The 56,282-nt window shown below is 68.7% G+C and carries 50 protein-coding genes and 1 pseudogene (1 of these 51 running past the window's edge); 29 read left to right on the forward strand and 22 right to left on the reverse strand.

Annotated features, from left to right (window positions below):
- Positions 1-506 (reverse strand): annotated as a pseudogene (locus AC6LKG_RS12220) (efflux RND transporter periplasmic adaptor subunit); the annotation flags it as partial.
- Positions 507-589: 83 nt separating this feature from the next.
- On the reverse strand, positions 590-1,540 hold the full coding sequence (locus tag AC6LKG_RS12225; protein WP_498164711.1) for a LysR family transcriptional regulator: 951 nt from the start codon (positions 1,538-1,540) through the stop codon (positions 590-592).
- A gap of 128 nt (positions 1,541-1,668) precedes the next feature.
- Here AC6LKG_RS12225 and AC6LKG_RS12230 point away from each other — a divergent pair, with 128 nt between their 5' ends.
- Both AC6LKG_RS12230 and AC6LKG_RS12235 read left to right on the forward strand, forming a co-directional pair.
- Entirely contained in the window at positions 1,669-2,823 is a 1,155-nt protein-coding gene (locus AC6LKG_RS12230; RefSeq protein ID WP_498164712.1) for an FAD-dependent oxidoreductase, read from the forward strand.
- Positions 2,824-2,893: 70 nt separating this feature from the next.
- On the forward strand, positions 2,894-3,700 hold the full coding sequence (locus tag AC6LKG_RS12235) for a hypothetical protein (protein WP_498164714.1): 807 nt from the start codon (positions 2,894-2,896) through the stop codon (positions 3,698-3,700).
- A 19-nt stretch (positions 3,701-3,719) separates the two neighbouring features.
- Here the strand turns inward: AC6LKG_RS12235 and AC6LKG_RS12240 are convergent, their stop codons facing one another.
- Entirely contained in the window at positions 3,720-4,970 is a 1,251-nt protein-coding gene (locus AC6LKG_RS12240; RefSeq protein WP_498164716.1) for an NnrS family protein, read from the reverse strand.
- 241 nt (positions 4,971-5,211) lie between these two features.
- Between AC6LKG_RS12240 and AC6LKG_RS12245 the strand changes: the two genes are divergently transcribed.
- From AC6LKG_RS12245 to AC6LKG_RS12320, 16 genes are all read left to right on the forward strand, one after another.
- Positions 5,212-6,471, forward strand: coding sequence for an MFS transporter (locus AC6LKG_RS12245; protein WP_498164718.1), 1,260 nt, complete (start codon positions 5,212-5,214; stop codon positions 6,469-6,471).
- A 24-nt stretch (positions 6,472-6,495) separates the two neighbouring features.
- On the forward strand, positions 6,496-7,881 hold the full coding sequence (locus AC6LKG_RS12250; protein ID WP_498164719.1) for a NarK family nitrate/nitrite MFS transporter: 1,386 nt from the start codon (positions 6,496-6,498) through the stop codon (positions 7,879-7,881).
- 148 nt (positions 7,882-8,029) lie between these two features.
- On the forward strand, positions 8,030-11,785 hold the full coding sequence (locus AC6LKG_RS12255; protein WP_498164720.1) for a nitrate reductase subunit alpha: 3,756 nt from the start codon (positions 8,030-8,032) through the stop codon (positions 11,783-11,785).
- The gene (gene narH, locus AC6LKG_RS12260; protein WP_498164722.1) at positions 11,782-13,344 is read left to right on the forward strand and encodes a nitrate reductase subunit beta; all 1,563 of its coding nucleotides are present in this window, start codon (positions 11,782-11,784) and stop codon (positions 13,342-13,344) included. Before AC6LKG_RS12255 ends, narH begins: the two co-directional genes overlap by 4 nt.
- 14 nt (positions 13,345-13,358) lie before the next feature.
- Positions 13,359-14,006, forward strand: coding sequence for a nitrate reductase molybdenum cofactor assembly chaperone (narJ, locus tag AC6LKG_RS12265; RefSeq protein ID WP_498164724.1), 648 nt, complete (start codon positions 13,359-13,361; stop codon positions 14,004-14,006).
- Between the two features lie 17 nt (positions 14,007-14,023).
- The gene (narI, locus tag AC6LKG_RS12270) at positions 14,024-14,707 is read left to right on the forward strand and encodes a respiratory nitrate reductase subunit gamma (RefSeq protein ID WP_498164726.1); all 684 of its coding nucleotides are present in this window, start codon (positions 14,024-14,026) and stop codon (positions 14,705-14,707) included.
- 17 nt (positions 14,708-14,724) lie between these two features.
- Entirely contained in the window at positions 14,725-15,483 is a 759-nt protein-coding gene (locus tag AC6LKG_RS12275) for a peptidylprolyl isomerase (RefSeq protein WP_498164728.1), read from the forward strand.
- Complete coding sequence (gene moaA, locus AC6LKG_RS12280; protein ID WP_498164729.1) at positions 15,480-16,523, forward strand: GTP 3',8-cyclase MoaA; 1,044 nt, start codon at positions 15,480-15,482, stop codon at positions 16,521-16,523. Before AC6LKG_RS12275 ends, moaA begins: the two co-directional genes overlap by 4 nt.
- 3 nt (positions 16,524-16,526) lie before the next feature.
- Positions 16,527-17,186 carry a carbonic anhydrase gene (locus tag AC6LKG_RS12285; RefSeq protein ID WP_498164731.1) on the forward strand — a complete coding sequence of 220 codons (660 nt, stop codon included), beginning with the start codon at positions 16,527-16,529 and terminating at the stop codon, positions 17,184-17,186.
- Entirely contained in the window at positions 17,183-17,680 is a 498-nt protein-coding gene (mobB, locus tag AC6LKG_RS12290; protein WP_498164732.1) for a molybdopterin-guanine dinucleotide biosynthesis protein B, read from the forward strand. Before AC6LKG_RS12285 ends, mobB begins: the two co-directional genes overlap by 4 nt.
- Positions 17,681-17,732: 52 nt before the next feature.
- A complete protein-coding gene (locus tag AC6LKG_RS12295; RefSeq protein ID WP_498164734.1) occupies positions 17,733-19,670 on the forward strand; it encodes a type IV pili methyl-accepting chemotaxis transducer N-terminal domain-containing protein in 1,938 nt (645 codons plus the stop codon).
- A gap of 12 nt (positions 19,671-19,682) precedes the next feature.
- Positions 19,683-20,354 (forward strand): response regulator, encoded by a 672-nt coding sequence (locus AC6LKG_RS12300; RefSeq protein WP_498164736.1) that lies wholly within the window; start codon positions 19,683-19,685, stop codon positions 20,352-20,354.
- An 82-nt stretch (positions 20,355-20,436) separates the two neighbouring features.
- Positions 20,437-21,453: a ubiquinone anaerobic biosynthesis protein UbiU gene (gene ubiU / locus AC6LKG_RS12305; RefSeq protein WP_498164738.1), complete on the forward strand. Its 1,017-nt coding sequence runs from the start codon at positions 20,437-20,439 to the stop codon at positions 21,451-21,453.
- A complete protein-coding gene (locus tag AC6LKG_RS12310) occupies positions 21,450-22,340 on the forward strand; it encodes a U32 family peptidase (RefSeq protein ID WP_498164815.1) in 891 nt (296 codons plus the stop codon). The genes ubiU and AC6LKG_RS12310 overlap by 4 nt, the downstream gene beginning before the upstream one ends.
- Positions 22,337-22,771 carry a ubiquinone anaerobic biosynthesis accessory factor UbiT gene (ubiT, locus tag AC6LKG_RS12315; protein ID WP_498164740.1) on the forward strand — a complete coding sequence of 145 codons (435 nt, stop codon included), beginning with the start codon at positions 22,337-22,339 and terminating at the stop codon, positions 22,769-22,771. The genes AC6LKG_RS12310 and ubiT overlap by 4 nt, the downstream gene beginning before the upstream one ends.
- Positions 22,772-23,095: 324 nt before the next feature.
- The gene (locus tag AC6LKG_RS12320) at positions 23,096-24,391 is read left to right on the forward strand and encodes an O-acetylhomoserine aminocarboxypropyltransferase/cysteine synthase family protein (RefSeq protein ID WP_498164741.1); all 1,296 of its coding nucleotides are present in this window, start codon (positions 23,096-23,098) and stop codon (positions 24,389-24,391) included.
- Positions 24,392-24,440: 49 nt separating this feature from the next.
- Here AC6LKG_RS12320 and AC6LKG_RS12325 read toward each other — a convergent pair whose 3' ends face one another.
- On the reverse strand, positions 24,441-25,007 hold the full coding sequence (locus tag AC6LKG_RS12325; protein ID WP_498164742.1) for a surface-adhesin E family protein: 567 nt from the start codon (positions 25,005-25,007) through the stop codon (positions 24,441-24,443).
- A 165-nt stretch (positions 25,008-25,172) separates the two neighbouring features.
- Between AC6LKG_RS12325 and AC6LKG_RS12330 the strand changes: the two genes are divergently transcribed.
- Positions 25,173-26,558 (forward strand): beta propeller repeat protein, encoded by a 1,386-nt coding sequence (locus AC6LKG_RS12330; protein WP_498164744.1) that lies wholly within the window; start codon positions 25,173-25,175, stop codon positions 26,556-26,558.
- 23 nt (positions 26,559-26,581) lie between these two features.
- On the opposite strand, the gene AC6LKG_RS12335 is transcribed toward AC6LKG_RS12330, so the two are convergent.
- On the reverse strand, positions 26,582-27,271 hold the full coding sequence (locus AC6LKG_RS12335) for a GntR family transcriptional regulator (protein ID WP_498164746.1): 690 nt from the start codon (positions 27,269-27,271) through the stop codon (positions 26,582-26,584).
- Positions 27,272-27,432: 161 nt separating this feature from the next.
- Here AC6LKG_RS12335 and araD point away from each other — a divergent pair, with 161 nt between their 5' ends.
- The 3 genes from araD to AC6LKG_RS12350 all read left to right on the forward strand — a co-directional run bounded on the left by araD (position 27,433) and on the right by AC6LKG_RS12350 (position 30,975).
- Complete coding sequence (gene araD / locus AC6LKG_RS12340) at positions 27,433-29,163, forward strand: L-arabinonate dehydratase (protein WP_498164747.1); 1,731 nt, start codon at positions 27,433-27,435, stop codon at positions 29,161-29,163.
- A gap of 47 nt (positions 29,164-29,210) precedes the next feature.
- A complete protein-coding gene (locus tag AC6LKG_RS12345) occupies positions 29,211-29,921 on the forward strand; it encodes a ribonuclease activity regulator RraA (protein WP_049073996.1) in 711 nt (236 codons plus the stop codon).
- Positions 29,922-29,985: 64 nt separating this feature from the next.
- The gene (locus AC6LKG_RS12350) at positions 29,986-30,975 is read left to right on the forward strand and encodes a Bug family tripartite tricarboxylate transporter substrate binding protein (protein ID WP_498164748.1); all 990 of its coding nucleotides are present in this window, start codon (positions 29,986-29,988) and stop codon (positions 30,973-30,975) included.
- A 112-nt stretch (positions 30,976-31,087) separates the two neighbouring features.
- On the opposite strand, the gene AC6LKG_RS12355 is transcribed toward AC6LKG_RS12350, so the two are convergent.
- Together AC6LKG_RS12355 and AC6LKG_RS12360 are read right to left on the reverse strand one after the other, a co-directional pair.
- Complete coding sequence (locus AC6LKG_RS12355) at positions 31,088-32,074, reverse strand: tripartite tricarboxylate transporter substrate binding protein (protein WP_498164750.1); 987 nt, start codon at positions 32,072-32,074, stop codon at positions 31,088-31,090.
- A gap of 82 nt (positions 32,075-32,156) precedes the next feature.
- The gene (locus AC6LKG_RS12360) at positions 32,157-33,281 is read right to left on the reverse strand and encodes a muconate/chloromuconate family cycloisomerase (RefSeq protein WP_498164751.1); all 1,125 of its coding nucleotides are present in this window, start codon (positions 33,279-33,281) and stop codon (positions 32,157-32,159) included.
- A 107-nt stretch (positions 33,282-33,388) separates the two neighbouring features.
- Here AC6LKG_RS12360 and AC6LKG_RS12365 point away from each other — a divergent pair, with 107 nt between their 5' ends.
- The gene (locus AC6LKG_RS12365; RefSeq protein ID WP_498164753.1) at positions 33,389-34,273 is read left to right on the forward strand and encodes a LysR family transcriptional regulator; all 885 of its coding nucleotides are present in this window, start codon (positions 33,389-33,391) and stop codon (positions 34,271-34,273) included.
- A gap of 75 nt (positions 34,274-34,348) precedes the next feature.
- Here AC6LKG_RS12365 and AC6LKG_RS12370 read toward each other — a convergent pair whose 3' ends face one another.
- Together AC6LKG_RS12370 and AC6LKG_RS12375 are read right to left on the reverse strand one after the other, a co-directional pair.
- Positions 34,349-35,524: a TGL-type protein-glutamine gamma-glutamyltransferase gene (locus tag AC6LKG_RS12370; protein WP_498164755.1), complete on the reverse strand. Its 1,176-nt coding sequence runs from the start codon at positions 35,522-35,524 to the stop codon at positions 34,349-34,351.
- Between the two features lie 172 nt (positions 35,525-35,696).
- Positions 35,697-36,689, reverse strand: a complete 993-nt coding sequence (locus tag AC6LKG_RS12375; protein WP_498164757.1) for a LysR family transcriptional regulator — start codon at positions 36,687-36,689, stop codon at positions 35,697-35,699.
- A gap of 139 nt (positions 36,690-36,828) precedes the next feature.
- Here AC6LKG_RS12375 and AC6LKG_RS12380 point away from each other — a divergent pair, with 139 nt between their 5' ends.
- Positions 36,829-37,227, forward strand: coding sequence for a RidA family protein (locus tag AC6LKG_RS12380; RefSeq protein WP_498164758.1), 399 nt, complete (start codon positions 36,829-36,831; stop codon positions 37,225-37,227).
- Between the two features lie 99 nt (positions 37,228-37,326).
- Here AC6LKG_RS12380 and AC6LKG_RS12385 read toward each other — a convergent pair whose 3' ends face one another.
- Positions 37,327-38,880 (reverse strand): hypothetical protein, encoded by a 1,554-nt coding sequence (locus tag AC6LKG_RS12385; protein ID WP_498164760.1) that lies wholly within the window; start codon positions 38,878-38,880, stop codon positions 37,327-37,329.
- A 243-nt stretch (positions 38,881-39,123) separates the two neighbouring features.
- The gene (locus AC6LKG_RS12390; protein ID WP_498164762.1) at positions 39,124-39,690 is read right to left on the reverse strand and encodes a hypothetical protein; all 567 of its coding nucleotides are present in this window, start codon (positions 39,688-39,690) and stop codon (positions 39,124-39,126) included.
- Positions 39,691-39,997: 307 nt separating this feature from the next.
- Here AC6LKG_RS12390 and AC6LKG_RS12395 point away from each other — a divergent pair, with 307 nt between their 5' ends.
- Positions 39,998-40,831: a DUF4189 domain-containing protein gene (locus AC6LKG_RS12395; protein ID WP_498164763.1), complete on the forward strand. Its 834-nt coding sequence runs from the start codon at positions 39,998-40,000 to the stop codon at positions 40,829-40,831.
- 37 nt (positions 40,832-40,868) lie between these two features.
- On the opposite strand, the gene AC6LKG_RS12400 is transcribed toward AC6LKG_RS12395, so the two are convergent.
- The 4 genes from AC6LKG_RS12400 to AC6LKG_RS12415 all read right to left on the reverse strand — a co-directional run bounded on the left by AC6LKG_RS12400 (position 40,869) and on the right by AC6LKG_RS12415 (position 44,703).
- Positions 40,869-41,795 (reverse strand): DMT family transporter, encoded by a 927-nt coding sequence (locus tag AC6LKG_RS12400; RefSeq protein WP_498164765.1) that lies wholly within the window; start codon positions 41,793-41,795, stop codon positions 40,869-40,871.
- 78 nt (positions 41,796-41,873) lie between these two features.
- Entirely contained in the window at positions 41,874-42,251 is a 378-nt protein-coding gene (locus AC6LKG_RS12405; RefSeq protein WP_498164767.1) for a DUF423 domain-containing protein, read from the reverse strand.
- Positions 42,252-42,377: 126 nt separating this feature from the next.
- On the reverse strand, positions 42,378-43,439 hold the full coding sequence (locus AC6LKG_RS12410; protein ID WP_498164769.1) for an alcohol dehydrogenase: 1,062 nt from the start codon (positions 43,437-43,439) through the stop codon (positions 42,378-42,380).
- A 25-nt stretch (positions 43,440-43,464) separates the two neighbouring features.
- A complete protein-coding gene (locus AC6LKG_RS12415) occupies positions 43,465-44,703 on the reverse strand; it encodes an ABC transporter substrate-binding protein (RefSeq protein WP_498164771.1) in 1,239 nt (412 codons plus the stop codon).
- A 185-nt stretch (positions 44,704-44,888) separates the two neighbouring features.
- Here AC6LKG_RS12415 and AC6LKG_RS12420 point away from each other — a divergent pair, with 185 nt between their 5' ends.
- Positions 44,889-45,629: an IclR family transcriptional regulator gene (locus AC6LKG_RS12420; RefSeq protein WP_498164773.1), complete on the forward strand. Its 741-nt coding sequence runs from the start codon at positions 44,889-44,891 to the stop codon at positions 45,627-45,629.
- 7 nt (positions 45,630-45,636) lie between these two features.
- Here the strand turns inward: AC6LKG_RS12420 and rocF are convergent, their stop codons facing one another.
- Positions 45,637-46,575, reverse strand: a complete 939-nt coding sequence (gene rocF, locus AC6LKG_RS12425; protein ID WP_498164775.1) for an arginase — start codon at positions 46,573-46,575, stop codon at positions 45,637-45,639.
- 152 nt (positions 46,576-46,727) lie between these two features.
- On the opposite strand from rocF, the gene AC6LKG_RS12430 reads away from it, so the two are divergent.
- The gene (locus tag AC6LKG_RS12430; RefSeq protein ID WP_498164777.1) at positions 46,728-47,549 is read left to right on the forward strand and encodes a MetQ/NlpA family ABC transporter substrate-binding protein; all 822 of its coding nucleotides are present in this window, start codon (positions 46,728-46,730) and stop codon (positions 47,547-47,549) included.
- A gap of 138 nt (positions 47,550-47,687) precedes the next feature.
- Positions 47,688-48,659 (forward strand): sensor domain-containing diguanylate cyclase, encoded by a 972-nt coding sequence (locus tag AC6LKG_RS12435; protein WP_498164779.1) that lies wholly within the window; start codon positions 47,688-47,690, stop codon positions 48,657-48,659.
- Positions 48,660-48,666: 7 nt separating this feature from the next.
- Here the strand turns inward: AC6LKG_RS12435 and AC6LKG_RS12440 are convergent, their stop codons facing one another.
- Positions 48,667-49,809 carry an MFS transporter gene (locus tag AC6LKG_RS12440; RefSeq protein WP_498164780.1) on the reverse strand — a complete coding sequence of 381 codons (1,143 nt, stop codon included), beginning with the start codon at positions 49,807-49,809 and terminating at the stop codon, positions 48,667-48,669.
- 161 nt (positions 49,810-49,970) lie between these two features.
- Between AC6LKG_RS12440 and AC6LKG_RS12445 the strand changes: the two genes are divergently transcribed.
- On the forward strand, positions 49,971-50,426 hold the full coding sequence (locus AC6LKG_RS12445; protein WP_498164781.1) for an Lrp/AsnC family transcriptional regulator: 456 nt from the start codon (positions 49,971-49,973) through the stop codon (positions 50,424-50,426).
- A gap of 33 nt (positions 50,427-50,459) precedes the next feature.
- On the opposite strand, the gene AC6LKG_RS12450 is transcribed toward AC6LKG_RS12445, so the two are convergent.
- From AC6LKG_RS12450 to AC6LKG_RS12470, 5 genes are all read right to left on the reverse strand, one after another.
- A complete protein-coding gene (locus AC6LKG_RS12450) occupies positions 50,460-51,623 on the reverse strand; it encodes a metallophosphoesterase (RefSeq protein WP_498164782.1) in 1,164 nt (387 codons plus the stop codon).
- Positions 51,624-51,732: 109 nt separating this feature from the next.
- Positions 51,733-52,950 (reverse strand): alpha-hydroxy acid oxidase, encoded by a 1,218-nt coding sequence (locus AC6LKG_RS12455; protein ID WP_498164784.1) that lies wholly within the window; start codon positions 52,948-52,950, stop codon positions 51,733-51,735.
- A gap of 90 nt (positions 52,951-53,040) precedes the next feature.
- Positions 53,041-53,907 (reverse strand): archaetidylserine decarboxylase, encoded by an 867-nt coding sequence (gene asd, locus AC6LKG_RS12460; RefSeq protein WP_498164786.1) that lies wholly within the window; start codon positions 53,905-53,907, stop codon positions 53,041-53,043.
- Positions 53,908-54,069: 162 nt separating this feature from the next.
- Positions 54,070-55,704: an ATP-binding cassette domain-containing protein gene (locus AC6LKG_RS12465; RefSeq protein WP_498164788.1), complete on the reverse strand. Its 1,635-nt coding sequence runs from the start codon at positions 55,702-55,704 to the stop codon at positions 54,070-54,072.
- A 218-nt stretch (positions 55,705-55,922) separates the two neighbouring features.
- Positions 55,923-56,282, reverse strand: the final stretch of a protein-coding gene (locus tag AC6LKG_RS12470) for an HpcH/HpaI aldolase/citrate lyase family protein (protein ID WP_498164789.1). The gene runs 525 nt beyond the window's last position; 360 of the gene's 885 nt are visible here — the last part of the coding sequence; its start codon lies off the right edge, out of view; it ends in the stop codon at positions 55,923-55,925.

Below are 56,282 nucleotides of genomic sequence, written 5' to 3' on the forward strand. Positions count from 1 at the left end.
GCGTAGCTGCGCACCTGGGCCTCGGCGGTATCCAGTTGCTGCGCAGCCACTGCTTCCTGGCGCGCCAGTTGCCGGTAGCGGCGCAGGTCGATCTCGGCATTGCCGAGCAGCGCCTCGACGCGCGCCAGTTCGCCTTCGGCCGCCGCCAGCGCCGCCTGGTAGGGGCGCGGATCGATCTCGGCCAGCAACTGGCCGCGGCTGACCGCCTGGCCTTCGGTGTAGTGCAGGCGTTGCAACTGGCCGTCCACCTGGCTGCGCAGCACCACCTGCGCCAGCGGCGTGATGGTGCCCAGCGCGTGCAGGTCGCGCGGCAGCGGGCCGCGGCGCGCGGCGGCGACGGCGACGGCCACCGGTTGCTGGGCGTAACGGGGAATGGCGGCGGCGGGTGGACCTTGCAGGGCGTAGCGCCAGATAGCCCAGCCGGCCAACGCGGCCACGGGCAGGAGGGCGGCCAGCGCCAGCCGCCGGCGCAACACAGCGGGGCCCGTGGAAGAAGGCAAGGGCATCTCGGTACTGCCGGGGGGTAAGTTGGGGACAGCACGGATTCTAGCTGAATAATAATGATTAGCGTTTTTGTATCAGCTTTTCGTCAGATTGGATGCGGCCTCCTGTGGTCGGAGTTGCCGCTGGCGCCCAGGCCGGCCTCGGCCAGGCGCTGCTGGATCAGATCCAGCAGCGCCCGGGCCCGCGCGCTGACCGACTGTCGGTGGCTGTAGACGCCAAGCAATTGCAGCGGCGCGGGTTGCAGGTCCAGCGGCACTTCGCGCAGGCGGCCGGTGGCAAGGTCTTCCTGGCATGAGGCGGCCGCCAGGATCGCGAAGCCGATGCCCTGGCGCGCGCCCACCAGCGCCAGTTCGCCGCTGTTGACGCGATAGCGGCTGCGCACCGGCACCTTGACGATGTCACCGGCCGCGTCCACGAATTGCCAGGGCATGCCCTTGAGCGCGCTCAGGGTGGTGATGCAGGGCAGCGCCTTGAGCTGGCGCGCCTGGCGCGGTGCGCCGACGCGGGCCAGCAGCGCCGGCGCGGCGACGACGAGGCTGGGCAGGATGGCCAGTTCACGGGTGATGAGGCTGCTGTCGTCCTGGCGGCCGCGATGGAACACGATCGACAGATCGACGTCCTCGCGCAGGGCGTCGAGGCCGTCGAGGCGGGTGTCGCAGGCCAGATCGATGCCGGGGTGGCGATCGCAGAATTCCGCCAGGATCGGGGCCAGCAGCCGTGGCGCTTCGCCCGGCATGCACAGGCGTAGCGGTCCGCGCAGTTCCTGCCTGGCCGCGCCCAGTTCCTCCTGCGTGGCGTCCAGGCTGTCCAGCAGCGGCTTGGCCCGCTGGTACAGCAACTGGCCGGCTTCGGTCATGCGCAGGTGGCGGGTGCTGCGTTCCAGCAGCCGCACGCCCAGCCGCCGCTCCAGTCCCGCGACGTGGCGGCTGACGTTCGATGACGGCATGGCCAGCCGCCGCGCCGCGCCCGCGAAACTCTGTTCATCCACCACCGCCGCGTACACGCGAACGCTGTTCAGATCCAGGGCCTGGCCCATGATTATCCCGTTTGTGATATGAAAAGAACCCATTTTTCCATACTAGTTCTCGTACCCGGCGGAATCTACGATGCGGATCCTGTGCGCGGCGTCGGGCCGGCACGCGGAATTTGAAGCAAGGATTCAGCATGGATATCGGAATACTGGGAGGCGGGATCGCCGGCCTGAGCGTGGCGCTCGCGCTGCATCGGTCGGGGCACCGGCCGCGGGTCTACGAACGCGGCGCCGCGCCCGCCACGATGGGGGCCGGCGTGACGCTATGGCCCAATGCGGGCTGCGTGCTCGACCGGCTCGGCCTGCTGCCGGACATCGCGGCGCTGGGGGGAAAGCCGGTGGCGATGCGCCGCTACGACCCCGCGGGCAATGCCTTGGGCGGACTCGACATCACGGCGCTGGATCGCCTGATGGGCTACCCGACCCATACGATCCTGCGCCGCGACCTGCTGGCCGTGCTGCTGGCGCACACGGCGCGCGCCGGCATCGCGGTCGACTACGGCCATCGCGCCGTGGCGATCGAGCCGGGCGATGATGGCCGCGCCACGGCGCGGTTCGGCAACGGCGCCGCCATCCGGCCGGATCTGCTGATCGGCGCGGATGGCCGCATGGAATCGGTGGCGCGTCGGTTCGTCGTTGGCGACAACACGCCGGTCTATCAGGGCTTCGTGAACTGGATCGGCGTGGCGTCCGGACCGGGCCTGGCCGATGACATCGCCATCCGGGACTATTGGGGGATTGGTGAGCGTTTCGGGTGCGTCGCGGTGCGGCCGGACCTGGTCTATTGGGCGGGGGCCGAGACCCGGCCGCTGTCCGCCGCCACGCAGGGGGCGGATGCGCGGGCGGAGGTCGCCGGCATTTTCGCTGGCTGGGCCGAACCGGTCGCGCGCCTCATCCAGGCGACGCCCGCCGACGCCGTGCGCCTGATCGCCGTGCATGACCTGGACACGCCGGCGGTCTGGCATCGGGACAATGTGCTGCTGGTGGGCGATGCCGCGCACGCGCCGTTGCCGACCTCGGGCCAGGGCGCGTGCCAGGCGCTGGAGGATGCCTGGCACCTGGGCCAATGCCTGGCGGCCGGGCCGCGCGACCTGGAGGCGGCGCTGGCCGCCTTCACCGCGATCCGCCAGCCCAAGACCGCGGGCTTGACCGAGCTGGCCCGCGTCCATGCGCGCGGCCTGTTCGAGCGCGATCCGGAGGTCTGCCGCCTGCGCGACCAGCAGGCCCGGGCGGCCGACCCGGCGGTGGCGCTGCGGGGTTTGGCCAGCGCCTGGGGCGAGGGGCTGTGAACGGGGATAATACGGTTTTTCAGCCAGTTTCCGCCCCGGCGCGCGCCGGGCCGCTCATAGGGTTTCATCCATGCAAGAACATACCTCCGCCGCCGCGCTGATCGACGCGCTGCGCACCGACCGCGCCGCGTTGCAGTTGTGGCAAACCGTGGCGCGCGAGTACCAGGGCAAGCATGCCGAGGTGCTGGCGCCGCTGGAGGTCACCGAGATCGAGCTCAAGGCCAGGCTGGTGTTGTGCTTCGACCATGCCGCCAGGCAGAAGGAGCTGACCAAGACGGAACGCCAGCTTGTGTGCGAGATCGCCGCGCAATTGGGGCAGGAGACGCTGTACTCGATCCTGCTGGATGGCACGCCGGCCGAATGCGACATCGAGCGCCTGAAGGCGGTCTACCGCAAGCACAGCGGTTCCGACATCGACGCCGAAGTGGCCGAGGAACGCGAGGCCGAGGCGGCCGAGATGGCCGCCTCCGCGCAGGCCCAGGCAGACGCGCCCGCCACCGCCGCGACGTTCGCGCCGGACGCGCTGGCGCAGGCCGAGGCCTTGCTGGCGCTGGGGCCGGATGGCCTGGACGGCGTGGCCGAAGACAAGCTGGCGCTGGCCATTCCCGTACTGCGGGAGCAACTGGCCGCCGTCAACCGCGAGCTGGCCGCGTTCGAACGCGACTTCAAGGCCGAATACCGCTTCGATCCGGAGCAGCCGATCGACCCGGCCGACCTGATGGAAGACCTGGAGGCGGAAATCGCCGACGTGCAGGAATACATCGGCGAGCTGGAGTTCGAGCTGTCGCAGTTCGTCGACATGCAGCAGCTCAAGGCCTGGCTCAAGGCCATGAAGAAGCAACTGGACGCGACCCGCCGGCGCGAAGCGCGCGGCTGAGGCTGGCGCGGCCCGTATTTCAGGGCGCCCGGCGCGGTCCGGCGGGCACGATCTTCATCATCGGCGCGGCCGGCTTGGCCGCGGCGTCGGCGCGCGGCCGGATCATCCACGGGAAGAATCGCCACAGGTACAGCCCGAATCCCAGCGCCCAGGCGCCGGCCGACGCATGCAGCAGTCCCAGCGTGGCGCCGGTCGGCACCAGGGCGGCCAGGCGCAGCAGCGCCGCCAGGATCACCAGGGCGTAGCTCAGCACCATGCTGCGGTCGGCGCGCAGCGGCCGGCCCAGGTGGCCCATCGCCGTGCGCGTGGCCATGCCGATGATCAGCACCGAGAACCCGGCCACGCCGATGACGTGCGCCGGCCAGGCGGGCCGGGCCACGTAGCCGGCCAGTTGCGCCGCGCCCGCCAGCAGGCCGAGGCCCAGGCCCAGGTAGCCCACGTACAGGATCCACAGCAGCGGCACGCGGCGCGCGGCCCAGGGCTTCCAGGCCAGCCACTGCGCCAGCGCCAGGACGCCGCTGACCGCGAGCAACAGCGCGGCGGCGCCGGGCGCGCCGGCCAGCAGGCAGGCAATCGCCAGTACGCCGGCCCCTAGCTGCCAATGACCGCTGCGGGTATGAGGGGGAATTTCCAGGCCGGCGACGGCGCGCCTGGCGAAGAACGGCAGCACGCGGCGCGCGATCAGCAGCGTCAGCACCGCCATCACCAAAAGGCCGGTGTTGAAGTAGCGCATCAGCGCCAGGTAGTCGCCCGCCAGCGCGGCGCGCAGGTACAGCGCGTGGGCCGCGGCCAGCGCCAGCAGCAGCAGCGGCACGCCGTAGTTGCGGCGGTTGCGCGTGCTCCAGACGGCGCGCGCCAGCGCGGCGGCCGCCCACAGGAAGAACAGCAGGTCGGCCGTGGCGGCGACGGTGAATGCCGTCATGCCGGGCGCGAGGTAGGCGCCGCGCGCCGCCAGCCAGACGGCGCATAGCGCGGCCAGGGGACCGCCACGCAACGGATTGCGGCCGGTCCAGTTGGCGCCGGCAGTCATCAGGAAACCCACTGCGATGGTGCCCACGAAGCCCCACAGCATCTCGTGCGCGTGCCAGGGCATGGCGGTCAGCACGCCGGTCAGCCGGGCTGGCGCGAACACCCACAACAGCACCGACAACAACGCCCAGGCGCAGCCGGCCAGGTACAGCGGGCGAAAGCCCATTTCGGTGAAGGCGCGCCAATTCGGCCGCGCGGCACCGTCGGCGGCGGGTTCTTCCAGGGTGAGCAGGGTGGACATGATGGCCTTTGAGGGGTGGCCGGCGGAACGGCCTTGAATGTGTATTTGAAATACATATTAACGCCACCGGACGCTTTCGGCCCATCTCGCGGATTTGATCCCGCGCAAACGCGGCGGCTTTTCCGGGGTGACTAGTCACATCGGCGGCGCCGATATGGTCGGCCGGCGAATGGTGGCGGCAGGCGCGGATGCCTAGGCTTGGGGCTGTCGAATTCCGTGTGCAAAAAAAGCGAGAACCACCATGGCATCAACCCACCCCTCGGCCAGCGCGCCCATGCGGGTCCTGGTATCCAGCACCTTCGCCTTCACCATCTGCTTCGCGGTATGGATGATCTTCGCGGTGCTGGGCATTCCCATCAAGACACAGCTCGGCCTGTCCGAGACCGAATTCGGCCTGCTGGCCGCCATGCCGGTGCTGACCGGCTCTCTGGTGCGCGTGCCGCTGGGCATCTGGACCGACCGCTACGGCGGCCGCCCGGTGTTCTTCGTGCTGATGCTGCTGGCGGTGGCGCCGATCTGGCTGCTGTCCTATGCCACCGAGTACTGGCAGTTCCTGGTGCTGGCGCTGTTCGTGGGCCTGACCGGCGGCTCGTTCTCGGTCGGCACGCCCTACGTGGCGCGCTGGTTTCCGCGCAACAAGCAGGGCCTGGCCATGGGCGTGTTCGGCGCCGGCAATTCGGGCTCGGCCATCACCAAGTTCGTGGCGCCGGCGCTGATCGCCGCCGCCGGCGGCGCCTGGGTTATCGTGCCGCAGGTCTACGCGGTGGCCTTGCTGGTGACGGCGATCCTGTTCTGGCTGTTCTCGGCCTCGGACCCGTCGCACCGCGTGGCCGGCGGCGCTTCGCTGCGCGCCCAGTTCGCGATGCTGAAAGACCCGCGCGTGTGGCGCTACTGCCAGTACTACTCGGTGGTGTTCGGCGGCTACGTGGCGCTGGCGCTCTGGATGACCAAGTACTACATCGGCGAATACGGTTTCGACATGAAGCTGGCGGCGCTGCTGGCCGCGTGCTTCTCGCTGCCGGGCGGCGTGCTGCGTGCCATGGGCGGCTGGATCTCGGACCGCTACGGCGCCTACAAGACCACCTGGTGGGTGATGTGGGTGTGCTGGGTGGCGTTCTTCATCCTGAGCTATCCGCAGACCCATTTCACCGTCATGACCACCGGCGGCCCGCGCCAGTTCGACATCGCCCTGGGTCCGACCAGTTTCACCATCCTGCTGTTCATCGTCGGCATCGCCATGGCGATCGGCAAGGCCTCGGTCTTCAAGTTCATCTCGGATGAGTTCGGCCAGAACATCGGCGCGGTCTCGGGCATCGTCGGCCTGGCCGGCGGCCTGGGCGGCTTCATCCTGCCGATCCTGTTCGGCGTGCTGCTCGACCTGACCGGCGTGCGCTCCAGCGCCTTCATGCTGCTGTACGGCACGGTCTGCGTCTCGCTCATCTTCATGCATTTCAGTTTCCGGCCCGAAAGCGCCGCCATCGCGCGGCGGCAAGCCGCCTGACCCCTGACCCAACCGGAGAACCCTATGTCTTCCCATGTCCTGGCGCGCTGGGAGCCGGAAAACCCCGGCTTCTGGCAACAGACCGGCGCCCGCATCGCCAACCGCAACCTGTGGATTTCCATTCCCGCGCTGATGCTGGCGTTCAGCATCTGGATGCTGTGGAGCGTGGTGGTGGTCAATCTCGACCGCGCCGGCTTCATGCTGTCCAAGAACCAGATGTTCTGGCTGACCGCGCTGCCGGCGCTGTCGGGCGCCACGCTGCGCATCTTCTATTCGTTCCTGGTGCCGGTGTTCGGCGGCCGCAAATGGACCGCGATCTCGACCGCCTCGCTGCTGATCCCGGCGCTGGGCATGGGCTTCGCGCTGCGCGACCCGACCACCTCGTTCCCGACGCTGCTGATCCTGGCGCTGCTGTGCGGCCTGGGGGGCGGCAACTTCAGCTCCAGCATGGCCAACATCAGCTTCTTCTTTCCCAAGGACAAGAAGGGCCTGGCCACGGGCCTTAACGCGGGCATCGGCAACCTGGGCGTGTCGCTGGTGCAGTTCGTGGTGCCGGTGGTGATCTCGATGGGCGTGTTCGGCGCCCTTGGCGGCGAGCCGCAGACGATTACCGCCGGCGGCGTCCAGCGCAGCCTGTGGCTGCAGAACGCCGGCTTCATCTGGGTCATTCCCATCGCGCTGGCCTCGCTGGCGGCGTGGTTCGGCATGAACGACATCGCCGACGCGCGCGCCTCGTTCGCCGACCAGGCGGTGATCTTCAAGCGCAAGCACAACTGGCTGATGTGCTGGCTGTACGTGGGCACCTTCGGCTCGTTCATCGGCTTCTCGGCGGGCTTTGCCATGCTGACCAAGACGTTGTTCCCGCAGGTCGACCCGACCACCTATGCCTTCCTGGGCCCGCTGGTGGGCTCGCTGACCCGGCCGGTGGGCGGCTGGGTCTCGGACAAGCTGGGCGGCGCCCGCGTCACGCTGTTCACCTTCGTCGGCATGATCGCCGCGGTGCTGGGCGTGATGATGTTCCTGCCGCTGAACGGGCAGGGCGGCGACTTCAACGGCTTCCTGGCCATGTTCATCGTGCTGTTCGCGCTGACCGGCGTGGGCAACGGCTCGACCTTCCGCATGATCCCGGTGATCTTCCTGCGCGAGCGCACCCAGGCCGCGCAAGGCAAGGGCGCGGCCGCGCAGAAGCAGGCGCTGACCGACGCGGCGCGCGAATCGGCCGCGGTGCTGGGCTTTTCCGGCGCCATCGGCGCCTATGGCGGCTTTTTCATCCCGCGCAGCTTCGGCACCTCGCTGGAGCTGACCGGCAGCGCCCAGGCGGCCCTGTATTGCTTCATCGGCTTCTACGCCACCTGCGTGCTGATCACCTGGTGGTACTACGCGCGCCGCAACGCGCCGGTGCCCTGCTGAAGCGGGGCTGGCCGGGGTGACTAGTCACTCTGCCGCGCCCGCCCTGTGCCACCGGCGAATGGTCGGCGCGGCGGGCGACCACTAAAGTGATTTTGACAGCACGGATTGCAGTACGCGCCGGCGGGGCCGGCGCTCTTGGAGAAACGCAATGAGTCATTTTCTGGACCGGTTGAAGTTCATGTCGCGGGTGAAATCCACCTACGCGGACGGTCACGGGGCAGTGGTCAATGAAGACCGCAAGTGGGAAAACGCCTATCGCGCCCGCTGGCAGCACGACAAGGTGGTGCGCTCGACCCACGGGGTCAACTGCACCGGCTCGTGCTCGTGGAAGGTCTACGTCAAGAACGGCCTGATCACCTGGGAGACCCAGCAGACCGACTACCCGCGCACCCGCCCGGACCTGCCCAACCACGAGCCGCGCGGCTGTCCGCGTGGCGCGTCCTATAGCTGGTACGTGTATTCGGCGCAGCGCGTGAAGTACCCGATGATGCGCGGCCGCCTGATGGAAATGTGGCGCGAGGCGCGCAAGACCATGGACCCGATCGCGGCCTGGGAATGGATCAGCCAGGACCCGGCGCGCGCCAGGCGCTACAAGTCGGTGCGCGGCCTGGGCGGCTTCGTGCGCACGGACTGGGACACGGCGACCGAGATGATCGCCGCCGCCAACGCCTACACCATCAAGAAGTTCGGCCCCGACCGCCTGATCGGCTTTTCGCCGATTCCCGCCATGTCGATGGTCAGCTACGCCGCCGGCGCCCGCTACCTGAGCCTGCTGGGCGGCGCCTGCCTGAGCTTCTATGACTGGTATTGCGACCTGCCGCCGGCCAGCCCGCAGATCTGGGGCGAGCAGACCGACGTGCCGGAATCGGCCGACTGGTACAACTCGACCTACCTGATGGTGTGGGGCTCGAACGTGCCCCAGACCCGCACGCCCGACGCCCACTTCTACACCGAGGTTCGCTACAAGGGCACCAAGACGGTGGCGGTGTCCAGCGACTTCGGCGAAATGGTCAAGTTCGGCGACATCTGGCTGGCGCCCAAGCAGGGCACCGACGCCGCGCTGGCGATGGCCATGGGCCACGTCATCCTCAAGGAATTCCACCTGTCGGGCGCCTCGGCCTATTTCCGCGACTACGTGCGCCGCTACACCGACATGCCGATGCTGGTGCTGCTCAAGGAGCGCGACGGCTTTTATGCGCCCGACCATTTCCTGCGCGCCTCGCAGCTTGACGGCGCGCTGGGCGAGCAGAACAACCCCGACTGGAAGACGCTGGTATTCGACGACACCAGCGGCGACCTGGTGGCGCCCAACGGCAGCATCGGCTTTCGCTGGGGCGAGGGCGCGGTCAACGGCGGCGAGAAGGTCGGCCGCTGGAACCTGGAAGCGCGCGACGGCGGCAGCGGCCGCGCCATCGAGCCGCGCCTGAGCCTGCTGGACGGCGCCGATGCCGTGGTCGGCGTGGGCTTCCCGTACTTCGGCGCCGAGCACGACGAACTGCTGGTGCGCAATGTGCCGGTGCGCCGCATCCGCCTGGCCGATGGCAGCGAGGCCCTGGCGGCCACGGTGTACGACCTGCAGATGGCCAACTACGGCCTGGATCGCGGCCTGGGCGGCGGCAACGTGGCCACGTCCTATGACGACGACGTGCCCTACACCCCGGCCTGGCAGGAAAAGCACACCGGCGTGCCGCGCGCGCAGGTGATCCAGGTGGCGCGCGAGTTCGCCCAGAACGCCCACGATACCGAAGGCAAGTCGATGGTCATCGTCGGCGCCGGCCTGAACCACTGGTATCACATGGACATGATCTACCGCGGCATCATCAACATGCTGATGATGTGCGGCTGCGTCGGCAAGAGCGGCGGCGGCTGGGCCCATTACGTGGGTCAGGAAAAGCTGCGCCCGCAGTTCGGCTGGGCGCCGCTGGCGTTCGCCTCCGACTGGGCGCGCCCGCCGCGCCAGATGAACGGCACCTCGTTCTTCTACGCCCATACCAGTCAGTGGCGCCATGAAAAGCTCAACGTACAGGAAGTGCTTGGCCCGACCGCCGACCGCGGCCGCTATGGCGACCTCAGCATGATCGACCTGAACGCCCGCGCCGAGCGCATGGGCTGGCTGCCGTCGGCGCCGCAGCTGCGCACCAATCCGCTGGACCTGACCGCGCAGGCCGAAGCCGCCGGCAAGGACCCGGTGGCCCACGCCGTCGAGCAGCTCAAGTCCGGCGAACTGCGCATGTCCTGCGAAGACCCGGACGATCCCGCCAACTTCCCGCGCAACATGTTCGTGTGGCGCTCCAACATCCTGGGCTCCAGCGGCAAGGGCCACGAGTACTTCCTGAAGTACCTGCTGGGCACGCAGAACGCGGTGTTCGGCGACGAGGCCGACGCCATCAAGCCGGTCGAAGTCACCTACCAGGAAGACGCGGCCGAGGGCAAGCTCGACCTGCTGACGGTGCTGGACTTCCGCATGAGCACCACCTGCCTGTACGGCGACATCGTGCTGCCGACGGCCACCTGGTACGAGAAGGACGACCTCAACACGTCCGACATGCACCCCTTCATCCACCCGCTGAGCGAAGCTGTGCAGCCGCTCTGGGAAAGCAAGACCGACTGGGAGATCTACAAGCTGCTGGCCAGGAAGTTCAGCGACATCGGCGGCCCCTACCTGGGCAAGCGCCGCGACCTGGTGCTGACGCCGCTGATGCACGACACCCCGGGGGAACTGGGGCAGGCCTTCGAACCCAAGGACTGGAAGCTGGGCGAATGCGACCTGGTGCCGGGCAAGACCGCGCCCAACATGACCGTGGTCGAGCGCGACTACAACGACATCTACCGCAAGTTCACCTCGGTCGGTCCGCTGCTGGACAAGCTGGGCAACGGCGGCAAGGGCATCAACTGGAACACCGAGCACGAAGTGGGCGAACTGGCCGGCATCAACGAGCGCGTGGCCGAAGCGGGCGTGAGCCAGGGCCGGCCGAGGCTGGACAGCGCCATCGACGCCGCCGAAATGATCCTGACCTTCGCGCCCGAGACCAATGGCCACGTGTCGGTCAAGGCCTGGGAGGCGCTGGGCAAGATCACCGGCCGCGACCACACCCACCTGGCGGTGGGCCGCGAGCACGACAAGATCCGCTTTCGCGACATCCAGGCGCAGCCGCGCAAGATCATCTCGGCGCCGACCTGGTCGGGCCTGGAAAGCGAAGAGGTCAGCTACAACGCCGGCTACACCAACGTGCACGAGCTGATCCCATGGCGCACCCTGACCGGCCGCCAGCAGTTCTACCAGGACCACCGCTGGATGCTGGATTTCGGCGAGGGTTCGTGCGTCTACAAGCCGGCGATCGACACCAAGACCGTGGCGCCGATGCTGGGCCGCTATCCCAACGGTGAGAAGGAGCTGGTGCTGAACTGGCTGACGCCGCACCAGAAGTGGGGCATCCACAGCACCTATTCCGACAACCTGCGCATGCTGACGCTGAGCCGCGGCGGGCCCCACGTGTGGATCTCCGAGGCCGAGGCCAAGCAGGCCGGGCTGGTCGACAACGACTGGGTCGAGGTGTTCAACGTCAACGGCACGCTGACCGCGCGCGTCGTGGTGAGCCAGCGCGTGCCGGTCGGCATGTGCCTGATGTACCACGCCCAGGAAAAGATCGTGAACGTGCCGGGCGCGGAAACCAGCGGCAAGCGCGGCGGCATCCACAACTCGGTGACGCGCACCGTGCTCAAGCCGACCCACATGATCGGCGGCTACGCCCAGCAGGCCTACGGCTTCAACTATTACGGCACCGTGGGCGCCAACCGCGACGAATTCGTGGTGCTGCGCAAGATGAAGAAGGTGGACTGGCTGGAAGGCCCGCTGGTCGAGGATCCCGCCGCCCAAACGCAACAGGAAGAGAAGCAATCATGAGGATACGCGCCCAAATCGGCATGGTGCTGAATCTGGACAAGTGCATCGGCTGCCACACTTGCTCGGTCACCTGCAAGAACGTCTGGACCAGCCGCGACGGCGTCGAGTACGCCTGGTTCAACAACGTCGAGACCAAGCCCGGCATCGGCTATCCCAAGGAATGGGAGAACCAGGAGAAATGGCAGGGCGGCTGGCGCCGCACGGCGGCGGGCAAGCTGGAACCGCGCCAGGGCGGCAAGCTGCGCATCCTGGCCAACCTGTTCGCCAACCCGAACCTGCCGCAGATCGACGACTATTACGAGCCGTTCACCTTCGACTACGAGCACCTGAAGAACGCGCCGCTGTCGCAGACGCCGCCGACGGCGCGCCCGGTGTCGGTGCTGACCGGCAAGAAGATGGACAAGATCGTCTGGGGTCCGAACTGGGAAGACGACCTGGGCGGCGAATTCGCCGCGCGCAGCCGCGACGCCCTGTTCGAGGGCGTGCAGAAGGAGATGTACTCGACCTTCGAGAACACCTTCATGATGTACCTGCCGCGCCTGTGCGAACACTGCCTGAACCCGGCCTGTGTCGCCAGTTGCCCGTCGGGCTCGATCTACAAGCGCGAGGACGACGGCATCGTGCTGGTCGACCAGGACAAGTGCCGCGGCTGGCGCATGTGCATCTCGGGCTGCCCGTACAAGAAGATCTACTACAACTGGCACAGCGGCAAGGCCGAGAAGTGCACCTTCTGCTATCCGCGCATCGAGGCCGGCCAGCCGACCGTGTGTTCGGAGACCTGCGTCGGCCGCATCCGCTACCTGGGCGTCATGCTGTACGACGCCGACCAGATCGAGCGCGCCGCCGCCGTCAGCAACGAGCAGGACCTGTACGAGTCGCAGCTGGACCTGTTCCTGGACCCGCATTCGCCCGAGGTGATCGCCGCGGCGCGCGAGCAGGGCATCCCGGAATCCTGGCTGGAAGCCGCGCGCCAGTCGCCGGTCTACAGGATGGCGGTGGAGTGGCGCGTCGCCTTCCCGCTGCATCCGGAATACCGCACGCTGCCGATGGTCTGGTACATCCCGCCGCTGTCGCCGATCCAGACCGCGGCCGAGGCCGGCAAGATGCCGCAGCGCACGCTGGGCAAGAGCGCCATGATCCCGGACGTGGCCAGCCTGCGCATCCCGGTGCGCTACCTGGCCAACCTGCTGACGGCGGGCAAGGAAGCCCCGGTGCTGCAGGCGCTGGAGCGGATGCTGGCGATGCGCGCCTACAAGCGCGCCGAGACCGTGCATGGCGAGCGCGATACGGCCCTGCTGGAGCAGGTCGGCCTGTCGGAAGAAACCGTGCAGGACATGTACCGCGTCATGGCGATTGCCGACTACGAGGACCGCTTCGTGGTGCCCAGCAGCCACAAGGAAATCGTCGAGGACAGCTTCAACGAGAAGGGCAGCTGCGGCTTCACCTTCGGCAACGGCTGCTCGGGCGGCGTCTCGGAAGGCACGCTGTTCGGCCGCAAGCCGCAGGGCAGCGAGATCTTCATCGACATGCCGAAGTCGCGCAAGAAGGCCGCGGCCTGAGACGGGAGAACACCATGAGCCTCTATCGCCTGCTTTCCGCGCTGCTCTGCTACCCCGAACAGGAACTGCTGGACGCCCTGACCGAGGTCGAGGCCGCGCTGGCCGCCTATCCGGAAGCCGAGGAGACCCTGCAACCGCTGGTCGGCCACCTGGCCAGCCAGGACCTGATCGCGCTGCAGGAAGCCTACGTCGCCACCTTCGACCGCAACCGCGCCCATTCGCTGCACCTGTTCGAACACGTGCATGGCGAAAGCCGCGACCGCGGCCAGGCCATGGTCGACCTGCTCGAGACCTACCGCCAACACGGCTTCGAGCCGGTGGTGTCGGAACTGCCGGACCACGTGCCGCTGTTCCTGGAGTTCCTGGGCGTGATCGACCCGGCCGTGGCGCAGGACCTGCTGGACGACGCCATCCACGTGCTGGCCGCCATCGGCGCGCGCCTGGCGCGCAACGAGAGCCCCTACGCCAGCGTCTTCGTCGTGCTGCGCGGGCTGTCGCGGGTCACGCCACGCGAGCAGAACGCGCCGCCGGTGCGCGACATGGACGAAGCCATGGAGACCTTCGGCGCCGGCGCCGACGGCGTCGAACCGCTGCTGCGCCCGTTCTCGGGCGACGGCGCGCAGGCCGTGCGCTTCTATCCCCGGGCGCCGGTCACCCGCTAATTTCCAGGAAACGCATCATGAATTCCCTGAACCAGTTCTTCTTCGGCATCTATCCCTACATCGCCCTGACGGTGTTCCTGCTGGGCAGCCTGGCGCGCTTTGAGCGCGAGCAGTACACCTGGAAGACCGACAGCTCGCAATTGCTGCACCGCGGCCAGCTGCGGCTGGGCAACATCCTGTTCCACGTCGGCATCCTGGGTCTGTTCTTCGGCCACCTGGTCGGCTTGCTGACTCCGGTGGCGGTGTGGGACACGCTGGGCGTGTCGCACACGCTCAAGCAGACGGTGGCCATGGTGGCCGGCGGCGTCATGGGGGGGCTGTGCCTGATCGGCCTGCTGATCCTGATCCACCGCCGCCTGAGCGACCCGCGCATCCGCAAGACCACCCGGCCCGGCGACAAGCTGTTGCTGGGTTGGATCCTGGCGACGCTGCTGCTGGGCCTGTCGACCATCGCGCTGTCTGCCGGCCACATGGACGGCGAGATGATGGTGCGCCTGATGCACTGGGCGCAGCACATCGTCACCTTCCGCAGTGGCGCCGCCGACTTCGTGGCCGAGGTGCCGACGCTGTTCAAGGCGCATTTGTTCATGGGCCTGACGCTGTTTGTGATCTTCCCGTTCACCCGCCTGGTGCACGTCTGGAGCGGCTTCGCGTCGCTGGGCTACCTGGGCCGGGCCTGGCAACTGGTGCGGCCGCGCTGAGCGGCAAGGAGCTCGACATGCCTGTGACCATCAATGGCGTCGAACTGACCGACGCCGACATGGAACAAGAATTGCCGCTGCACGCGGACGCGCCCAACCCGATGCGCGCCGCCACCACCGCGCTGGTGCTGCGCCGGGTGCTGCGGGACGAGGCCGCGCGGCAGGGGTTGGATCTCGCTTCGGAAGACGACGCCATCGGCGTCCTGCTGGAACGCCACGCGCTGGCGCCCGAGGCTGACGAGGCCGCCTGCCGCCGCTACTACCAGGCCAATCCGCAGCGCTTCATCGTGGGCGAGCTGATCGAGGCCGACCACATCCTGTTCCAGGTCACCCCCGGGGTCAACCTGGACATGCTGCGGGCCCACGCCGGCGCGGTGCTGGCCGACCTGCTGGCCGATCCCTCCGGCTTCGCCGAGGTCGCGCGGCGCCAGTCCAACTGCCCGTCGGCGGCGGTAGGCGGCAACCTGGGCCAACTGGGGCGCGGCGACACCGTGCCCGAATTCGAGAAGGCCGTGTTCGCCCTGCCGGCCGGCGGTCTGCTGCCGCAGGTGCTGGAAACCCGCCACGGGTTGCACATCGTGCGCGTGACGCGGCGCATTGAAGGGCGCCTGCTGCCCTTCGAGCAGGTGCGCGAATCGATCGCCTCGGCCCTGGCCGCCGCCAGCCGCGACACCGCCTGGCGCCAATACGCCAAATTATTGGTGGCACGCGCCGATGTGCGCGGCATCGACCTGGGCGCGGCCGAGGACGACCGGGTGTTCGGGAGCCCGTCATGACACCCGCTCCCGCCGTGGCGGCGGCGCCGGCCGCCCGCCAGCGCGCCGTGTCCGCCGCGCCTGGAGGATTGGTCGACGGCTTTGGCCGCCGCATCGATTACCTGCGGGTGTCCGTGACGGACCGCTGCGACCTGCGCTGCGGTTATTGCATGCCCAAGCACTTCAAGGGCTTCGAGGAGCCCGCCAACTGGCTGCGCCATGACGAAATGGCGCGCGTGGTGGGCTTGTTCGCCGGCCTGGGTGTGCGCCGCGTGCGGCTGACGGGCGGCGAGCCGCTGCTGCGCCGGGGAGTGGCCGATCTGGCAGCCGCGATCGCCGCGCTGCCAGCGGTGGATGATCTGTCGCTGTCGACCAATGGGACCCAATTGGCGCGCCATGCCTCGGCCTTACGCGCGGCGGGCGTGGACCGCCTGAATATCAGCCTGGACACGCTGGACGCGGCCTCCTTCGGCCGCATCACCGGCCGCGACTGCCTCGATGCGGTGCTGGCGGGCCTGCGCGCCGCGCGCAACGCCGGTTTCGCGCCGATCAAGCTCAATAGCGTGGTGCATGCCGCCACGCCCGAGGCCGACGTGCGCCGGCTGCTGGACTACGCGCTGGCGCAGGGCTTCATCCTGCGCCTGATCGAACCGATGCCGGTGGGCGATTGCGGCCGCCGCTATGTCCACGCGGACCTTGGCGCCCTGGGTGCGCGGCTGGCGGCCGACGCCGGCCTGATGCCGTCGCTGGCGGGGCAGGGCGCGGGCCCGGCGCGCTACTGGGGCACCGGCAGCGGCGCGCCGGCATTGGGCGTCATCACGCCCATGTCGCGGCACTTCTGCGCCGCCTGCAACCGCGTGCGGCTGGGGGTGGACGGCACCCTGTACCTGTGCCTGGGCCAGGAAGACCAGGTGCCGCTGGGGCGGCTGCTGCGCGACGGCGCCAGCGACGCCGAACTGGAACAGGCGATCCGCGCCGGCATCGCCGCCAAGCCGGAACGCCACGAATTCACCACCCGGCCCGAACGCATCGTGCGTTTCATGTCGCAGACCGGAGGCTGAACCATGCGCGACATCGAACGGCTGGTGGACGGCTTCCAGCGCTTCCAGCATCAATACTACGAAGCGGCGCCGTCGTTGTACCGCAACCTGCGCGACGGCCAGCACCCCAGCACGCTGCTGGTGGGCTGCTGCGATTCGCGGGTCGATCCGGCCATGCTGCTGGGCTGCGACCCGGGCGACATCTTCACCGTGCGCAATGTCGCCAACCTGGTGCCGCCGCCCGACCGCGACCAGGGCCACCACGGCGTACTGGCGGCGATCCAGTTCGCGGTCGAGCAGCTCAAGGTCAGCCGCATCATCGTGCTGGGCCATGCCCAGTGCGGCGGCATCCGCGCGCTGATGGAACGGCCGGCGCGCGCCGATGGAGAACCGGACTACCTGAACCGCTGGATGGATATCGCCGAACCGGCGCGCCAGCAGGTGTTGAGCCAGATGCCGGCCGCGCCGCTGACGGACCACCGGCGCGCCTGCGAACAGGCATCCATCCTGATCTCGCTGCGCAACCTGGAGGCGCTGCCGTGCGTGCGGCGGCGCCTGCAGGCTGGCGACCTGACCCTGCATGGCTGGTACTTCGACCTGGTGGCGGGCGCTTTGCTGGCATACTCGGCGCGGGCGGACGCGTTCCTGCCCATCGTCTGTCCCTTGTTCACGGAGCCCGCATGACCCCCGTTTTCGGCATCGCCGGCCGCTCAGGCAGCGGCAAGACCACCCTGATCGAGGCCATGCTGCCGCTGCTCGGCGCGCGCGGCCTGAAGGTCAGCGTCATCAAGCACAGCCACCACGACTTCGAGATGGAGCCGCCGGGCAAGGACAGCGCGCGCTTTCGCCAGGCCGGGGCGCAGGAGGTGATGGTGGCGTCGCCGTTCCGCTACGCCATCGTGCACGAGCTGCGCGGGGCGTCCGAACCGTCGCTGCAAGAGCAGGTTGCCCGCCTGGCGCCGGCCGACCTGGTGCTGGTGGAGGGCTTCAAGCAGGCCGCCATTCCCCGTATCGAGGTCTACCGCCCGGCACTGGGCAAGCCGCCGCTGCATGCCGAGGACGGCGGTTTCCTGGCCATCGTGACCGACGCGGCGCTGGACACGGATCTGCCTTGCCTGCCGCTGAACGATCCGGCGGCGGTGGCGGATTTCATCGTCCGCGCGCTGGGGCGGGGCTGAGCGAAGAGATTACACTTGAGCCGTCGCGCCCGCCCACCCGCCAGCCTTGCCGATGACCATGCCCGATCCCTCCGCTGACGCCCAGGCGCTGCCGTCGCCGCGCCACCGGCTGTCCACCCGCATCGTCGCCAGTTCGCTGGCGGCGCTGATCGTGGTGCTGGGCATGATCGGCCTGACGCTGTGGCTGTCGTGGCAGTTGGAAGGGGCCGGCGCGGCCATCAACGACACTGGCAGCCTGCGCATGCGCGCCAACCGCGTCGCGGTCGAGCTGATGCGGCCCGAGGCCGGCCGCCAGGCGCGCACCGAGGAACAGGTGCGGCTGATGGACGACACCATCGCCCGCCTGGCGCGCGGCAATCCGGCGCGGCCGCTGTTCATTCCCAACGACCCGCTCATCCGCCAGCACTGGGTGGGCGTGGCCGACTACTGGCGCGACATCATGCGGCCGGCGGCGCTGCGCGCCATCGACCGCGCGGATGCCGCCGAGTATCTGCGGACGCTGCCCGATTTCGTCGCCCGCGCCGACGAGCTGGTGCGCATGATCGAACAGGACAACGCCGGCAAGACCACCTCGCTGCGGCTGTCCCAGGGCGTGCTGGCGGCCATCGCCAGCGCCGGCACCCTGGCCATGATCTACCTGCTGTACCTGTGGATCATTGCGCCGGTGCTGCGCCTGCGCGACGGCCTGCAACGCATGGCGGCGCGCGAATTCAGCACCCGCCTGCCAGTCGAGAGCCAGGACGAATTCGGCGTGCTGGCGCGCGGCTTCAACCGCATGGCCGATGAATTGCAGAGCCTGTACGCGGGGCTGGAACAACGCGTGGGCGAAAAGACCGCCCAGCTCGCGGCGCAGAACCGCGACATCGGCGCGCTGTACGACATGGCGGCATTCCTGAACCAGCCCAGCGATATCGAGGCGATGTGCCAGGGCTTCCTGCGGCGCGTCATGCTGCAATTCGACGCCGAGGGCGGCAGCATCCGCGCGCTCGACCCCGACAACGAAAAGCTCAACCTGGTGGTGTCGGTGGGGTTGTCCGAAGATCTGGTCGAATCCGAGCATTGCATGCGGGTCGACGACTGCTATTGCGGCGTGGCCACCCGCCAGGCCGGCGTCATCGTGATCCAGGACCTGCGCCAGGCGGCCGCGCCGACGGACCTGAACTGCCAGCGCGACGGCTTCGCCAGCGTGGCCGTGTTCCGCATCGTCACGCGCGACGAGGTGCTGGGTTCGTACTCCCTGCATTTTCGCCAGCCGCGCAAGCTGACCGCGTCCGAATCGCAGTTGCTGGAAACCCTGGGCCAACACCTGGGCGTGGCGCTGGACAACCGCCGCCTGGGGGCCCAGGCGCGCCAATTGGCGGTGGTGCAGGAGCGCGGCCTGGTGGCGCAGGGCCTGCACGACAGCCTGGCGCAGGGGCTGAACTTCCTCAACCTGCAATTGCAGTTGCTGGACGCCGCGGTCAAGCGCGGCGACCAGGCCGAGGTCGAGGAAATCCTGCCGCTGCTGCGCACCGGCGTGGATGAAAGCTACAAGGACGTGCGCGAACTGCTGACCAATTTCCGCGACAAGCTGGGCCAGGGCGACCTGAAGACCGCCATCGAGGACACGGTCGAGCGCTTTCGCCGCCAGACCGGCGTGCGCACCGAACTGGCCTTCAGCCAGGGCTTGGGCGCGCCGCTGGCGCCGGAACAGCAATTGCAGGTGCTGTTCATCCTGCAGGAAGCGTTGTCCAACGTGCGCAAGCACTCCGAGGCCGACCGGGTCGACGTGGTGGTGCGCAACGACCGCGATTTCAATCTGCTGATCGCCGACAACGGCCAGGGCTACGATCCGGACGAAGTGGGCCAGCGTGGCGAGGCGCACATCGGCCTGCACATCATGCGCGAACGCGCCGCCCGGATGCATGCCTTGATTACAATGAAGTCCCGGCCCGGCGGCGGCACGCGCATCGCGCTGACCCTGCCCGGGGCCGAGCGCCAGGCCGCCTGACCTTTCAAGACCATGCCTATCCGTATCCTGCTCGTCGACGACCATACCCTGTTCCGCTCGGGCATGCGCCTGCTGCTGCAGCGCCAACCCGATTTCGAGATCGTGGCCGAGGCCGGCGACGGCGTCGAGGGCCTCAAGCGCGCCAAGGAACTCAAGCCCGACGTGGTGCTGCTGGACCTGAACATGCCGGGCCTGTCGGGGCTGGAGACGCTGCAGCTGCTGACGCAGGATTTGCCGTCCTGTGCGGTCATCATCCTGACGGTCTCGGAAGAGGCCGACGAACTCGGCCAGGCGCTGCGCGATGGCGCGCGCGGCTACCTGCTCAAGAACATCGATGCCGAGGCCCTGACCGCCGCGGTGCGGCGCGCCGCCGGCGGCGCGCCCGTGATCGCCGAAAGCATGACGGCCAAGCTGGTGGCCCAGTTCCGCGATCAGGCCAACCTGGCGGCGCAGGCGCCGGCCGGCCAGGCCGAGCGCCATCGCCTGACCGCGCGCGAACGCCAGATCGTGCAGTGCCTGGCGCGCGGCGCCAGCAACAAGGTCATCGCGCGCGAACTCGACGTCAGTGAAAGCACGGTCAAGATCCATGTGCAGAACGTGCTGAAGAAACTCAACCTGACCAGCCGCGTGCAGGTGGCGGTGTATGCCGTCGAACACGGCTTGCACGGCGACGATCCGGTCTGATTGCGCAGGGCGGCCGCGCCGCCGCCGCGGGGTTTGATCTGCGACAAGGCCGCCAGCCGCGCAGGCCCCTAGACTGGCCGGCATGCAGAACCGAACCACTCCCCTGGAACTGGTGGCGCCGGCCGGCAGCCTGGCCGCTCTCAAGGCGGCGGTCGAAGCAGGCGCCGACACCGTCTACCTGGGCCTGAAGAACGCCACCAACGCCCGCAACTTCGCCGGGCTCAATTTCACCGAAAGCGATATCCGCGCCGGCGTCGATCTGGCGCACGCACGGCAGCGCAAGGTGCTGTTCGCCATCAACACCTTCGTGCAGCCCGGCCGCGGCCAGGAATGGCGCGAGGCGGTCGACGCCGCGCATGCGCTGGGCGCGGACGCGGTCATCATGGCCGACGCCGGCCTGCTGGCCTATGCCCGCGACCGCTATCCCGACCTGCGCCTGCACCTGTCGGTGCAAGGCTCGGCCACGCATACGGATGCCATCGAACTGATGAAGGAACAGTTCGGCATCCAGCGGGTGGTGCTGCCGCGCGTGCTGACGCTGGCCGAGATCGCCCGCATCTGCGCCCACGTCAGCGTCGAGGTCGAGGTGTTCGGCTTCGGCAGCCTGTGCGTCATGGCCGAAGGGCGCTGCCTGCTGTCGTCGTACGCCACGGGCGACTCGCCCAACAACAAGGGCGTCTGTTCGCCCGCCAGCGCGGTGCGCTGGGTCGAGCAGGACGGCCGCCTGGATGCGCGCCTGAACGGCATTCTGATCGACCGCTACGGCCCGGGCGAGGCCGCGGCCTATCCGACGCTGTGCAAGGGCCGCTTCGAGGTCGAGGGCCACGCCGACCATGCGCTGGAGGAACCCACCAGCCTGAACGCCATCGGCCTGTTGCCCAAACTGGCCGAGATGGGCGTGGCCGCCATCAAGATCGAAGGGCGCCAGCGCAGCCCGGCCTACGTCACGCAGGTGGTGTCGACGCTGCGCGCCGCGCTCGACAGCGCCCACGGCAATCCCAACCGTTATTCCCCCCGTCCCGAATGGAACGCCATGCTGGCGCGCCATGCCGAGGGCTCCCAAGTCACGCAAGGCGCATTCGAACGTCCATGGAAATGAATCCCAAGGCTTTCCGCATCTCGGTCGGACCGCTGCTGTACTACTGGCCGCGCCAGCGCACGCTGGCGTTCTACGCGGAACTGGCCGAGAGCCCGGCCGACATCCTGTACATAGGCGAAACCGTCTGTAGCCGGCGCCACGAACTGCGCGCCGACGACTGGCTCGACCTGGCACGCGACCTCGCTGCCGCCGGCAAGGAAGTGGTGCTGTCCGGCCGCACCCTGATCGAGACCGGCGCCGAGGCCTCGGCCCTGCGGCGCCTGTGCGAGCAGCAGGAATTCATGGTCGAGGCCGGCGAGGCTGGCGCCATGCGCCACCTGGGCGGCCGGCCGTTCGTGGCCGGCCCGCACATGAACGCTTACCACGGCGGCACGCTCGAATGGCTGGCCGCGCGCGGCGCGACCCGTTTCGTGGCGCCGCTGGAAATGCACGTCAACGCGCTGGCGCGGCTGCTGGCCGAGCGCCCGGCCGGGCTGGAAACCGAGATCATGGTGTGGGGGCGCATGGCCCTGGCGTTCTCGGCGCGCTGCTTCACGGCGCGCCACTTCCGCCTGAAGAAGGACGAATGCGGCTTCCGCTGCATCGAGCACCCCGACGGCCTGGACATGCGTACCCGCGAATCGCGCGAATTCCTGGCCATCAACGGCATCCAGGTGCAGTCGGCCGCCTGTCTCGACCTGCTGGATCAGACGGCCTATCTGGCCGACATGGGCGCCGACGTGTTGCGCGTCAGCCCCCAGTCCGGCGGCACGCTGGCGGCGATTGCCGCGCTCGATGCCGTGCGCGGTGGCCGCGCGCACGAAGGGGTGAGCCCGCCGGCCGGCATCGGCCGCTGCAATGGCTATTTCCATGGCCAGTCCGGCATTGCCTGGCAGGAGGGACTATGAGCGCCAGCCGATTCGCCGTGCCCGGGATGGTCGCGCGCCTGGGCCGCCGCCTGCCCGCGCCGCTGGTGTCGTTGCACTTCGTCGCCGGCCTGGAGCTGGCGCGGCGCTTGAACTGGCTCAGCCCGCCGGCGGAACTGGAGGGGCGCAGCTTCGCCATCACTGTCGAGGACCTGGGCCTTTGCAGCCGCTTCGCGGTGCGCGGCGGCGTGTTTCGGCCGCTGTGGCACCGCGAGGCTTGCGAGCTGGAGCTGGGCGCGGGCGTGGCGGAACTGCTGGCCCTGATGCGCGGCGAGACCGACGCCGACACCTTGTTCTTCCAGCGTCGGCTGCGCATTTCCGGCGATACCGAACTGGGCCTGATCGTCAAGAACTGGCTGGACGCGGCGCCGCGTCCAGCCTGGCTGCAACGGCTGGGCGCCCGCATCCAATAGGCGCGGCGGCGGCAGCGTGCGCGCGGCTGCGCGGATGTCAGGCGGCGGCCGGTCCTTTGCGGCGCCGCGCGTCTATCGCCATATGGTTATGAGAACTTGGCCTTATCCAAATTGGCGTCGTAAATCTAGAATCCGTTACTGCCAGGCGGAGCACCGGAGCTGTCCACGGCCTTGAGCGGCGGTTTACGCGCGCAGGGTCTGCAGGTAGTATCGCCCGTCGGTGCCTATAACAATCAAGGGGGACGTCGACCGCATCCTGCGCGCCACGCGCGGGCTGGCCGCCTGATCCCGCCATCGATAACGCATTTCGAGGAGCGCTCCATCATGACCGAAGCGAAGAAGCCGCAATGGCGGCTGGAAACCATTGCCGTGCACGGCGGCTACAAGCCCGATCCGACCACGCGCGCCGTGGCCGTGCCGATCTACCAGACCGTGGCCTATGCCTTTGACGACACCCAGCACGGCGCCGACCTGTTCGACCTGAAGGTGGCGGGCAACATCTACACCCGCATCATGAACCCGACCACCGACGTGCTGGAGCAGCGCGTGGCGGCCCTGGAAGGCGGCATCGCCGCGCTGGCGCTGGCCTCGGGCCAGGCCGCGGTGACCTACGCCATCCTGACCATCGCCGAGGCGGGCGACAACATCGTCTCGTCCAGCACGCTGTACGGCGGCACCTACAACCTGTTCGCCCACACGCTGCCGCAGTACGGCATCACCACGCGCTTCGCCAACCCCGGCGACCTGGCGGCCTTCGAGGCGCAGATCGACGAGCGCACCAAGGCCATCTTCGCCGAATCGGTCGGCAACCCGCTGGGCAACATCACCGACATCGCCGCGCTGGCCGAACTGGCACACCGCCATGGCCTGCCGCTGATCGTCGACAACACCGTGCCGTCGCCGTACCTACTGCGTCCGATCGAGCACGGCGCCGACATCGTGGTGCAGTCGCTGACCAAGTACCTGGGCGGCCACGGCACCAGCCTGGGCGGCGCCATCATCGACTCGGGCAAGTTCCCCTGGGCCGAGCACAAGGCCCGCTTCAAACGCCTGAATGAACCCGACGTCAGCTACCACGGCGTGGTCTACACCGAAGCCTTCGGCCCGGCCGCCTACATCGGCCGCGCCCGCGTGGTGCCGCTGCGCAACACCGGCGCGGCGATCTCGCCGTTCAATTCGTTCCAGATCCTGCAGGGCATCGAGACGCTGGCGCTGCGCGTGGACCGCATCGTCGAAAACGCGGTCAAGGTGGCCAATTACCTGCGCGAGCATCCCAAGGTCGACTGGGTCAACTACGCCGGCCTGCCGGACCATCCCGACCACGAGCTGGTGCGCAAGTATCTGGGCGGCAAGGCGCCCGGCCTGTTCACCTTCGGCGTCAAGGGCGGCCGCGAGGCCGGCGCGCGCTTCCAGGACGCGCTGCAACTGTTCACCCGCCTGGTCAATATCGGCGATGCCAAGTCGCTGGCCACCCATCCCGCGTCCACCACCCATCGCCAGCTCAATCCCGAAGAGCTGCAAAAGGCCGGCGTGCGCGAGGAAACCGTGCGGCTGTCGATCGGTATCGAACATATCGACGATCTGCTGGCGGACCTGGATCAGGCTCTGGCCCAGGTGTAACCGGCGCGCCAGCCGCGCGTGGACGGGCCCGGCGAAGGGCCGATGCGCCTTAGCGCCGGGCGCGGCTGCCGTCGGCCGGGCAGATCACCGTGCGCAGCGAACGCTGCACCGGGTCGCGCACCACAGGCGCGTTGTTCATGCCGGCCACGGGCAGCGATTCCACCAGGCTGCCGGTGGCGTTGGGACCGGTGTAGTGCTGGGTCTCGGTGACCGTATAGGTATTGGCACTGCAGTTCATGATCACGGCCTGCGTCACCGAGCCGTAGGGTTGGCCGTTGGTCTCGGAAACCCGTGGCTGGGCGTAGAACCAGGCCACCGTGGCCAGCATCACCACGGGGCGTTCGGACAGTTGCGTGATCGAGGCGCCGTCGTAGAACACGCCCGGCATGGTCTGCGGGGCCAGCGGCTGCCAGTCCGACCCGTTGCCGGACCTGGCTTCGGCGCTGTCGGCCTGGCGCGCCGCGACCTCGCTGGCGCACCCGTCGTCCTGCGCCGGTTTGCCCTGGCGCACGGCCGCGGCCGCGCAGGCCCCGGCCGGCGTGGCGGCCGGCTGGCTCCAGGCCGAGCCCGCCAGCATGGCCAGGATCAGTGTGGGTAGCGCTTGCCTTGCAATCATGAGGGTGTTTCCAGAGCGGCATTGGGGTAAGTCCCCAGTATAGAGAAAGATCGGGGCGCCGCCGGATCCCGCTGGCGGGTCCGCCACAAGGGTATAGTCTCGTCCGTCGGATGCCGCCACGATGCAGGGCGGCGGCGGCCGGTTCCGGGGGGAGAGGCGCTAGGAATGAATATCAGGGGGTACGCCGGCATGGCCGCGATTGCCGTGACCGGCCTGTTGGCCTATGGCCTGTACCAGTTGGTGCCGGAAGGCGAGCCGCTGGTGCGCAGCGAGGTGATCGGCCAGCTCGACGGGCCGCCGCTGGCGGGCTATTCACGCACGCGCCTGTACCGCTTTGGCGACCATCAATACCTGACCGGCCAATTGATCGCGGGCGGACGCGACCAGGGCGGGCTGGACGGCGCGCCGGTGCTGGACGCGCTGGTGGCGGCGGCGGGGCCGGACGATGACGGGCCCGGGCCGGCTCTGCCGGCGGACACGGCCGCGGCCGGCGGGGCGGTTTCGGCGCGAACGCTGCTGAGCGCCGCGGCGGCGTCGCGCGACGTCCGCAACCTGGTCTACGGCGGCCGCGACAATGGGCGCTACGCATTGTTGGGCTCCGTCGGTGGCGATACCGGGGTGACGCTGCTCGGCACGCCGGGCCAGACCCTGTACCTGGTCGCCAGCGGCTTGCGCCATGCGCGCCGCAACGGCCTGCCAGTCGCCGACGGGGTGTGGCGCTCGGATGACCAGGGGGGCAGTTGGCGCTACGCGCCCGAGGTGGACCTGGGCGCGTCGCAGCGTCACACCATGTTCCTGGGCGAGACGCGCGCCGTGGCGCTGCAAGAGGGGGCGGCGGACGCGCGCCTGCTGGTGAGCGAAGACGGCGCCCGGCATTGGTCGGCGCTGCGGCTGGACGAACAGGTCTGGCCCGATGCCGGTAGTTACGACAAGGCCTTCGCCGGCCAGGCGGACCCCGGGCGCGCCGAGGGCGGGGACGAGCGAACGGCCTATGGCTGGTCGCTGTATCCGGCGGCGGCCGACCGGGTGGTGGGCTGGAGCTGGCGCAACGGGGCTGGGGCCGACGGCGCCGTGCGCCGTATCGAGACGCGGCGGTTCGAAGTGCGGTTCCAGGCGGGGGCGCCGCCGGCGTTCCGCGTCACTCATGGCGTGGCGGCGGCGCCGGCGCAGGACCCAATGTCGCGGCCAGTGCCGGGCCAGCCCGTGTATGCGACGCAAGGCAATCGCATTTTTCGCCTGGACCCGGACCCGGGTAGCTGGCTCCCACTGGCCTCCACCCCCCAGGTGCGGGGCCAGCCGTCGTGGATCGGCCAGGCCTGGTTCGGCCGCCACGGCTGGGTGGTGCAGACCTACGCCGATCGCCTGTTCGCGTTTGGCGATTACACCCGGACCTACTTCCACACGCACGATCAGGGCCGCACCTGGCGGCCATTCCAGTTGTCGCCGGATCAAGAGCGCGGCCTGCTGGGATTGGACGCAGCGGGCGAGGGCGTGCTGGTGCACGCCGTTCGCGATGGCAGGACGGTGATCCTGCGCTACGCGCTGGACTGAGGCGGGCCTGGGACCGCGCCCGCTCAATCGGCCAGCACGTAATCCGGATAGCGCTTGCAGATCTCGGCCACCTGGCTGAGCGTGCCCGACAGGTGCTCGCGCAGCGCCTGTTGCGCGCGCGGCGCGTCGCCGGCGGCGATGGCGTCCAGCACGCGCTGGTGGTCGTCCATGATGCGCTCGGCCTTGCCGGCTTCCGGCAGGTGCAGGCGGCGCAAGCGGTCGACGTGGCCGCTGTAGCGCTGCTCCATGTCCCACAGTGCGGTGACGCCCGCGGCCACGTGCATGTCGCGGTGGAAGGCCTGGTCGGCCGCCATGAATTCCTGGTACTGGCCGGCGGCGTGGCAGACGCGCTGGCGCTCGATGCTGGCCTGCAGCCGCTGCACCAGCAGGGGATCGGGTTGCTGCGCCAGCAGGTGCACGATTTCCAGCTCTATCGAGCGCCGCAGGAAATGCGCCTGGCGCGCCGCGGCGATGTCGATGCGGCTGACCACGGTGGTGTGCTGCGGATAGATCTCGACCAGCGCTTCCTCGGCCAGTTTCATGAGGGCGTCGCGGATCGGCGTCTGGCTCAGGCCGTAGGCCTCGGCCAGCGTCACGCGCGACAACGGCGCGCCCGGCGCCAGCTCCAGTGAAATGATCTGTTCGCGCAGATGTTCGAAGACCTGCGGCGCGGCGTGCCGCGAGCGGTCCAGTCTGAGCTTGTGGCTAGGCATCGGGCGAAATTCGGTAAAGGTCGATCATGGACGGGGCGGTGATGGAACCGGAGTGTAGCGGGTTTTCACCTAGCTGACGCACTAATGTATTAGTGTTTAAATGGCCTCGTCAATGATTTCGTCTCTTTCATTTCCCCGTACCCCAGGACCCGCACCCGCCTATGAAACGCACTTACGAAAGCCTGCGCAGCGCCGCCTGGATGGCCAAGGACGACCTGCGCTCGTTCGGCCATCGTTCCCGCATGATGCAGATGGGTTATGGCCCCGACGACTGGGCCGGCCGCCCGATCATCGCCATCATCAACACCTGGTCCGACCTGAACCCCTGCCACAGCCACTTCAAGCAGCGCGTCGAAGACGTCAAGCGCGGCGTGTTCCAGGCCGGCGGCTTTCCGGTGGAACTGCCGGCCATCTCGGTGTCCGAATCGTTCGTCAAGCCCACCACCATGCTGTACCGGAACATGCTGGCGATGGAGGCCGAGGAACTGCTGCGCAGCCACCCGGTGGACGGCGCGGTGCTGCTGGGCGGCTGCGACAAGACCACGCCGGGCCTGCTGATGGGCGCCATCAGCGCCGGGCTGCCCTGTGTCTACGTGCCCGCCGGCCCGATGCTGCGCGGCAACTGGAAGGGCAAGATCCTCGGTTCCGGATCGGATGCCTGGAAGTTGTGGGACGAGCGCCGCGCCGGCAAGATTACGCAGGAGCAATGGACCGAGGTCGAAGGCGGCATCGCCCGCAGCTACGGCACCTGCATGACCATGGGCACGGCCAGCACCATGACCGCCATCGCCGAGGCCATCGGCATGACGTTGCCGGGCGCCTCGTCGATCCCGGCGGCCGACGTCAACCACATGCGCATGTCGGCCGAATGCGGCCGCCGCGTGGTCGAGATGGTCTGGGACGACCTGACTCCGCAGCGCATCCTGAGCCCGGCCTCGTTCAAGAACGCCATCAACGTGGCCATGGCCATGGGCTGCTCCACCAACGCCATCATCCACCTGGTGGCCATGTCGCGCCGCGCCGGCCACCCGGTGGGCCTGGACGACTTCGACGCCGCCAGCCGCAAGGTGCCGGTCATCGCCAACATCCGGCCCAGCGGCGACAAATACCTGATGGAAGACTTCTTCTATGCCGGCGGCCTGCCGGCGCTGATGTCGCGCCTGGAAGGCCACCTGGACCTGTCGGCCATGACCGTCACCGGCAAGACGCTGGGCGAGAACATCGCCGGCGCCGAGGTCTACAACGACGACGTCATCCGCAAGCTCGACACCGCCATCTACGACGAGGGCGCGCTGGCGGTCCTGCGCGGCAACATCGCGCCGGACGGCTGCGTCATCAAGCCCAGCGCCTGCGCCCCGCAATACCTGCAACACACCGGCCCGGCGCTGGTGTTCGATGACTATCCCAGCATGAAGGCCGCGGTCGACGACGAGAACCTGGACGTCACCGCCGACCACATCATGATCCTGCGCAACGCCGGCCCGCAGGGCGGCCCCGGCATGCCGGAATGGGGCATGCTGCCGATCCCCACCAAGCTGGTCAAGCAGGGCGTGCGCGACATGCTGCGCCTGTCCGACGCCCGCATGAGCGGCACCAGCTACGGCGCCTGCATCCTGCATGCCGCGCCCGAAGCCTACATCGGCGGCCCGCTGGCGCTGGTCAAGACCGGCGACCTGATCACCGTCGACGTGCCGGCCCGCAGCATCCACCTGAACGTCAGCGACGAGGAACTGGCCGCGCGCCGCGCCGCCTGGACGCCGCCGCCCAGGCGCTACGAGCGCGGCTACGGCTGGATGTACTCGCAGCACATCCTGCAGGCTGACCAGGGCTGTGATTTCGACTTCCTCGAAACCAGTTTTGGCGCGCCCGTGCCGGAACCGGAAATCTTCTGAACCCGCCATCCCCTGAATCGCTTTCCCTGGAGTTTTCCGTGTCAGACATGAATCCCGCCACCCGCGCCAAGCTGGCCGGCATCAGCACCGCCACGCTGTGCACCGCCTTGTTCAAGCGCGGCCTGCGCAACCAGTTCATCCAGGACGTGCGGCCGCTGAACGCGACGCTGCCCAACATGGTCGGCCCGGCCTTCACGCTGCGCTACATCCCGGCGCGCGAGGACCTGAACACCATCAAGGTGTTCGAGGACCGCGCCCATCCGCAGCGCGCCGCGGTCGAGACCTGCCCGCCCGGCGCGGTGCTGGTGATGGACAGCCGCAAGGACCCGCGCGCCGCCTCGGCCGGCTCGATCCTGGTGACCCGCCTGATGAAGCGCGGCGTGGCCGGCGTGGTCACCGACGGCGGTTTCCGCGACTCGCCCGAGATCGCCGAACTCGGCTATCCCGCGTACCACAACCGTCCGTCCGCGCCGACCAACCTGACGCTGCACCAGGCGCTGGACATCAACGCGCCCATCGGCTGCGGCGACGTGGCCGTGTTTCCCGGCGACATCGTGGTGGGCGACCGCGAGGGCGTGGTGGTGATCCCCGCGCACCTGGCCGACGAGATCGCGGACGAAGCGGTGGAGATGACCGCGTTCGAGGACTTCGTCACCAGCCAGGTGCAGGCCGGCGCGTCGATCCTGGGCCTGTACCCGCCGACCGACCCGGCCACCAAGGACAAATTCGCCGCCTGGCGCAAAGAACAGGGCCGTTGAGCCTTGGCGCCGGCCAGCCGGCCGGCGACCCATGCCTATAAAACACAGAGGGCAGGAGACAAGCATGAATCAATATCGTCGCCGCGCGCTGGCCGCGCTGCTGGCAGGACCGATGCTGGGCGCCTGGGCGCTGCCGGCCACGGCCGCCGACTGGCCGGCGCAGAAGCCGATTTCCTATGTGGTGCCGTTCACTGTGGGCGGTTCCACCGACGTGGTCGGCCGCATGCTGGCGCAGAAGCTGGGCGAGCGGCTGCACCAGAACGTCATCGTCGAGAACAAGCCCGGCGCGGCCGGCGGCATTGGCGCCACCTACGTGGCCAAGGCCGCGCCCGACGGCTATACGCTGTTCGGCGGCACCATCAGCACCCACGCCATCAACGCCAGCCTCTACAAGAACCTGAAGTACGACCCGGTCAAGGATTTCGAGCCGGTCTCGCTGATCGCCTACTTGCCCAACGTGCTGCTGGTCGATCCGAACCTGGGCGTGAATTCCGTGGCCGACCTGATCGCGCTGCTCAAGAAGGACCCGGCCAAGCGCACCTTCGCCTCGTCCGGCGCCGGCACTTCCACCCACCTGGCCGGTGAATTGTTTTCCAGCATGATAGGCGTGCCGCTGACGCACGTCCCCTACAAGGGCACGCCGCCCGCCATGGTGGACGTGTCCTCGGGCGCGGTGACGTTCATGTTCGACCAGATGACCGCCGCCTTGCCGCTGTTGCAGACCGGCAAGCTCAAGCTGCTGGCCGTCACCACCAAGGACCGCATCGCGCTGGCGCCCGACGTGCCCACCATGCAGGAAGCCGGCGTGCCTGGTTTCCAGATGGCGTCGTGGCAGGCGGTGTATGCGCCCAAGGGCACGCCCAAGCCCATCCTGGACAAACTCGCCGCCGAGATCGCCGTGATCCTCAAGGAGCCCGACGTGCGGGAAAAGCTCGGCAAGACCATGGGCATGGAACTGGTCGGCAGCACCCCCGAAGAGCTGCGCGCCCTGATGGCCACCGAGATCCCGCGCTGGGCGGAAGTGGTGAAGAAGTCGGGAGCGACGGTGGAGTAATGGCTGCCAGGCAGGCGCATGCCTGCATCGGCAGGCGTGCAAAAGCCTGGTTTCCGCCCCGGCGCGATGCCGGGGCACTCTTGCCTTGGGGAGGCCCGCTTCCGAGGCGGACTCAATTGATCTTGATGTTGCGTTCCTTCACCAGCACCTTCCACTTCGCGCTTTCCTTGGCGAGGTAGTCGCGCAGTTCGTCGGGCGTGCCGCCGATGGATTCGGCGCCGATCGAGTCCAGCGTCGCCTTGACCTTGGGTTCGTTCAACGCCTGGCGCATGGCGGTGTTGAGCTTGGCCACCACTTCGGGCGGGGTGCCGGCCGGCGCGAAGGCGGCGAACCAGGGCATCAGTTCGTAGCCGGGCAGGCCGCTCTCGGCCACCGTGGGCACGTTGGGCAGGGCGGCCGAGCGCTTGGCCGTGGTCACCGCCAGCGCGCGCAGCTTGCCGGCTTCGATATGCGGCTTGGCCGAGGTGATGCTGTCGAACATATAGTCCACCTGCCCGCCCAGCAGGTCGGCGATGGCCGGGCCGCTGCCCTTGTACGGCACGTGCAGCATGTCGATCTTGGCCATCGACACGAACAATTCGCCCGCCAGGTGGATCGAGGTCCCCACGCCGGCCGAGGCATAGGTGTAGTGGTTGGGCTGCGCCCGGGCCTTCTCGATGACCTCGTTGACGCTCTTGACGTCGTTGCGCGCCGGATTGGTGACCAGCACGTTCGGCACCACCGCCAGCAGCGAGATCGGGGCGAAATCCTTGATCGGATCGTAGTTCAGGTCGGCGTACAGCGCCGGGTTGACGGCCATGCCGTTGGCCACGATCAGGATCGTATAGCCGTCGGGCTTGGCGCGGGCCACGCTGGCCGCGCCGATATTGCCGCCCGCGCCGGCGCGGTTCTCGATGATGAACGAGGTGTTGAGCTGCTTGCCCATGGATTCGCCGAGGGTACGGGCGATGCTGTCCATGGCGCCGCCCGGCGGGAACGGCACGATCCATTTGACCGGGCGGTCGGGGTAGGCGTCGGCCTGTGCGGCGCCGGCGGCGCCGAGCAGGGCCAGGCCCATGCAGGCCCGGGCGAGGTGTTTGAAGGCGTAGCGCAAAGCCATATCGTGTCTCCGTGTGCTTGAATTATTCTGTCCGCGCGCCAATGCGGGGCCGGCGCGCGGGAACAACCGTGGGGCGGGGGCTTCAGCGGTCCCTGCGGTAGAAAGCCAGTTTGTCTTCGTCCAGTTCCAGCCCCAGGCCGGGACCGGTGGGAATCTCCATTTCGAAATCGCTGTAGCGCGGCGGGTTGGCGACGATGTCGTCCTTGAGCAGCAGCGGGCCGAACAGCTCGGTGCCCCATGACAGCCGCGGCAGGCAGGCGAAACCGTGGGCCGAGGCGATAGAGCCAACCGAGCCTTCCAGCATGGTGCCGCCGTACAGCGACAGGCCGGCGGCGTCGCCCACCGCCGCCGTCCGCAGCATTTCGTGGATGCCGCCGGACTTGGCGATCTTCAGGGCCAGCACGTCGGCCGCGCCCTGGCGCGCGATGGCGAGCGCGTCCTCGGGGCCGTTGACGGCCTCGTCGGCCATGATCGGCACCACGAAGCGCGCCGCCAGCCGGGCCATGCCGGCCAGGTTGGCGCGCGGAATGGGTTGTTCGATCAGGTCGACGCCGGCCGCTTCCAGCCGCGCGATGGCGCCGGCCGCATCGGCCTCGTTCCAGGCCTGGTTCACGTCCACCGTGACGCGGGCGCGGTCGCCCAGCGCCTGCTTGATGCGCGACACGTGGGCTACGTCGTCGGCCACGGCACGGCGTCCGACCTTGAGCTTGAAGGTGTTGTGGCGGCGGCTGGCGAGCAGCGACTCGGCTTCTTCGATGTCGCGCGCGGTATCGCCGCTGGCCAGGGTCCACAGCACCGGCAGGCGGTCGCGCACGGCGCCGCCCAGCAGCGTCGAGAGCGACACGCCCAGGCGCTTGCCCTGGGCATCGAGCAGGGCGCTTTCGAGCGCCGACTTGGCGAAGCGGTTGCCGCGCGCCACGTTCTCCAGGCGCCGCATGGCGGCGTGGATATTGCTGGCGTCCAGGCCGGCCAGGGCCGGCGCCAGGTAAGTATCGATCGCCAGCTTGATGCCTTCCGGGCTTTCCTCGCCGTACGACAGGCCGCCGATGGTGGTGGCCTCGCCGATCCCTTCGATGCCGTCGCTGCAGCGCAGGCGCACGATCACCAGCGTCTGGCGCTGCATCACCGCCATGGCCAACTGGTGGGCGCGGATGGTCGGCAGATCCACCAGGATCGCTTCGACCGCGTTAATTGTTACCGGATTCATACTTTCCAAAGCAGGTTGATCAGATGAGGCGCAGTATCGCTTGCGTCCTGGCGCCAAGTCCAAGACTATATGGGTCTGCATTGATACCTCTAAGGTCTGAATAAATCATGGAACTCCGGCACCTGCGATATTTCCAGGCGGTGGCGCGCGAGGGCAGCTTCACCCGCGCCGCCGAGACCCTGCACATGGCCCAGCCGCCGCTCAGCCGCCAGATCCGCCATATGGAAGACGAGTTGGGCGTGGCGCTGTTCGAGCGCACCACCCGGGCCCTGCGCCTGACCGAAGCGGGACGCTTCCTGCTGGAACAGTCGCGGCTGCTGACGGCGCGCCTGGATGAAGTGCTGGAGGGCACCCGCCGCCTGGGCCAGGCGCGGCGGCGCTGGTTCGGCATCGGTTTCGTGCCGTCCACCCTGTACGGCTTCGTGCCCGAATTGATCCGGCAATTGCGCGGCGCGGATGAACAGGTCGAGGTCGGCCTGGCCGAGATGACCACGCTGCCGCAATTGGAGGCGCTCAAGGCCGGCCGCATCGACCTGGGCATCGGCCGCATCCTGCTGGACGATCCGGCGATCGAGCGCCGCGTGCTGATGACCGAACCGCTGATGGCGGCGGTGCCGCTGCACCATCCGCTGGCCGCCTGCGCCAGCGTCTCGGTCGACCGGCTGGCGCGGGAGCCTTTCCTGCTGTATCCGGCGCGGCCGCGGCCCAACTTCGCCGACCACGTGCTGGACCTGTTCCGCGCCGCCGGCCATGCGCCACAGGTGGCCCAGGAAGCCAACGAATTGCAGACCGCGATCGGCCTGGTGGCGGCCGGGCTGGGGGTGACGGTGGTGCCGGCCTCGGTGCAGCGATTGCAGCGGCGCGACGTGGCGCACGTGCGGATCGACGCCGAGGCCTTCGTCTCGCCGGTGATCGCCAGCTACCGCAAGGACGACGGCTCTCCCTTCCTGGCGCGGGCGCTGGCGCTGGCCGCGCAGTTGGCGACGGCGTGACAGGGCGCCCCTGCGCCTTGCCGTCGACCGCCCCATCGTTGCGCCAGGCGTCCAGGCCGGGACGCGCCGCAGCGCCTATGCGGCGCCGGACCCCACGGCGGCGGGAAAATCGGGCAGCGCGATGTCGCTGTGGCCGGTGCGGACCCAGCGTACCCGTTCGCGCGTGGCATCGATGCAGCCTCCTTCGGCGTAGACGCCCTGGGGATCGCGGATCCGCATCATGCGCGCCAGGACGCTGGCGCTGGCCGCGGGGTCGGCCAGCGTCTGCTGCATGCGTTCCTTGACGATGGTTTCGTCGATGTAGCGCTTGCCGGCGGCGTCGGTGCGCAGGCCGTGGCGCCAGTGGTAGATCTCGACGCACTTGGCGATCAGCGTGTAGGGCGCGCCGCGCTCCCAGAAATTGTTGAACAGGCCGCCGCCCAGGTAGAACACCCATGACCCCTCGTAGCCCTCGACATCCGAAGACGCGGCATCGGGGTTGCGGAACCAGAGCCGGTCGCCCGGCACGTAGAAGCGCTGCGGCAGCGGCGTCGCCAGCGTGCCGTATTCCCGCAGGAACGTGTCATGGAAGCTGCCGGACATGACCGCGCGCGTTTCCCATTGGCGTTGCAGCCGCTCGCCTAGCTCGGGATTGGCCTCGCGCAGCTCCTGGGCAATGCCCAGCACGGTGACGTATTCGGTGGCGCGATAGCACGAAAACGCATAGAGCTGGCCGGACGCCTCGGGTTGCGTGGCCTTGCGCAGGCCCTCGATCAGCGAGCGTCCCGGCAGGATCGTGAAACCGCGCGCCTCGTCATAGGTCCAGTAGCCCTCGGGGCGCTCGGCATGCTCGGTGTCGAAGGCCAGCGCGGTCTTGCTGGCCGCGCGCACGATGTAGCGGCGGATGCGCACGGCCGATTCCAGTTCCGCGACCGAGGGAAAGTCGAACGCGACCGGGCTGGCCAGCATCGCCAGCATGATTTCGCGATCGAGGTCGGCGTCGTCCGCGTCGGTGCGCAGGCTCAGCGCGCGCGCCACGCCGGTGGTGTCGTGGTCGGGCAGGTAGCTGGCGGAGAAACCGGGCGTGAGCGCGGCGTGGACCGAGGGCGTGGCCCCGCCAAAGGCTTCGCAATGGGCGGCGCTGCGCAAGTCCAGGTCGGCCAGGTAGCGCTGCGCGGCGTCCAGCGCCGCGGCGGCCCGGGCCGGGTCGGGGGGAGCGATGAGGATTCCGCCAGGGTCGGGGAGGTGCGGCGATTGCAGGGTAGACGGCATGGGATGCGAACCGGAAAGCGGCGGACCCGATCAGGATGGTTGCCAGGCGGGGCGCGTATGCTCCCGGCCGTAAGCGGACGGGGGGCAACGGCTTCCCTGCCGGGTCTGCGCGGGAGCAGGGAAATGCCGCGGAGGCGGGATCGATTGTAGGGGCGCGGCCTTAATATCCGCTTTAATTTTTCGCGCCCGGGGTGCGCCGCGTCCGGCCGCCGCCGGTCGCGGAAGGTCGGGCAGGGCCGCCGCCGGGGGGCGGCATGGCCACTGGCGCATGCCGCGCCATCAGCGCCACCACCCAGTCGATGAAGACCCGCAGCTTGGCGCTGACGTGGCGGTTGGGCGGGTAGGCGAGATACAGGGGCATGGCATCGAGCCGCCAGTCCTCGAACAACGGCACCAGTTCGCCGCGCGCCGCGTGCTCTCGCGCCATGTAGTCCGGCAGCCATAGCACCCCCATGCCGGCCAGCCCCGCGGCCAGATAGGCGTTGCCGTCATCCATTGCCACCACGTAGCGGCCGTGCACGTGCAGGTTTTCGTCGCCGCGCCGCATGGCGTAGGGCAGTGGCTTGCCGCTGCGCGACCAGAGAAAGCCGACGATGCGGTGGTGACTGTTCTCCAGTTCGCGCGGATGGGCGGGCGTGCCGGCGCCCTGCAGGTAGCCGGGCGCGGCGTAGACGCGCAGTTGCAGGTCGCCGACGCGGCGCGCCACCAGCGACTGGTCGGTCAGTTCGCCGCCGCGCACCACGCAATCGACGTTCTCGCCGATGACGTCGACGATGCGGTCGCTCACGCCCATGTCGAGCTGGATGTCGGGAAAGCGCGCGTGGAAGTCGGGCAGGGCGGGCACCAGGATCATGCGCGCCAGCGGGCTGGGCACATCGACCCGCAGCCGCCCGCGCGGTACGGCGGCGGCGCCGGACAGGCTGGTTTCGGCGTCGTCCATGTCGGCCAGCAGGCGCAGCACGCGTTCGTAATAGACCGCGCCGTCGGCGGTGACGTTGACCTTGCGCGTGGTGCGGTTGAGCAATCGCACCCGCAGGCGGGCCTCGAGCTGCTGCACCAACTGGGTGACGCTGGTCTTGCTCATGTGCAGGGTTTCGGCCGCCTTGGTGAAACTGCCGGTCTCCACCACGCGGGCGAAGGCCTGCATCGCATCGAAACGGTCCATCGCGCCGCTCCAGGAGTCATGGGATTGTTTGCATTCTACAAACAGTGTTGGACAGGCTCGCCCGTTTATCGCCGTCGCCCGCGTGCGTAAAGTGCCTGCATGATCAATGCGGGCCAGGGCCCGCCGCAGGAGTAGCAAGATGGCAACACGTGATGTGGTTTTCCCGGCCGGGCGCCAGGCGCTGTACGAGCGCAACCGCTATTCGCCGGCGATCCGTTCCAACGGTTTCCTGTTCGTCTCGGGCCAGGTGGGCAGCCGCGAAGATGGCTCGCCCGAGCCGCAACTGGAGGCCCAGGTGCGGCAGGCGTTCGACAACCTGAATGCGATCCTCGAGGCGGCCGGCGCCAGCTTCGGGGACGTGGTCGACGTGACCGTGTTCATGGTGGACCCGGCCGCGAAGTTCGAGGCCATCTGGAAGGTGGTGCCGGAGTACTGGGGCCAGGCGCCGCACCCGACGCTGACGGCGGTGGGCGTGACCTGGCTGTATGGCTTCGATTTCGAGATCAAGGTGATCGCGAAACTGCCGCAAGGCGCTTGATTGCAACCAGAACGACGGGGACTGCCGTGCGGTGAGGGGCGATCACGCATCGCCGCCTGCCGCCGGGCAGGCCCCGTCGGGGTTTGCCGTGGTGCCGGATCAGCCGCGCAGGCGCGCCACGGCTTGCGCCAGGTTTTCCTGCTTGCGGATCAGGGCGGCCTCGACCTGGTCGCGCGGCGTGGCGGTGTCTTGCAGCGGCGCCTTCAGGTCGGCGGCGCGCAGCAGGGTCATCAGGTCCTGGGTGCGCGTCTGGGTGGTGGGTGTGATGCTGCTCTGGTCGACCAGCTTGCCCTTGACGAACTTGCTCACCAGGGTCGACATCGTGCTGGATTCGGTGAACGAGGCCTTGGCCAGTTCGCCGTCTTCGTAGGCGATGTCGGTCTGGCTGCTGCTGGTGTCGCGGATCTGATGGAAGGCGTAGTTCTGCGTCTCGGGGTCAGCTGTCAGGTTCAACTGCTGGCCGGGCGTGAGCGCGCGATGGTAACTGGCCGCCAGGGACGATTGCTGTTGCTGCGAGATCGCCAGGTCCAGGCGCGGGCTGCCGCTGCTGCGGGTGTTCTGCGAGGTCTCGTACGAGAAACTGTCGAATTCGCGCGGCTGCAGCGGATTGGAGGCGACCGGCGTCTGGTTGATCGAGGCCGAGAAGTCGGCCAGGCCGGACAGCATCGTGCGATGCACGTCGGCGGGCAGGCCCAGCCGCGTGGTGGTCGTGCCTTGCGGCGCCCAGTCGCCATAGCTCTTGTGCAGGTCGGCAAAGCCCGACTTGAACAGGGCCATCAGGTTGGCGTCGCCTTCGCCGCGCTGCTGGGCGCTGTCGAAGCGCGACAGGTAGTTGGCGATGGCGGCCGATTGCTGCTGGGCGCTGCCGAACTGGCTGGAGTCGCTGGCGTCGACGCTGATCTGCGCGGAACCGGCCACCGTCTTGACGGTCAGCGAACGCTGGCCGGCATCGGCCTGGAAATCGAAGCTGACGCGGTCGGGGCCTTCGGCGCCCACCGTGGCTTGCAGCGAGACCGACGACAGCACGCTGCCGTCGAACCTGGCCAGTGCGCCCAGCGCCAGCTTGGGCGGCACGGCCGACAGGCCGTCGACGGCTTCCTGGAACGACTTGGACAGGCCGGCGATGGCGTTGCGTTCCTGTTCGGTGAGCCTGGCGTCGCCCACGTCGATCTGCACGCCCAGGCCTTTTTCGTTGCTTTCCAGCGTGATGGTGACCTTGGCGCCGCTGGCGGTGGTGACGCGCAGCGACACCGAGTTGTCGGCCTGCGCCGGGCCCTGGGCCGCGGCGACGCCGTCGATGGCAGTGCTGGCGCCGGCGCGCGGAATCGACAGCGAATAGTTGCCGCCATCGGCCTGCAGGCGCCCCAGCAGCGCGGCCGCCAGGCCCTTGAACTGACCGGTCAGCGACGAGGCGCGGATGTTGTCGGACATCAGCGACGACAGCGCGTCGGGTTCCTGCGCCTGTCCGGCGGCGTTGGCCGCGATCGTGTCGGGGGAGTAGGTCAGGACGTTGGCCGGCTGCCGGCCCAGCGTCACCGAGGTGGAGGCCGGGAGGTCGGGGCTGCGGTTGACGGTGGTGACGGGGGACACGCCTGTTGCCGGCGTCCGCGGGGCGATGACGAGCGGCGGCGTATAGGCGGAAATCGTGGTCATGTCTGCGTATTCCTGGCGGGCAATCACTGCCCATGAGGCTTGCCGGGGGAGTATCAGACCGGTAACGGCAGGCGCGGCCGGAAACTTAATCGCGCGCGCATTAATTTCGCCATCTTTCCAGAATATCGATGCGCCTTTTCGACAGTATTGGCGCATCGAAAAAACAATGTCGACAAACTTGCGCTGGCGCGCCGGAATAATCCTTGCGCGGCCCGGCGCGGTTTATGCGACCAGGTCCGCGCCTTATTTCACGACATAATTCTTCGCTTCGTTTTCGCCGGCCCATTTACGCAACGCGGCGATGAATTCCGGGCAGACGTTGCCATCGACCGTGGCGTCGACGATGACGCTGTCCTGCATGCGCATCAGCACCTTGCATTCATAGACCCGCGTGCGGTTCTGGTAGTAACCGGAGCTGCTCTGCTGGAATACCGGTGTCGCGGCGCCGCCGCGGGTGGCCGGGATCATGCCGACCACCTGCTGGCTGGTGCCGGTCGTCACCCATTCCTGATAAGGCGCCGCCTGGTAATCGGACCATTCCAATTCCAGGGTGTTGCCGACGGCGCGCTTCCTTGAGGGTTCGCCCAGCGCGGCAATGGCATCGTTGATCGAGCGGCCCTGCATGTTACGGGCCACATTGACGCTGGGAGAGAACGACAGGCCTTCCGAAAAGACCCGGCTCAGGGATGGCAGGGAAGAGCTGCCGCCAGTGGGCATCGGCGCGCAGCCGGCCAGGCCGGCCGCGGCGATCAGGCTGCTCGCCAGGCGCAACGGCAGACGGCGGAGGAAAGGGGGCGCGAGGAACGTCATGGCTTGCGGTCGGTGCTCCGTGGCGGCCAGGCGGGACGGCGGCGATCTTGATCCGGGCGCGCCAGGCGTTTTGTTTCTCTTCGTGACAGCGCAGGCCAACTTGGCTTGCGGCGGACGGATGATTGCAGATTGACAGCCTGCTTGCGTAAGGTCCGCCATTTTTACCGGAAAATGGGGCCGGCATCCTGCCGCCAACCGTGAAATTTGTTACGCAATATGCCTGGCCGATTCCCGGAAAGGGGACGGACCTGCCAGGCGCTTTGCTAAGATCGGTGCCGCTGAATTCCTCTCGATCTGGAACCCGACGATGATATTTGCCCGCTTTTCCCGCATGATCCGCGCGGCGCTCGGCGCGCTCGCATTGGTGTCGGGACTGTTCGCGCCGCAGGCACATGCCGACTCCCTGTTTGGCGGCATCGCGACGGACGGCAAACACGCCAGGATCTATTGGGCGCTGCCCGAGGACTCCTCCAAGGCGGCCGAAGCGGCCGCGCTGGCCGAGTGCCGCCGGGGCGGCGGCAAGGACTGCAAATCGCTGAGCTGGTTTTCGGACAGTTGCATGACCTATGCCCGCAATAGCGTCAATGACCTGTTCCCCGGCAACAGCGTATCGCCGGAAATGGCGGCCAAGAAGGCGATCCGCCGCTGCACCGCCGGCAGCCCCGACGGCAAATGCTGGCTGACCACCATGCCGCTGTGCGTCGGGCCAGGCTACAGCGCGCAGGACGCGCAGGCGGCAAGGACCGCTACGCCGGCCGAGCTGGAAGCGTTGTCCGCCAGGCTGAACGACCGCGAGTACTGGGGCGCCGTCGCCGAAATGGACTCGGGCGACCTGACGTATTCGGATGGCTACCCCAATGAAAAGGACGCCATCAACAAGTTGCTGGAATGGGAGGAATGCACCGGCTGCACCAAGGTCCTGACCTACCGCGACAGTTGCGTCGGCCTGGCCTGGCCCAAGGGCGTGAAAGGCCGCGGCACCAGCTACACCGCGCTCGATCCAGACCCGAAGACGGCGCGCGACGCGGCCCGCAACACCTGCAGCGCCAAGAGCGGCCGGCCCAATTGTGTGGCGATGGTGCGCTGCTCGGGCCGCCCCTACATCAGCGGTTATGCCGGCGAGGACGAAAAGGCCAATTGAGGGCGCGCCGGTCCGCACGAGGAACGCGTGGGCGCCCCTAGCGTTTCGCGTCAGCGCGGGGCGGTCGCGCGCGCCGATTGCCTGCGCGCGCCTCGCGCCATGCGATATAGGCGCCGCTGCCGGCGATGAATAGCGCGCCCAGGTAGGCATAGGCATCCGGCGCCTCGCGCCAGAAGATCCAGCCCAGCAGCGTGGCCCAGATCAGGCCGGTGTAGTCGAAGGGCGCCACCACCGAAGCCGGGGCGATGCGAAAGCCCTGGGTGATCAGCGCCAGTCCCAGCGTGCTGAACAGCGCGACCGCCGCGAAATAGGGCAGGTCGGCGACGGCCGGCGCCTGCCAGACCCAGGCCAGCGGCAGCGCGCTGCACACCAGTTGGCCGGCGACAATGTAGAAAGTGGTGGTCAGCATGCCTTCGCCGCGGCCGATGCCGCGCGCCGTGATCATCATGACGGCATACAGGAAGGCGGTGGCCAGCGGCAGCAGGGTGGCGGCCTGGAAGGCGTCGGTGCCGGGCCGCACAATGATCAGCACCCCGGCGAAGCCGGCCAGCACCGCCAGCCAGCGCCGGCCGTCGACACGCTCCTTCAGGATCAGCACGGACAACGCGGTAACGAACAAAGGCGCGGCGAAGGCGATGGCGGTGGCCTCGGCCAGCGGCAGCGCCTGCAATCCCAGGTAGAAGAAACAGGCCGACACCACGTTGATGGCGCCGCGCGTCAGGTGCAGGCCGGGGTGCGCGGTGCGCAATACGCGCCGTCCTCCCAGCCAGAGCGCCAGCGCGGTGACGAACGGCAGCGCGATCAGCGCGCGCAGGAACAGGATCTGCAGCGGGTTGTAGCGGGCGCCCAGCCATTTGGCGTTGGCATCGCTCAGCGTCAGGAAGAAGATACCGCCGGCGACACAGGCGATGCCCATGAAGACGGAATGGTCACGCGCGGCGGGCAAAACGGTAGAGGACGGCATCGGGGTTCAGCAGGAAAGGCGGCCGAGGCCGCCAGCAGGCAATGCGGGGGGGCGCCGGGCAATGGCCCGGCGAGGGGCTCAGCCCTGGGCGCGATAGGCCGCCAGTGCCACCATCGCCCAGGCGGCCAGGAAGGCCACGCCGCCCACCGGCGTGATGGCGCCCAGCCAGTGGGTGCCCGTCAGGGTCAGGACGTACAGACTACCTGAAAACAGGACGATGCCGATGAACATCACCAGGCCGGCGGCCGACAGTAGCGGCGAGCCGTAGCGCGCGCCGAGCAGCGCGATGATGAACAGGCCCAGGCCATGGATCAGATGGTACATGACGCCAGTCTGCCAGACCGACAGCAGCTCGGGCGTGACCAGCCGCTTGAGCCCATGCGCGCCGAAGGCCCCGGCGCCGACGGCGATCAACAGGTTGATGGCCGCGAGGATGGTGAGCTGGCGGTCGGTCATGCGGAGTCCTTTGCTGGAAGCGGGGCGGTTGCGCAGGTGACATGATAGGCCGATTCGCGAAGGCCGTCCCCGGACGGCTGTCCAGGCGAGAGTGCGGCCGCCGCCGGCCATGCCGCTTGCCCGGCGTCAATCCACCGTCAGGACCGCGCGGCCCAGCACCTTGCCGGCGCGCAACGACGCCAGCACGCTGTCGGCCTGCTCGAGCGCATAGCGGTGCACCGGCATCGGCGGCACTTTGCCGGTCCGCACCAGATCCATCAGTTCGCGCAGTTCGGCCAGGTTGCCGACGTAGCTCCCGATGATGGACATGGCCTTCATGGGAATCAAAGCGATCGGCCACGACGCGGCGCCGCCGAACAGGCCGACGATGATCAGCTTGCCGCCCTTGGTCAGGAAATCGAAGGCCAGGGCGGTGGTGGACGGCGCGCCGACCAGGTCGATGGCGGCCTGCAGCGGCTTGCCGCCGGCGGCCTGGATGATTTGCGCGGCGGCGTCGGGCGCGGCGCCGTCGATGGCGGCCAGGGCGCCGGCGTCCAGCGCGGCCTGGCGCTTGGCCGGGTCGATGTCCACCACGATGCCGCCCTTGCCGCCGAGCGCCTTGATCAGGGTCAGGCTCATCAGGCCCAGCCCGCCGGCGCCGAAGATGACCACCGGATGCTCGCGGTAAACCTCCTCGCCGATCTTCTTGAGCGCCGAATAGGTCGTCAGTCCGGAGCAGGCGTAGGGCGCGATGCGGGCCGGATCGAGGTCGCCGATGTCGATCAGGTAGCGCGGATGCGGCACCAGGATGTGGTCGGCATAGCCGCCGGCGCGGTGCACGCCCAGGCAGGCAGGCGCGGTGCAGTGGTTCTCCTGGCCCGCCAGGCAGGTCGGGCAGGCGCCGCAGCCGATCCACGGGTAGACCAGGTAGTTGCGGCCGGACTGCACGCCCTGTGCATCGGGGCCGGCCGCGACCACGCTGCCGACCGTTTCGTGGCCCATCGTCAAGGGCAGCGAGACCCCGCGCTCCTTGAGCGACAGGGTGCGACCCTGGCCCAGGTCGTAGCCGCCTTCCCATAAGTGGATATCGCTGTGGCACACGCCCGCGGCGCGCACCTTCAGCAGCACCTGCGAGCCCTGCGGCGTGGGCGTGGCCTGCTCCATCTGCTGCAGCGGTTCGCGGAAGTTGACGACGCAATAGCACTTCATGGGGTCTCTCCTCGGAAAAGCGGATTCATTTCTTGATCAACGGGCATTCGCTATCGGCCAGCGAAACGAACACCTTTTCGCCGGGCACCGTGGACAGGATGCGGTAGAAGTCGCCGGGATACTTGGATTCGGCGGGCTTTTTCACTTCCACCAGATACAGATCCATGATGACGCGCCCGTCTTCGGGGCGTATGCGGGCATTCTTGATCAGTTTGGTGGTGATGGGCAACTCGCGCATCTTCTGGTTGACGGCGGCGCCGTCGAAGGTGCCGGCGGCCTGCGCGGCCTGCAGGTAATGCGTGGTGGCGACGTAGCTCAGGGCCTGCACGATCGACGGCGGCCGGGTCACGCCCATTTTCTGCTGCCAGCGCCGGGTCCAGGCGCGGGTGTCGTCATCGGCGTCCCAATAGAAGCCGGTGGGAAAGGCCAGGCCCTGCGCCACCGGCAGGCCCATGGCCTGCACGTCGTTGATGAAGGTCAGGAAGGTCAGCAGGCGCTGCTTGCCGCCGGTCAACCCGAACTCCTGGGCCTGCTTGATCAGGTTCACCAGATCGCCGCCGGCGCTGGCCAGCCCCACCACATCGGCCTGCGAGGCCTGGGCCTGCAGCAGGAACGAGGCGAAGTCCATGGCGCCAAGCGGATGCCGCGTGCTGCCCAGCACCTTGCCGCCCGCGCCTTGCACGAAGCGGCTGGCGTTGGCTTCGAGCGATTTGCCGAACACGTAGTCGGTGGTGATGAAATACCAGGACTTGCCGCCGCCTTCGACCACGCTCCTGACCACGGCGTTGGCCAGGGCATAGGTATCGGGCGCCCATTGGGTGCTGAGGGGGCTGCACTGCTTGCCGCTGAAATCGCCGGCGAAGCCGCCGCTGATGAGCGCGGTGCCGCCTTTTTCACGCGCCACCCCCTGGGCCGCCAGGCCGGCCGAACTGGCGCCGCCGTCGACCACCGCCACCAGCGCCTGCGTATCGAACCAGCGCCGCACCAGGGCCGAGGCCACGTCGGCCTTGTTCTGGTTGTCGGCGCCGATCACCTCAACGGTCTTGCCGGCGACCTTGCCGCCGAAGTCCTCGACTGCCATGCGCACGGCCATTTCGGAGCCGAGCCCGCCCAGGTCGGAATAGATGCCCGAGCGGTCGTTGGACACGCCCAGGCGCACGATACCGGCATCGGAGGCAGGGGGCTGGGCCAGAACGGCCGGGGTATGCATGGCGCAGGCGGCCAGCGTGGCGGCCACGGCCGTCCACAGGGGAGTGATACGCATCGGTTTGTCTCCATGGCCCGTCGGGCGAGCCGAATATCGGTTTTCTTGGGTGACGCGAATGCTGGGCCGGAACGCCGGTTCTCCATCCGGCTGAAAATTTATTCTTATTGGTGAATAAAATTTCCTGTGCAAGAATTTATGTTCACCAATACGAAAAGTCAACGCCGTTTGCCGAGGCCGCCGCAATGGAAGTGAAACTGGTCGTCCGCACGCTGGAACTGATCGAGTTGTATGCGCAGGCTCGCCGGCCGCTGTCGCTCACCGAACTGGCCCAAGGGCTGGGCGCGCCCATGTCGAGTTGCCTGGCGCTGGTGCGCACCCTGGTGGGGCGCGGTTATCTGTACGAGGTGCGGCGGCGCGGCGGCTACTACCCGACGCCGCGGCTGCAGGCGCTGTGCGGATTGATCCAGGCGGGCGACCCGTGGCTGGAACGGGTGCGGCCGCTATTGCGCGCGCTGCGCGACCAGAGCGATGAAACCGTGATGCTGGGCAAGATCCAGGATGGGGGCGTGTTGTTCCTGGAGGTGGCCGAATCGGCCCAGCCGGTGCATTACGCGACCCGGCCGGGCGAACGCCGGCCGCTGCATACCAGCGCGGTGGCCAAGGCGATCCTGGCGCGCTTGGCGCCGGCCGAGCGCGAGGCGGTGCTGGCGGCGGTCGACTATCGCCGCTACACGGACCGCACCCTGGTCACGCGCGCGGCCTTGCTGGACGACGTGGCGCGGGTCGAGGCGCGCGGCTGGGCCGAGAACGCGGGCGAAAGCGTGGCGGACCTGACCGGCCTGGCGGTGGCGCTGGAGCGCGCCGGTGAATGGTACGCGCTGTGTCTGGCGGGTCCCACGCCGCGCGTGCTGGCGCGGCGCGAGCCGCATGTGCGCAGCCTGGCGGCAACGGCCGCGGCGATCCGCCAGCAAGACGAGGGCTGACCCGGTTTCAGGCGCCCCGGCGCACCAGCGTCGATTTGCCGAACAGGCTCTCGATCAGATCCACGGCCAGGTCGGCGGTCTTGTTGCGCACGTCGAAGGCCGGGTTCAGCTCCACGACATCGAGCGAGCGCATCAGGCCGGTGTCGGCGATCATTTCCATGCACAGTTGCGCTTCGCGGTAGGTCGGACCGCCCATCACGGTGGTGCCGACGCCCGGCGCGATCTCGGGGTCGAGGAAGTCGACGTCGAAGCTGACGTGCAGGTGGGTGTTCTGGTCCAGTCCGGCGAGGGCGGCTGCCATGGTCGCGCGCATGCCCATTTCATCCAGGTAGCGCATGTCGAAGACTTCCAGGCCGGCCTGGTGGACCAGGCGTTTTTCGCCCTCGTCGACGCTGCGGATGCCGATCTGGCGCACCCAGGAAGGGTCGATGTCGGGCGTCTGGCCCGACATCCCGACGATCGGCGCCGGGCCATGGCCGCACAGGCAGGCCACCGGCATGCCATGGATGTTGCCGGTGGGCGTGAGTGCGTTGGTGTTGAAATCGGTATGCGCGTCCAGCCACAACACGCGCAGCTTCTTGCCGGTGGCGCGGCAATGGCGCGCCACCGCGCTGATCGAGCCGATGCCCAGGCAATGATCGCCGCCCAGCAGGATCGGCAGCGAGCCCTGGGCCAGCGCGGCGTACATGGCGTCGTGAACGGCATGGTTCCAGGCGGCCACTTCGTCCAGGTGGCGGTAGCCGTCCACCGGCGGTTGCCACGGATTGGCCGGACCATAAAGGTTGCCATGGTCGATGACCGTGAACCCCTGGGCCTCGATGACCGGGCCGATACCCGCCACGCGCAGGGCTTCCGGACCCATCGAGGCGCCGCGCGCGCCCGCGCCGATATCCGTGGGCGCGCCGATCAAGGTGACATGGGTGGGCAGGGTGGCGGTATTTTGCAAGGTCGGCCTCCGTGATGCTGGATTGCAGTGCCGGGCTCGAGTGTAGCGCCCCGGCGCGGCGGGATCGCCATCACGCGACCAAGGACTTTGGCCGCGCTGGCGCCAGGCTGCGGCACAATAGCCGCACCGTGCGTTTTCCACCGGATGATTCCATGTCTTTGCATTCCCTGTTCCTGACCCTGGCACGCGCCGCCGCCGTGACCGTCCTGGGCGTGGCCAGCGCCGCGCCGGCGCTGGCGGCCGACAAGCCGTTGCGCATCGGCCTGATCCCGAGCGTGGCCAACGCCGCCACCGAGCTGGCGGTGGCCGAGGCGCGCAAGGCCGGCCTGGAGGTCGAACTGGTGGAGTTCAACGACTGGGTGCTGCCCAACATCGCCGTGGCCGACGGTTCGGTTGACGCCAACTTCTTCCAGCACGAACCGTTCCTGCAACTGTTCAATGCCCGCCGCGGCACCCACCTGACGCCCATCGCCTACGGTTATTCCACCACCATCGGCCTGTTCTCCAAGAAACTCAAGAAGGGCGACCCCCTGCCGGAGGGCGCCACCATCGCGCTGCCCAATGATCCGGTCAATACCGGCCGCGCCTTGCTGCTGCTGCAATCGATCGGCCTGATCAAGCTCAAGCCGGGCGTGGCGCACCAGGCCACCCTCGAGGACGTGACCGACAATCCGAGGCGCCTGAAATTCGTGCAGATCGACGGGTCGCAATCGGCCCGCGTCTTCGATGACGTGACGGCATCGGTCACCTATACCACTTTCGCCAAGCAGGCCGGGCTGGACGAGAAGGATGGCCTGGCGTTCGACAATACCGATCCGGCCAATGTGCGCCGCTATGCCATCCGCTGGGTCACGCGGCCCGAGCAAGCGCAGGATCCGCGCTTGCTCAAGTTCATCTCGATCTATCAGCAATCGCCCGAGGTCAAGGCAAAACTGCGCAGCCTGTATGGCGACCTGATCACGTTCCCCTGGTAGCGCCGCCCCGGGCGGGAGGCGCGGCGAATTGACGTTTCTTGGCATTCGGGGCGCGGGCTTGAACGTATACTGGCCGCGCCTTACACGCCCCGGCCCGAGACACCGCCGGGCCGAGCCGTCTTTCCCGCCAGCCAGCCCATGCGATTCGCTTTCCCGAATGACGCCCTGATTGCCCCGCGGCCACCGGACGCCGAGCGCGATGGCGCCGGCCAGCCGGACCCCCGCGATGCCGAACTGGCTCATCTGCGGGCGGTGTTGGCGCAGTACCAGGCGCTGTTCCAGAATGCGCCGGTGCTGATCAACGCCTTCGACGAACGCGGCAAGTGCCTGCTCTGGAATGCGGCGTGCGAGCGCCGTTTCGGCTGGACCCGCGAAGAAATCAATCGGCACGCGGAGCCGCTGGCATTGTTCTATCCCGACCCCGCGATCCGCGCACGTGTCGTCGACAGCGTCGGACGCGCGCCGCATCCGTCGTTTCGCGAATGGCAACCGCTGGCGCGCGATGGCGAGCGCCTGTCGGTGCTGTGGTCCAACGTGCGCCTGCCCGACGGCAGCGTAGTCAACATCGGCATGGACATGACCGAGAGCCGGCGCAACGAGGCCGCCCTGGCGCGGCTGGCCAAGGTTGATGGCCTGACCGGATGCTGGACCCGCGCCGAGGTCCTGCAACGCATGAAGGGACTGCTGGATGCGTCCAAGCGCGGCGCCTGCCATACGGTGCTGATGCTCGACCTGGACTATTTCAAGCAGGTCAATGACCGCTACGGGCACCTGGGCGGCGACGCCGCGCTGCGCCACTTCTGCGACCAACTGCGCGCCTGCCTGCGCGAGGGCGATTCGGTGGGGCGCCTGGGCGGCGAGGAATTCGTGGTGTTGCTGGCGGATGCGGACAAGGACGTGGCGCTGGCCATCTGCGACCGCTTGCGGGCCAGCTTGCGCCAGCATCCCGCCCAGATCGACGGCCATGCGGTGATGCTGTCCGCCAGTGGCGGCATTACCCGCTTCCTGGAGACCGATGCCAGCATATCCGACGTGCTGCGGCGCGCCGACCAGGCGCTGTACCAGGCCAAGCGCGCCGGCCGCGATTGCGCGGTGGTGTTGCCGGGCTGATACGGTTTCAGGCGGCGGCGCGGCGTTCGGCGGCGCGGCGGCCATTCAGGCGCCAATGCAGCATTGACGCCGCCAGCGCCACGGCCGAGGCGGCTGCCAGGGCCAGGCTGTCGAAGCCCGCGTGGGTATAGAGCGTGCCGGCCACGGCCGTGCCGACGCTGGCGCCCAGATAGGTGGTGCAGGTGTTCAGGCCCAGCACCGCGCCACGCTCGTCGGGCCGGGCCCGCGACAGCAGCAGCACCAGCAGGTTCAGGCTCAATTGCGAGGCCCCGCCCCATAGCAGAGCGATCGCCAACACCGCCGCCAGCGCGTGCGCGGCGGGCAGCAGCGCCAGGTAGACCAGAGCGATGGCGGCCAGCGCCAACGGCAGGGCGCGGCGCGGACCCAGCCGCTCGATCAGCGGCGCGCCGGCCAGACCGGCCAGCAGGAAGCCGGCCCCATAGGCAAAGGCGATCAGTCCTACCTGGCCCGCCGACAGGCCCAGCAGAGTGCGCACATGGTCGGCCAGAAAGGCATAGACGCCATAGAAGGCCGACGAAAATGCCAGGCAGGCCAGCAGCAGCACGGGCACATCGCGGTAGGACAGCGGCGCCAGCAGGCGCGCCAGGCGGGGCGCGGGAGCGCTGGCGCCGCGACGCTCGGGCAGGCGCCGCAGGCCGGCCAGGGCCACCGCGGCGCACAGCGCCAGCGCGCCGTACGTGGCGCGCCAGCCGATGGCGTCCGAGATCAGCGCCGACAGCGGCACGCCGGCCACCAGCGACACCGACCAGCCCGAGATCACGCGGCCCAGGGCGCGGGTCTCCTGGCCGCGGGCCGCCACCAGCGAGGCCGCGCCGTAGGCGGCGGGCAGGAGGACGCCGGCGGCGGTGCCGGCCAGGGCCTGGGCCGCCGTCAGGATGATCCAGTGCGGCGCGGTGGCCGACAGCAGCAAGGCAGCGATCAACGCCGCCATCGCCGCCAGAAGCGAGCGGCGGATGCCCCAGCGGTCGATGCGCGCCGCCAGCAGGAAAGCGCTGGCCGCGGTCGCCGCGCCATACGCCGAAATGGCGGTGCTGACCGTGAGCGGAGTGGTGGCGAACGACCGGGCCACGTCGGACAGGATGGGGCTGAGGGCCAGGCCATTGGAGCCGACGACGCTGACGGCGAACATTAGGGCGCCAATGGCGGGGGGAAGGGGCTGGTGGCGCGATGGCGCGCCAACGGTATCGCGGTTCTGCATCGCCGGGATTCTATTGGAATAAAATAAGGGTTAATACCCATATTCTTTAATCCCGTAAAAGTTCGAATGCCGTTAGGCAGAACCAGATTCCGATGCCAGATCTCGACGACCGCGACCGAAAATTATTAACGCTGCTGGCGGACGACGCGTCGCAGAGCTATGCCGAACTTGGCAAGGTGCTGAACCTGTCGGCGCCTGCGGTACACGAGCGGGTCAAGCGCCTCAAGCGCGACGGGCTGATCAAGGGCATCGCCGCCAAGCTCGACGGCGCCCGCATCGGCCGCCCGCTGCTCGCCTTCGTGCATGTCGACACCAACAACTGGAGCATCACCCAGCAGGTTCTTGGGCTGGCCGAGCTCACCGAGGTCGAGGAAATCCACACCATCACCGGCAAAAGCGCCATGCTGCTCAAGGTGCGGGTGCGCGACACCCAGGCGCTCGAGGCGTTGCTGGCGCGCATCCACCAGATCGAGGGCATCACCAACACCACCAGCGACATCGCGCTGACCAGCTATCTGGAGCGCGGACCGCTGCCGCAAGCCGCCTGAGCGCCGCGTGGGCTTTGGCGGCGCAAGGCCGCCTCAAGGCGCCGGGCGTAACCGCAGACAGGTGATTTCCGACGGAGCGCCCAGGCGCTTGGGCGGCCCCCAGTAGCCCGTGCCGCGGCTGACATAGATCCACATCTGGCCCAGGCGATGCAGCCCGGCGGTGTACGGCTGCTGGAAGCGCACGAAAAAACCCCACGGAAAGAACTGTCCGCCGTGGGTGTGGCCCGATAGCTGCAGGGTATAGCCCAGCGGCGCGGCGGCGGCCGCGCTGCGCGGCTGGTGCGCCAGCAGGATGCGCACCGCCGCGTCGGCCGGCGCGCCGGCCAGGGCCGCGGCCGGATTGCTGCGTTGGCGCGGATCGAAGGCGCCGGCGCTGTAGTCCGTGACGCCGGCTACGACCAACGGCAGGCCGGCGGGGTGGATCACGGCGTGTTCGTTCATCAGCACCCGCAGGCCCAGCCGGCGGAATTCCGCCACCCAGGGCGCCGCGCCCGAATAGTATTCATGGTTGCCCGTCACCAGGTAGACCCCGAACGGCGCGCGCAACTGGCCCAGGGGCCTGGCCTGGGCCGCCAGTTGCTCGACGCTGCCGTCGACCACATCGCCCGTGATGGCGATCATGTCCGGCGCCTGGTCGTTGACGGCGTCGACGATGGCCTGGACGTAGCGCTGCTTGATGGTCGGGCCGACGTGGATGTCGCTGATCTGGGCGATGGTGAAGCCATCCAGGTCGGCCGGCAGGCCGCGCACCGGCACGTCCACCCTGACCACTCGGGCGCGGCGGCGGGCGTTGTAGAAGCCCACCAGCGTCGCCGCCAGCGCCAGCGCCGTTACCGCCAGCGCGCTGGCGCGCCGCAACGCGGGCCAGGGTGGCGCCAGGCCGGTGGCCAGGTCGACCAGCCACAGGGCCAGCAACAGCGCGTCGCGCAGCACCGTCAGCACGAACAGGGACGAGAACAGGCCCATGGCGACCAGGCCGACCCAGGCGATGCGGTCGCCCCAGGGCGGGTGCACCGACGAACGCGCCAGCATGCCCAGCGGAATCAGGATGCACGACAGAATCAGCAGCAGGATGGCGCCGGCGGCGCCGGGGCCGGCGAGTCCGGCGTCGGCGATCAGGCGGGCGCCGACATACACATGGGCCAGCGCGCCCAGGGTCAGGAAACGCAGGAAAAACGAGGATTGGCGTAGCGACACGGTCGACGGGGCGGGTGGGTGGCGCAAAGGCCGGCCCAACACAAGCGGAGGAACCGCCATTCTATGCCCTGCGGCCGCGGGCGGTGGCCGCGGTTCGCTGGCCGCGGTCTCAGGCGGGGGCCAGCAGGCTGGCGTCCAGTTCGCTCAGGCGGTTGATGCCCAGCATGGCCATGTTGCGATCGACCTCGGCGCGCAGCAAGCCGATGGCATGCGCCACGCCCGCCTGGCCGCCCACGGCGGCGGCGTAGTTGAACGGACGGCCCACGAACACGAAGCGAGCGCCCAACGCCAGCGCCTTGAGCACGTCGCCGCCGCGGCGCACGCCGCTATCCATCATGACCGGCATGGCGCCGGCCTCGGCCACCACGCCCGGCAGCGCGCGCAATGGCGAGATGGCGCCATCGAGCTGGCGGCCGCCGTGGTTCGAAACGATGATGCCGTCCGCGCCATGCTCGCGTGCCAGCCGCGCATCCTGCGGATGCAGGATGCCCTTGATGATGAGCGTGCCGCGCCATTGCGCGCGGATGCGGGCAACGTGCCGCCAGTTCAGGTGGTCGCGCGCGCTGAAATCACGCAGCACCGAGGCCGACACGATAGGCGCGCCACGCGTGGCGAACGAATTCTCGAAATGCGGCATGCCATGGGCCAGCAGCGTGCGCAGGAAGGTGCCGGCCAGCCAGCGCGGCCGCGCCAGGCCGTCCCACGCCAGCCGCAGGCTGGGCTTGAGCGGGGTGGAAAAGCCGGTGCGAACATTGTTCTCGCGATTGGCCGATACCGGGATGTCCACCGTCAGCACCAGGGTTTCGTAGCCGGCGCGCGCGGCGCGCGCCACCAGCGCGTCGATACGGTCCGGGTCGCCGGGCAGGTAGGCCTGGAACCAGGTGCCGGGCGCCGCGCGGATCACGTCTTCGAGCGCGATCAGCGCGGTGCCGCTGAGGATCGCCGGGATGCCCTGTTCGCGCGCGGCACGCGCCAGCACGATGTCGCCACGGTAGGCGGACAGCGCGCTGATACCCATCGGCGCGATGCCGAACGGCGCTTCGTAGCGGCGTCCGAACAGTTCGGTATGCTGGCTGCGGCGCGACACGTCGACCAGCACGCGCGGCTGGAAAGCATAATGGTTGAAAGCGTCGCGATTGGCGCGCAGGGATTGGTTGTCCTCGGCGGCGCCGGCGACGTAGCCGAAGATGGGGCGCGGCAGGCGCTTGCGCGCCGCGGCCTCGAAATCCTCCAGTGACAGCAGGCGCGCCAGGGCGCGCGAAGGACGTTCGGCGGAACGGGTGGCGGTGGCGCAGGGCGTGGCGGCGGGCAGGGGCGTGGCGGACATGGCGGCGGGAAGAAAAAAACGCCAATCTACCCAGGCCGCCCTATCGCATAAAGCGAATAAAACCGTACGGAGACATTCGCTTTGCGGAAACTAGGCCCGCGGCAACGCCAGCAATTCACCCATGCGCACCGGGCCGCGCACCGACGGCGTATCGGCCCAGCGGACCTTGTCCGGTCCAAACAGCACGATGGCGGTCGAGCCCAGCTTGAAGCGGCCCATCTCGGCGCCCTTGGCCAACTGCACCGGCGCGCGCGCCGCGTCGTCGTAGCGCACCGCCTTGACACGGCGCTTGTAGGGCGTGACCAGGCCGGCCCAGACGGTTTCGATCGAGGCGACGATCATGGCGCCCACCAGCACCAGCGCCATGGGGCCGTGCTCGGTGTCGAAAATGCAGACCACGCGTTCGTTGCGGGCGAACAGCCGCGGCACATTGCGCGCCGTCAGCGGATTGACCGAGAACAGCCGGCCGGGCACGTGGACCATTTCGCGCAGCGTGCCGGCCACCGGCATGTGGACGCGGTGGTAGTCCTTGGGCGACAGGTAGATGGTGGCGAATTCCCCCCCCTGGAATGGCGCGGCGCGTTCGGCGTCGCCGCCCAGCAGGTCGGTCAGGCCATAGCTGTGGCCCTTGGCCTGGAAGATGCGGCCATGCTCGATGGCGCCCATCTGGCTGATGGCGCCGTCGGCGGGACAGAGCACGCCGCCGGGCTCTTCGTCGAGCGGGCGAGCGTCCGGCTTGAGGGCGCGGGTGAAGAAATCGTTGAAGCAATCGTAGGCCAGCGCGTCTTCCTGCTCGGCTTCGCGCATGTCCACGCCATACTTGCGCACGAAGCGCGAGATCATCCAGTTCTTGACCGCGGGCTCCCGGCAGTCCGAGGCGTATCCGAAGAGACGCGACACCAGGTGATGCGGCGCCAGGTACTGGCTGGCGAGGAATAGTTGGTCTTTGATCGGCATCTAGGAGCGTTGAAAAAACGCGTCCCGCGTACAGCGGGACGTGGTTGGGGGTTGTCGCGCGCGGCCCCTTGCGCAGGGCCGGGCGTGCAATTCGCGGGATTGTAACGCGTTCGCCCGCGAATGGACCATGCCGTGCCTGGCCGGCGCGCGCCGCTCGCGCGCTCAGGCCGCGGCCTTGGCCGACAGCTTGGTCTTGTAGAGCCAGTCCTTGTAGTCGTCCAGGTCGCCGTCGAACGGGCTGAAGCGGCCGTCGGCCACGATGATGAACTGGTCGGTGGTGGCGCGCAGCAGGTGGCGGTCGTGCGACACCAGCACCAGCGTGCCTTCGAACTGCGCCAGCGCGGTGGTCAGCGCCTCGCGGGTTTCCAGGTCCAGGTGGTTGGTGGGCTCGTCCAGCAGCAGCAGGTTGGGGCGCTGCCAGACGATCAGCGCCAGCGCCAGGCGCGCTTTCTCGCCGCCGGAGAATGGCGCGATCGAACTGGTGGCCATGGCGCCGTTGAAATTGAAGCTGCCCAGGAAGTTGCGCAGTTCCTGCTCGCGCACCGTCGGCGCGATCCTGGTCATATGCCACAAGGGCGATTCGTCATGGCGCAGCATCTCGACCTGGTGCTGGGCGAAGTAGCCGATCGACAGGCCCTTGTTGAACTGCGTCTCGCCCGCCAGCGATTGCAGCTCGCCGGCGATGGTCTTGATGAAGGTCGACTTGCCGGCGCCATTGATGCCCAGCAGGCCCAGGCGCTGGCCTGCCTGCAGCGAGAAGTCGATGCCCGAGACGATGATCTTGTCGGACGTGGCGCCGCTGTCCTCGTCGGTGTTGCGGTAGCCGGCGCTGACCTTGTCCATCGTCAAGAGCGGATTGGGCGCGCGCAGCGGCTCGCGGAACTCGAACGAGAATTCGGCGGCGGCGCGCAGCGGCGCCACTTCTTCCATGCGCGCCAGCGCCTTGATGCGGCTCTGCGCCTGGCGCGCCTTGCTGGCCTGGGCCTTGAAGCGGTCGATGAACGACTGCAGGTGCGCGCGCTGGCGCATCTGCTTTTCCATCATGCCCTGTGCCAGTTCCAGCTGGGCGGCGCGCTGGCGCTCGAACGACGAGTAGTTGCCCGAGTAGCGCTTGAGCTTGCGCTCGTCGATGTGGACGATGACGTTGACCACGCCGTCCAGGAAGTCGCGGTCGTGCGAGATCACGATGAGCGTGCCCGGATAGCGCTTGAGCCAGTCTTCCAGCCAGATGATGGCGTCCAGGTCCAGGTGGTTGGTGGGTTCGTCCAGCAGCAGCAGGTCGGACGGGCACATCAGTGCCTGCGCCAGGTTCAGGCGCATGCGCCAGCCACCCGAGAAACTGGTCAGCGGCAACTGCATCTGCGCCTGCGTGAAGCCCAGGCCGGTCAGTAGTTGTTCGGCGCGCGAATGCACGGTGTAGGCGTCGGCGTCGGCCAGCGCGGCATAGATGTCGGCCATGCGCAGGCCGTTCTCGGCGCTCTCGGGCTCCGCTTCCAGCGTGGCCAGTTCGGCTTCGAGCTTGCGCAGCGTGACGTCGCCATCGATGGCGTATTCGATGGCGGGGCGGTCCAGGGCAGGCGTTTCCTGCGCCACGTAGGCCATGCGCCAACTGGCGGGGTAGTCCAGGTCGCCCTGGTCGGCGTGCAGCGTGCCGCGCAGCAGGCCGAACAGGCTCGACTTGCCGGCGCCGTTGGCGCCGATCAGGCCGATCTTGTCGCCGGGGTTCAGCAGCAGGTCGACCTTGTCGAACAGGGGCTTGACCCCGCGCATGAGTGAAACTTGTTGGAAGCGGATCATGAATCGTGTGGCTGGAGGGCGCGACCGGGGTGGTGTGGAACAAGCGCGGCAAGGCTCCCGCCACGGGCTGCGGCGTAAAAAAGAAGGAGCCATGGAGCGAACGCGCCGGCGGCGCGACAGGCGGGCCGCGCCAGGCGCGGCAGGCGCAGAGGGCGAACGCCCATCCGATCGCGGCCGCTATTGTAGCTGGCCGCGGGCGCTGGCGTCCGCGGCGCGGTTCAGCCCGTGGCCGCGCGCGCCGCGATGGCGTCGGCCAAGGCCAGCAGGCGTTCGGCTTCGCGCGCGTGCAGGTTCTCGACCAGCGCGCCGTCCACCACCGCCACGCCCTGGCCCGCGGCCTGGGCCGCGCGCCAGGCCTCGAGCCGCTTGCGCGCGCTGGTGAGCTCGGCCTCGGTGGGGGCGAAGGCGGCATTGGCGGCGGCGATCTGCTTCGGGTGGATCAGCGTCTTGCCATCGAAGCCTAGGTCGCGCCCCTGTTGGCAGGCGGTGGCCAGGCCGGCATCGTCGTCGAGTTCCAGGTGTACGCCGTCGAGCACCGCCAGGCCGTGGGCGCGCGCCGCCAGCACCGCCAGCGAGCG

This window comes from Achromobacter sp. 46006 (genome assembly GCF_059761975.1).

Bases quoted from the DNA above. Each gene is read 5' to 3' on its own strand.
- AC6LKG_RS12225 (WP_498164711.1), bottom strand. From the start codon at position 1,540: ATGGGCCAGGCCCTGGATCTGAACAGCGTTCGCGTGTACGCGGCGGTG.
- AC6LKG_RS12230 (WP_498164712.1), top strand. From the start codon at position 1,669: ATGGATATCGGAATACTGGGAGGCGGGATCGCCGGCCTGAGCGTGGCG.
- AC6LKG_RS12235 (WP_498164714.1), top strand. From the start codon at position 2,894: ATGCAAGAACATACCTCCGCCGCCGCGCTGATCGACGCGCTGCGCACC.
- AC6LKG_RS12240 (WP_498164716.1), bottom strand. From the start codon at position 4,970: ATGTCCACCCTGCTCACCCTGGAAGAACCCGCCGCCGACGGTGCCGCG.
- AC6LKG_RS12245 (WP_498164718.1), top strand. From the start codon at position 5,212: ATGGCATCAACCCACCCCTCGGCCAGCGCGCCCATGCGGGTCCTGGTA.
- AC6LKG_RS12250 (WP_498164719.1), top strand. From the start codon at position 6,496: ATGTCTTCCCATGTCCTGGCGCGCTGGGAGCCGGAAAACCCCGGCTTC.
- AC6LKG_RS12255 (WP_498164720.1), top strand. From the start codon at position 8,030: ATGAGTCATTTTCTGGACCGGTTGAAGTTCATGTCGCGGGTGAAATCC.
- narH (WP_498164722.1), top strand. From the start codon at position 11,782: ATGAGGATACGCGCCCAAATCGGCATGGTGCTGAATCTGGACAAGTGC.
- narJ (WP_498164724.1), top strand. From the start codon at position 13,359: ATGAGCCTCTATCGCCTGCTTTCCGCGCTGCTCTGCTACCCCGAACAG.
- narI (WP_498164726.1), top strand. From the start codon at position 14,024: ATGAATTCCCTGAACCAGTTCTTCTTCGGCATCTATCCCTACATCGCC.
- AC6LKG_RS12275 (WP_498164728.1), top strand. From the start codon at position 14,725: ATGCCTGTGACCATCAATGGCGTCGAACTGACCGACGCCGACATGGAA.
- moaA (WP_498164729.1), top strand. From the start codon at position 15,480: ATGACACCCGCTCCCGCCGTGGCGGCGGCGCCGGCCGCCCGCCAGCGC.
- AC6LKG_RS12285 (WP_498164731.1), top strand. From the start codon at position 16,527: ATGCGCGACATCGAACGGCTGGTGGACGGCTTCCAGCGCTTCCAGCAT.
- mobB (WP_498164732.1), top strand. From the start codon at position 17,183: ATGACCCCCGTTTTCGGCATCGCCGGCCGCTCAGGCAGCGGCAAGACC.
- AC6LKG_RS12295 (WP_498164734.1), top strand. From the start codon at position 17,733: ATGACCATGCCCGATCCCTCCGCTGACGCCCAGGCGCTGCCGTCGCCG.
- AC6LKG_RS12300 (WP_498164736.1), top strand. From the start codon at position 19,683: ATGCCTATCCGTATCCTGCTCGTCGACGACCATACCCTGTTCCGCTCG.
- ubiU (WP_498164738.1), top strand. From the start codon at position 20,437: ATGCAGAACCGAACCACTCCCCTGGAACTGGTGGCGCCGGCCGGCAGC.
- AC6LKG_RS12310 (WP_498164815.1), top strand. From the start codon at position 21,450: ATGAATCCCAAGGCTTTCCGCATCTCGGTCGGACCGCTGCTGTACTAC.
- ubiT (WP_498164740.1), top strand. From the start codon at position 22,337: ATGAGCGCCAGCCGATTCGCCGTGCCCGGGATGGTCGCGCGCCTGGGC.
- AC6LKG_RS12320 (WP_498164741.1), top strand. From the start codon at position 23,096: ATGACCGAAGCGAAGAAGCCGCAATGGCGGCTGGAAACCATTGCCGTG.
- AC6LKG_RS12325 (WP_498164742.1), bottom strand. From the start codon at position 25,007: ATGATTGCAAGGCAAGCGCTACCCACACTGATCCTGGCCATGCTGGCG.
- AC6LKG_RS12330 (WP_498164744.1), top strand. From the start codon at position 25,173: ATGAATATCAGGGGGTACGCCGGCATGGCCGCGATTGCCGTGACCGGC.
- AC6LKG_RS12335 (WP_498164746.1), bottom strand. From the start codon at position 27,271: ATGCCTAGCCACAAGCTCAGACTGGACCGCTCGCGGCACGCCGCGCCG.
- araD (WP_498164747.1), top strand. From the start codon at position 27,433: ATGAAACGCACTTACGAAAGCCTGCGCAGCGCCGCCTGGATGGCCAAG.
- AC6LKG_RS12345 (WP_049073996.1), top strand. From the start codon at position 29,211: ATGAATCCCGCCACCCGCGCCAAGCTGGCCGGCATCAGCACCGCCACG.
- AC6LKG_RS12350 (WP_498164748.1), top strand. From the start codon at position 29,986: ATGAATCAATATCGTCGCCGCGCGCTGGCCGCGCTGCTGGCAGGACCG.
- AC6LKG_RS12355 (WP_498164750.1), bottom strand. From the start codon at position 32,074: ATGGCTTTGCGCTACGCCTTCAAACACCTCGCCCGGGCCTGCATGGGC.
- AC6LKG_RS12360 (WP_498164751.1), bottom strand. From the start codon at position 33,281: ATGAATCCGGTAACAATTAACGCGGTCGAAGCGATCCTGGTGGATCTG.
- AC6LKG_RS12365 (WP_498164753.1), top strand. From the start codon at position 33,389: ATGGAACTCCGGCACCTGCGATATTTCCAGGCGGTGGCGCGCGAGGGC.
- AC6LKG_RS12370 (WP_498164755.1), bottom strand. From the start codon at position 35,524: ATGCCGTCTACCCTGCAATCGCCGCACCTCCCCGACCCTGGCGGAATC.
- AC6LKG_RS12375 (WP_498164757.1), bottom strand. From the start codon at position 36,689: ATGGACCGTTTCGATGCGATGCAGGCCTTCGCCCGCGTGGTGGAGACC.
- AC6LKG_RS12380 (WP_498164758.1), top strand. From the start codon at position 36,829: ATGGCAACACGTGATGTGGTTTTCCCGGCCGGGCGCCAGGCGCTGTAC.
- AC6LKG_RS12385 (WP_498164760.1), bottom strand. From the start codon at position 38,880: ATGACCACGATTTCCGCCTATACGCCGCCGCTCGTCATCGCCCCGCGG.
- AC6LKG_RS12390 (WP_498164762.1), bottom strand. From the start codon at position 39,690: ATGACGTTCCTCGCGCCCCCTTTCCTCCGCCGTCTGCCGTTGCGCCTG.
- AC6LKG_RS12395 (WP_498164763.1), top strand. From the start codon at position 39,998: ATGATATTTGCCCGCTTTTCCCGCATGATCCGCGCGGCGCTCGGCGCG.
- AC6LKG_RS12400 (WP_498164765.1), bottom strand. From the start codon at position 41,795: ATGCCGTCCTCTACCGTTTTGCCCGCCGCGCGTGACCATTCCGTCTTC.
- AC6LKG_RS12405 (WP_498164767.1), bottom strand. From the start codon at position 42,251: ATGACCGACCGCCAGCTCACCATCCTCGCGGCCATCAACCTGTTGATC.
- AC6LKG_RS12410 (WP_498164769.1), bottom strand. From the start codon at position 43,439: ATGAAGTGCTATTGCGTCGTCAACTTCCGCGAACCGCTGCAGCAGATG.
- AC6LKG_RS12415 (WP_498164771.1), bottom strand. From the start codon at position 44,703: ATGCGTATCACTCCCCTGTGGACGGCCGTGGCCGCCACGCTGGCCGCC.
- AC6LKG_RS12420 (WP_498164773.1), top strand. From the start codon at position 44,889: ATGGAAGTGAAACTGGTCGTCCGCACGCTGGAACTGATCGAGTTGTAT.
- AC6LKG_RS12430 (WP_498164777.1), top strand. From the start codon at position 46,728: ATGTCTTTGCATTCCCTGTTCCTGACCCTGGCACGCGCCGCCGCCGTG.
- AC6LKG_RS12435 (WP_498164779.1), top strand. From the start codon at position 47,688: ATGCGATTCGCTTTCCCGAATGACGCCCTGATTGCCCCGCGGCCACCG.
- AC6LKG_RS12440 (WP_498164780.1), bottom strand. From the start codon at position 49,809: ATGTTCGCCGTCAGCGTCGTCGGCTCCAATGGCCTGGCCCTCAGCCCC.
- AC6LKG_RS12445 (WP_498164781.1), top strand. From the start codon at position 49,971: ATGCCAGATCTCGACGACCGCGACCGAAAATTATTAACGCTGCTGGCG.
- AC6LKG_RS12455 (WP_498164784.1), bottom strand. From the start codon at position 52,950: ATGTCCGCCACGCCCCTGCCCGCCGCCACGCCCTGCGCCACCGCCACC.
- asd (WP_498164786.1), bottom strand. From the start codon at position 53,907: ATGCCGATCAAAGACCAACTATTCCTCGCCAGCCAGTACCTGGCGCCG.
- AC6LKG_RS12465 (WP_498164788.1), bottom strand. From the start codon at position 55,704: ATGATCCGCTTCCAACAAGTTTCACTCATGCGCGGGGTCAAGCCCCTG.